Raw genomic sequence first — 42,221 nt, 5'->3', positions numbered from 1 at the left:
TGGCGTAAAGGTGTACGCTGCTGCGGCAGCCGTCGCTGCTTCTCCATCCACGGAAACTTTGTAGCTCAGCGTATTGCTGTCCGCATCTTCAAAAATAGTAGAAAGGTCAAGCGTATATGGCGTATTCACCGTAACTACCGCTTCATCCGTTGCATTAACGTCCGCTTGGCGGACTGGTACAGAGTTCGCCCTCAAGCTCACGGTATACGTGTCATCAGAGTCACTTTCCTCATCGCTGGCTGTGAAGACCAGCGTCACTAAGCCTGCCGAAATCGGCGTGTACGTATAGCTCGTATCCGCTGCTATCGCCTGTGCACCATTCACCGATACCTTATAGCTCAGTGGATCTCCATCTGCATCTTCGAAGATTTCGGAGAGATTAAGCTCGTATGGGGTATTCACCGATACCGTTGCATTCGCCGTCTCATTTACATTCGACTGACGGATAGGCTTGTTGTTCGGGGCTTCTAAAATGATTAAGGAAAAATCCTTTAATATCGTTTGTCCCCCAGAACGACTCACCGCAGCCGTCAATATTACGGCATGGTCGTCGTCGGTAGCTCTAGTCACCTTGCCTGTGCTCGTATCAATTAGTCCGACACCGCTAGGTACACTCCATGTAATCGTAGATCCAGCTGCACCAGAAGTTGGAAGAACAAGATCCTCTATCACCGCTTCTTTAACGCTGTTCGCACCCTTAATACTGTCCCATGTTAAGTCCCTATGATCCATAAATGTAATTTCAGTAGCGGAATAAGGCTGCCATTGGAGTGAGGGATATGTGTAATCCTCGGCAATCCTCCAAATCGCATTGAAATCCCAACCTGTGAAGGTCGTTTGCCGTTTCAACTCCGTGGCGCTTTTAGCCACTCCTCCATAAGAACTTGTAGCGGCCGCATTGTTATAATAGCTGTTAGAAACAGTCCCCGTCCCTTGCTTAAATCCAATCAGGCCGCCATTCGCATCGGTACCTCCGCTAGCGCTTCCTGTGCTGTAGCTGTAGCTGACATCTCCTCCGTTATTCATGCCAACCAGACCGCCAACAAATACAGCCCCGTCGCCGCTTGCATTCCCCCAGCTAAAGCTGTTCATAATATTTCCATTCGCCTTGTAACCGACCAAGCCACCTGCCATTCCTTGTGAACCAGCGTGCGCATTGCCCGTGCTGTAGCTGCGGTTTATATTGCCCGCATTTCTGCCAATAAGACCACCAACCACTGCCGATCCCTTGCCGCTTACAATGCCTGCGCTGTAACTGTCATTAACGGTTCCGCCTGATAGATTTGAACCGACCAAACCGCCCGCAGAGGCTGCTCCTCCACCTGTTACCATGCTGCTGCTAGTAGTAGCGCTGACCGTTCCTCCATTTGATCCAACCAAGCCACCTAAATAAGCATTATAGCTGTCAGGAGCGTTAATAGATCCGCTGCCTTTGCTGCCGCTTATCATTCCTGTCGCAGCGTTCGTGCCGATTAGGCTGCCAGCGCTAAAACTCGTACTGCTGCTATTAATCGTACTTGTGCTCTCACTATTAATGACATTCCCTCCATTATAGCCTGTCAGGCCTCCTGCAATGTTAAGATTAGTAATAGTGATAACACCATTGCTGCTGCTATTTTTAACCGTTGCACCCGCGTTGATGATGCCGACTAGTCCGCCTACAAAGGCGTTGTCTCCTGTAGCGGTAATATTAAAGCTTTCCAATCTCATATTTTCTAAAACAGCACCGCTCGTTATATTTGAGAATAGCCCTATAAAAGAGTCAGGGGAGCTAATAGTAAGATTTTCAATCGTAAAGCTAGCACCGTCATAAATACCGCTAAAGCTGCCAATCGGTGTCCAATTGCCCGTCAAGCCAATATTGGCAACCTGCTGGAAGTACGCTCCCGGTCCAGGGATCGAAACATTTCTCAAGTTGTCTGCAGTCGCTATTTTAAAAGGATTCTCAAGCGTGCCCTCACCGCCTGCAAAAAGAGTCGTATCCTCCTCTGCATATACCGAATTAGGAGTTCCCATCGTCAGGAACATGCTCGTTATGAGGCTGACCATTATGAGCATAACGGTCATTTTCTGTAATCTTTTGCTATACACGACATTGCCTCCCCTGTAATCTGTTTCCATTTATTAATTTGATTATAGCACGGCCTAATAAAAGAATAATAAAAGAATTTAGCAAAAAACATCGAAAAACCGCATAAAGCCTAGGCTTTGCGGTTGAGCAAAACTATCATATTATATTAATGCAACTATGATTCTTTTATCTTCAAAGAAATGCTTATCCTCTTTATTGATTCTTTGGCATCAAGAGGCCTGCTTTTCAAAAATACGTAAAAGAGGGCCTCTCTAAAGCCATAAGCTTTAGGACACCCTCTTCGATTACTTTTAAGCATCTATGAAGTCCTCTGCAATTCAGTTTCAATCGTTTCAAAATGTAGGAACGAGGCTGCACACTTAATCGACAACTATCCGATCTCCCTTGCTTATAGGCTGAGAAATAACCAAAAATTCAATGTCATGGTCTGATTTATTGAACATTTGATGATGTACTAGAGGAGGAACCTCGACTCCTTCTTGTGGATGAAGAACAATTTCTTTACCCTCCATTTCAATGGTTGCAGTACCAGACAAAACAAAGAAAAATTGAAGCGATTGCTGATGATAATGCTTCACCTCTGAAGTACTTGCTGGCATTCTTTCATGAATTACGCTTAAATTATGATGTTTAACTAAATGCCATCCGTCACAATGATCTCCCCAGATATAATGTTCTGCACTTTTTTTGCTAGATATCATCGTTATAGGCTCCCGTCTTAGCTGTATTTTTCCCTCATGAAAATCATTTTGTATCTTTTGAGTCATTATGCGATATTGGGAATAAAAACTCAACGCATTATTCGAACTGTTAACACCGTGAACAAAGACAAGAAGCAGCTACCGTAGTAACTGCTCCTTGCTCTTTTCAACTAATGCTTATTGTAAAAAAACCTACGATTTAAAGATGGAGTCAATACTCTCTCTATCGTAATCCAAAATCCAATGGTTATAGTTCATGTAAAGGTCCTGAAGTGAAGCCTTCGTGTTTGAAACGAGATCTAGGCCTCTACTGTCATATAAATAAAAAATCGTATGACGAGTTATATTTACAAAAAAGATCCTATACTGCGAGAAAAGGAATATTGCAGGCTTAATATCTGATGTTTTGCAACTCAGCACATAACGGGAAGAAACCCATTCATTGTCCTCTTCATCAGAAATCTCGATGCTGCTGCAGCTGAGTTTTTTCAAAATCCCACTGCTTTTCACGCCTTTGTTAAAGACGTTTATCCTGAAAGGCTTCCTATTTCTTTTAACTCCCCGTAATAAAACAATATAAATTTCATCACTGTCACTATGCGCATTTTTAAATAGTTGAGTAGTACGAAAGCGAACTTGTTCCCTATATTTCTCATCAGAAACCAAAGGGTCCGGGTTCCCAATCTCAAATCGAATGCCTATATCCGCGTTATAAAACAAAGGAGATTCCAGTTTCAGCCCCGGAAACTTTTCATTGAGATAACAATCAAGCGATGCTGTCACTCACTCCCCCCATTTCCGAAACCACATCGGATACCTTGCTAAATTTTATCATAAAGATGAAGGTAGACGATGATTATAACCAATCTTTCCTGCTAATTAACTGAGAAAGGCGCCACATTTTGGCGGCCTTAGTTCTCGTACAAATTCGTAGGCAATGCCTTCACGAACGGCGACCAGTCGCCCGTCGTATAAAGGTGAAGCCGGTGCATGGCCCGCGTACACGCCGTATAAAGAAGCTTTCGCTCGCTTTCCTGGCCATAGGCTTCGGGTGAAGCATCGTAGACCAAAACTGCATCGAACTCGACACCCTTGGCGAGATACACAGGAATGATCATTACTCCTTTTTCAAAGCCCATTGTCTCCTTCGTCATGAGCTGCTGAGCTTCGCCACCTTGGATCCGTAACCTTTCATGGGCATCCCGGCTTTCGGCTGCGGTCTTTGTAATGACGGCGATGGAATCGAAGCCCTCAGCCTTCAGCGCCGCGATATCTGCCACGATTTGCCTATCACGCTTTTCCTTGCCGTCAAGTCTCGTCAGAAGCGGCTTTTGGCCTCCCCTTTCAAACGGCACAATTTCTTCTCCGCCTGGAAGCATCGATTTCGTAAATTCAACAATCTGCTTGGTTGAACGATAACTGCGTACCAAGGAGACTAAGCTTGTCTCTGTCTCTCCAAAAAGGCGAATCAGCGGCGAATCGGATGCGGCCAAGCTTGTAGCCTGCATGAAGATCGCTTGCCCAAAGTCACCAAGCACCGTCATTCGGGCACGAGGAAACAGTTTTTTCAGATATTCATATTGAAACGAAGAATAATCCTGACCCTCATCAACGAAGACGTAGCGGATTTCCGTATTTGTACGTACGCCTTGGATCAGCTCTTTTACATACAAATAAGGAGTTGCATCCTCATGGAACAACTCGTTCCGAAGCAGCTTTTCCTTGGTTTGCCTGCATATTTCAAGCCACAGCGGCGGGAACACGGCCCCGCTCGTTTTCTCCCGATAAGAGGCTTCGTCCGCAAACAATTCGCTATATATGCCTATGACATCTACAAACGAAAGTTTCTTTACACTTTTCTTTAACGGTATAAAGCTTTCTTTCACGATCCTTCGGCGGAACAGCCCCTCCTCCTTCCGAGAGAAGTCAAAATCACTTTCATCTTCTCGTCGCTTGTTGGTCATTTTCTCGCGAACTGTGGCGAATTGTTCAGCAATGTCTAATACTTCCCGATCTTTATGCAGCATATCGAAAACTTCCGCATACTGTTCGGTGTCCAGATAGTTCAATTCATCCTCTACCCATGGCGCGTCCCGTTCCATGCGTTCCAGCGAAGCAAGCTTATTCAGCAGCCACTCCTGCAAGAGAATAATACGGTTGAGCAACGGCAAGGAACGGTCATAATTATAAAATTCCGCTCTCATTCGCTCCGCGGTAATCAAATCGCGGTCCCGAAACCGAATTGCATTGAATCGCATGCCTTCCCTTCCTAACCATAATCCATAGTTCTGCAGGGCTTGCAGGAAAGACTCGGAAGCCTTATATTCGATCCCCTGAATACGGGCCTCGTACTCCGGTTCTCCTTGAGCAGTCAGTACATATTCAATCTGATCTAAGGGATCCTCCGCGCGTAACGAAGAACCTAACCAATAGTCGACATATTCCTGAAAAGTCGTCTGCTGGATATTCTCTTCTCCAAGCTCCGGAAGGACGGTTGATATATAACTGCTAAACATCGGATTCGGTGAGAAAAGAACGATCTGATCAGCCCTGATCGTCTGGCGGTGTTTGTAAAGCAAGTACGCCACTCGCTGCAATGCCGCGGAAGTCTTGCCACTGCCAGCCGCTCCTTGTACAATTAGCATCCGACTTGTGTCATTGCGGATGATGGCATTTTGTTCCTTCTGGATAGTTGCCACGATACTCTTCATTTGCGAGTCCGCACCCTTGCCGAGCACTTGCTGCAGCAACTCATCTCCGATCGTATCGTTCGCGTCAAACATGTTGCGGATTTGCCCGTTCTGAATCTGAAACTGTCGTTTAAGCTCCATCGTTCCTGCGATTCGTCCGGCCGGTGTAACATAAGACGCTAGGCCCGGAGAGTGATCGTAGTACAGGCTAGCAATAGGCGTACGCCAGTCATAAATCAGAAAGCTCAATCCCTCTTCATCAAGGAAAGAGGACACGCCTATATAGATCTGCTCACCGAAATCCAGGCCATCCTCCTGAAAGTCTATGCGTCCAAAATAAGGAGACGGGAGCAGACGGTTCATGCTTTTCCATTGCTGTGTTAACAGCTTATGGCCACGTTCCCGTTCCGCCAATATCGCGGACTGTTGATTTATCGTGTAGAAGGACTCCTCGAAATCTTCGTAAGTGCTTGTGTTAATCGTAACTTCTTCCCAAAACCGCTTGCGGATGTCCGTAGCCTGATCGTGCAGCCCCGCCACCTCCGGCTCCAACTCAGCGATCCTCTCCTTCAGCTTGTTCCTGACCCGTTCCAGCCGTTCCTGTTCCTGCTGCCAATCCATTCTATCCATCACTTCTGAACACACTCCTTTTTCCGTTTTCTGGAACAAAAAAGAGCATTGACAAATTAAAGTGGCAGATGTACAATTAAATTAGGAGTAATAATTAGTACACTTATATTTTAATTTGTCAATTACGCTAACGATTATATCATAGCGTTAATTTGTGTTCAATTTATTTTTTATTTAGGCTGAGCTGAACACTTAATCGAATTGATGATTATTTAAACTAACTATAGCGGAGTTAAGATACCAAGAGATGACCCTTAAATTTACGGGGTCATCTTTTTTATATCCACTGTTCTGTTCGGTGGGGAACAGGGGTGTCTCCTCCCTCGAAATGTACAACGATTGTGTCAGGAACAGATTTTATTTTATGCGATGTTTTTAGGTATTTATTGCTTTTTGGAATTCACTAAATAAAGAGCTATCTTAATTATGAAACATAATTACAACTCTATAATGGGATGGCTCTCCATTTCTCTTTATTATGTCTCAGTTGCCACCACACAAAAAATGGGTCGTTCTGATATCAAGCTTCAGAGCGACCCAGATTCTTTTCGTTTTCAATCCATAATAATCATATACTGCAATCATTCCAATAAATTATTATGATGAATTCGAGTGGACATGCCAACCACCAAACTCGGAGAAGCTCCCACCCGCTCCACAACATTTCATCCTTACGCTATTCAGGGCTCCGTTCCCCATTGGAGAGCGCCAGCGATGTAGCCAGTCGTTTTGCTCCAATCCGCATAAGCCGTGTGGGTCGAATCGAAGGAGTAGTCACCCGTCTGCGTATAGTTCGTCCAATCGGTCTTGGACACGCGGATCTGAAGCTCTATACTTGCTCCCGCAGCCAAGCTTCCGGCTCCGCTCGTAAAGCCGATCTCCAGATAATGGTCGGCCCCAGTCAGAGGAGCCGCCAATTTGACGAAGGTCCCCGTTACGTTGCTGCTGCCCACATGCGACCAGTCACAGAAAAAGCTCTGGGCGACCTCACCATCAATCGTGTAATAATAACGCAGCTTCACGTCGGACATATTGATGGCGGTAGTGCCCGTGTTCGTCAGCTTGATCCGCGGATTCAGCGTGTTGCTCGTTGCCGCGGTGGTGGAATTGTACTGCTGCACCTTAATTGACCCGCTTCCGCTGGAAGTGGTGTTTATTACGGTGACCGCAAGAGTCGCATTCGCTCCCGCGCTGAAGTTGAATGTCAGCGTCGTTGTTCCCACCGGTTGGGCGGCCAAATAAGCCTTCTGAATCGTCACCGACGTGCCCGATACGGTATAGTCCGTTCCCGCAACCAGGGTAGCAGTGCCATTCTTAATGCCGCTAAACGTATTGCCGTTCAGCGTCAGCGTCACCGGAACATTAGCTTGTATAGCGGTATTTTTGTCAAAGGTAACGGACGTCGGATTGATCGTCGAGTTGGTCACCGACGAATCCGTCACTGCGATGGATAGCGCAGCGGAGGAACCTGCGTTAAACTGGAATGTTAGGTTTGTCGTTCCGACGGGCTGCTGAGCGAGATAAGTTTTTTGCAGTGTAACCGTGTTACCTGAAACGGTGTAGTCTGTGCCTGCAACCAGAGACGCCGTACCATTCTTAATGCCGCTAAACGTATTACCGTTCAGGGTAAGCGTTACTGGAATGTTCACTTGCATAGCCGTTTTCTTGTCAAATGCAGCGGACGTCGGGCTGATCGTCGAATTGTTGCTGTTACCTGTGGCATAGGCGGCAACAAACACCAGCCCCGAGTTCCAATAGACGGTATGCTCATTCGTTGTCCATTCCTGGAAGTTATCGTGATAATTTTTGGCAGCAAATCTAGAAATCTGGTTTCCTACTGCTTCATCGTTGGAGTATTTGTTCGGTCCTCCAACCAGAAAGCCCTTCGGCACGCCAGGCAAGCCATCGGTTCTGTACATAATACTAAAAGGATACTTAACGCTGTTATCCCCATACCCCGATACGAAAGATACGCCTACCGGATTCTGGCCAAGGATCCAGTCTAATTGGCTATAAGTCACTTTATTAATAATCGCACGGTTGCTCTCGTAGGTTCCGAGCAATTTGGTGCCAATGATCATTTCCATCGGCGTATCGGCATATTGCATAGTAATTCCCCAATAATAGTTGCCGTCTTTTACGATACTTTTCCAAGAGCTTTCGTTGTATCTAGTGACCTTATCATTAAACCATTGCTGGAATTTGGTCGTATACCAGCTGACGACTGCAGAGCTTTTATTAGCAGCTTTCATATAACTGAAGAAGCCCGTATTCCAGGTGTTCGCCCAGCTGCTTGCGAAATCAAGGGTATCCTCAAAAAATATCGCCATATTGGTGTAGTTCGCAAGGAAATAATTGTTGTATTTGACATCACCAGTTGAACGATATAGAGAGCCTGCAGCCCACAAACGATTTGCAGCATCATCGGTAACATCGTAAGGCCATCTGCCCGTATTAGGCGTTCGGATATTTTCCGGGTGCGCCTCCAAATACCCCCATGCCGCTACTGCCGCATTTAGACATTGCTGAGCAAAGGTCGGATCGATATTTTGATAGATCAGGTAGGCATGTGCCAATACTCCAGCTGCGGTAGCCGTATCGGCAGTTGTTTTGATAGCTGTCCGTGAGCTTACGGTATCTTTGTCGATAATCTGTCTGTCGACCATATTGTCGTCATCCTGGAAAGTCACGCGGGCATAGAAGCCGCCGCTTGCCGCATCCTGCATTTTCAGCATCCATTCCAGTTCCCAGCGTGACTCATCGAGAATATCAGGAATGCCGTTTCCGCTCTCCGGAATATTAAATTGATTGTCCGTAAATTTCTCCGGCATCACTTCATAAGCCCAGAAGAGATCGGACAAGGCTTTGGCGCCAGCGTTAACGTATTTGCCTTTATCGCCCGCATCATACCAGCCTTTAGAAACGTCTTTCTTAATGGAAGGGTTGGACATTAAAGGTACCGCTGTGTCTGGCGTAAAATCGGTTCTCTGATAATTCTGAGTATACGGGCTCGTAATATTTATACCGGTTCTCTGGTGATAAAAATATCTGGATACGTCAACCAAGAATGGCTCATAAATATCATTAGCACTGCCAATCGAGAATTTAGGTGAATTCTGGACTCCCTGCACCGCCACATAGTATTTGCCCGGTACAGTGAAATTCGTAAAGTCAGCCGTGAAAATTCGCTCTCCACTGTCTATGGCTTCATAATTATCGGTGAGCACAAGCGTTCCGGAGAAGGCCGTAGCATTGGTGGTTGCATTCACAACGTTAAACGGCGTCCCCTCATCGACAGTAAGGACATCCTCAAACCCGGTCACGAGTGCCTGCTTTATGCCATCGACAGGATAGCCCACTTGATTGACCTTGATGGGCGCATACTCTTTCTCCTTATCGGGAGAGGTAACCCTAATGTCATTAAACCAGACCTTTAAAGGTTGAAAACCATTATTTTTGATGGATAATGAATCGATCGAAGTTCGGTCAATGCCTTGCGAGACCTGAATGACATCCTTTAAAGGTATTTTCACATGGGTCCAGCTCGTCGTAATGTTGGTATAGGTTTTTATGTCTACTGTAGTCGTAATTTCATTGCCGGCAGCCCGTTCGAATACTCTATCCTTGAAGCCAATAAGGAAGGACTCTCCACCGGCGTTCCCCTTAATATTAAACTCAAGAAAACCGTTTGGATGATAAGACGTAAAGTCATACGCTTTCCAGCCGGCAACCGTAATTAACGCGTTGAACCAGGACGGACTGGTAGGCGTCTTCGTATTTAATAGCAAAGAAGGCAATCCATTGTACGTAACCGTCGGATCAATCGGCAGCTTGCTATCCACTGTTTCCAAGCCGAATCCGCTATCTCCTGCCCAGCCATCTGTTATATTGCTAAATATTTTATAATCCAATAAGTTTCTCCACCCTGCTGGCGCTTCGGGGGTAGCGGCGTTCGTCGTGATCGGATTCGAAAATAAGATTGTAACGAACATCGTAATTGAAAGGATTAAACTTACTTTTTTCCTCATTACCTCTCCTCCTTCAAATGGTTGACGGTTTGCTCTGCATGAATCTTATTCGCACTCGACTTCTTAGCGGCTTCTGTGCGCCATCACCTCTCCCTCAATGAAAACGCTTACTTATGTAAATATTTTAATTCGTGAAGCTGGCTCCGGTATATAGAAGGAATAAACGATCATAGAAGAAAACAAGCCATTGCGTTCGTCGTCCTATCCAAAAGATAAGGGAGGCCGCATCCGATGCACCGAATGCGGCCTCCCCCTCTATGTTCTAATCAATACGCCATTATGGTTTATTGTCCTGATACCAATCGTTGACTTCTTTCGTAATCACGTCGCCGCCATTTTTGTAAAACTGGGCTACAAACTCATTGAAGTAGGAGAGTGGCTTCTCCCCATAAATGATGTCCAGGTAGCACTCCGTTGCAAGCTTCTGCAGGAACACTCCGTGTTTCTCCATCCCGTCCGTCAACGGCCCGTGGTACCGGTTCGGAATTTCAAGCCCCTGCTCGGACATCGCGACCCCAGCTGCCATTAGCTGGGCCGAATTCAGCCCTTTGATGCCCTGTTCAATCGGCGTCATTACTTCAGCATTCGAATTTTCCACTATTTTCTTGATCGCGGCTGCATTCATATACGGCAGCGTCGGTGCGCCGCCGGTCAGCGGATACAGCATCCAACGCATATCGATGGATGAACCGTCCGGGAGCGGCCATTCGTTAGGGGGCACGCCTTCCGCATCAAAATTAACGGTGATCACCTTGTTGTCCTTGATCACATAGTCGTAGCCTTCGTGAAACCCTTTCTCGAAACGGGGATCGAAGTACGGGTCCTGCGGTCCAAAATTTTTGGCGAGCAGCTTGTTATAATACGCAAACCAAGCTTCCATATGGTTGAAGTCCTTGCTAAAAACCGAATAGATGCCGTACAAAGGCTTTTGCGCTTTGCCCTTTAATCCTTCAGGTCCGGCAGGAAGCGGATACGCCTGCCAATTCGCGTTAGGATCAGCCTTTGTCGTGTCCCCAAGCGGCCAAGCCCCCATCCAGAATGGGCCAAACATGACGCCTGCCATTCCTTTGACCGCCAGCTCGGCCGCTTTGCTGGAGTCCTTCATGCCTGCATTCTTGTCCATGTAGCCCTTAGCCATCCAGGATGCCATCGTCTCCAAATATTTCATGGCATCGGGGTGCACGGCGCCATAGACCAAGCTGCCATTTTCATCCTCATTCCAAAACATTCGGATGTCGAAGGTGCTGAGCATCTGTTTGGATAAGGCGCCTGCTATCGCATCGGTTTGTCCCATCCAATTCCATGGGCCTTCCTTCAGCGAGACCGCCAAGCCAACTTCGTCGTCTGTGCCATTCCCGTTAGGATCTTGCTCCGAAAAAGCCTTCATTACGTTCTCCAACTGCATAAGCGTCTTCGGCGGTTCCAGCGAAAGCTTCTCCAGCCAATCCTTGCGAATCCACATGACCGTTCCCTCATCTCCTACATTAAAGCGGGGAAGCCCGTAAATCTTGCCGTCTTTGGTTACTTCGGTCATGGTAAAAGCGTACTGCTTGAGTGCTTCCTTTAGCTTAGGATGCGCGAACCTTTCGATGGCGTCATTTAGCGGAAGCAGCTTGTCGGCTTTGAGCAGATCCTTCAGGATCTCTCCGTCTGCCCCGAAGGTGTCTGGGAGTTTGCTGTTCACGGCCAGCGCCAGCCGAATTTTAGTGTCCGCATCCTCGAACTTGCTGACAATCCAGTCAAACCTCGTGATCAGGCCTAGGTTTTCATCCATCCAGCGGGTATGCACGTTATCCGTGAGGCTCTCGCCTGGCTTGAATGCATTAGGGCGATTCTCGTCCACGATTGTCGTTGTAATCGTTATTGGCGGATCGTATTGAAAATCCCATAAAGGCTTTGTTACATTGTTGGCTAAGCTGTTCTTGGTCATTTCCCCAACGCTGTTTAAACAGCCGGCAAGCAGCAGACTCCCTATCAGTAAAGCCAATAGAATAAACCTCCATCTTCTACGCCCCTGCACCAGCCCAACCCTCCCTTTCGGTTCTAACTAGGTTATCGAACGAATCACTCCATTCCTAATCGGTATCTGTCCCTGAATTCCTGCGGTGTTACCTGGTAATAGTCACGAAATTTACGAATAAACCAGTTGGTATTAGGGTAGCCAATGCTTTCTCCAATATGGTAAATTTTATTATTTGTATGCTTTAGCAGTTCGCCCGCCTTGAGCACGCGCTGCTCGTAAATATATTGGGAAACGGTAGTATCCGTACATTGCTTAAAGAGTTTAGACAGATGGTTAGGATGCACAAAGACGCGCCGGGCCAGCATCGTAAGCGACAAGTCCTTGTCCAGCTCCTTCCGTATGTAAGCTTGCGTCTTTCGGACAATCGCTTGGCTGTGATCCTCGGATTCCTCGCCCAGCTTATCGCGAAGCGTACGCAGCGAGTCCAGTGCCCAGCCTTCCAGCTGCGACGCATGAAGCATGATTTTGCCCTTTACATAGGCGGACTGTTCGGGAGTGAGCATCTGAGCCAGCGTCCTGCCGCTGCGATTCGCGATATACTGGAAGGCATTGGACAGAAAGAAAAAAACGTCCCGCATGAGGTCGGGCGAGCCCGTGTGCAGCAATGGCGATACGAACGTACGGATTTTCGCTTCCGCCTCTTCCCATTTTTCACTCTCTAATAGATGCGTCAGAAGAGGCGTTTCGTAGAGCTTGCGCATGAGGCGCGATTCCTCCTCGTTTCTCTCCGGCACCTGACCTAACGAGCGGCCATCGCTTTCCAAACACGAAGTCGCCGCCATGTAACTAGCCTGCAGCCCTTCCGGAAAGAGACAATCCGCTTCCCCTACGAAAATTTCACCTTTAAGCAAATTTTGTACTTCTCGTTTTAAATGGTCGATTCGCTCGTACACCCATTCCCGATCAGGCGGCGCTCCCGATAGGTCGTACACCAGCACAAGCAGAGTTCCTTCCTCGTTCGCAGCCGGCCAGCAATCATACCGCTCCATCAGCAGCTCTTCCAGCATATTCGTGACCGCGAACCGGATGAGGGACTGCGAATAGAGATCCTGTCTGTCAAAGGGCGGACCCAACCGAAAGAGGCATAGCGAGACATGTCCCGGCATCAAAAGCGGGAGGTCGAACAGTTTCAATTTTTCCGCAAGCATCTCGCCGTTTAGGGCGCCGCTGAGCGCCTTGAGCAGCAGTCCTGCCTTCAGCTCCGCGCTGTTATCCCTATAGATACGGAAGCCCTGTTCAATGGTTCGCTCCTGTTCAAGCTGCTTAACGATCCGGCCCATTGCCTCCAGAAGATGCTCGTCCTTAGCCGGCTTCATCAGGTATTCGAGCGCTTGAAGCTCAATCGCTTTGCGTGCATAGTCGAAGTCCGCATAACCTGTGAGCAGCAAGCATTTTAATTGGGGTATGCGCTGCCTGGCCTGCTCGATCAGCTCTAAGCCGTTCATGCGCGGCATACGGATATCCGTCATGAGAATGTCGACTGGAAATGATTCCATCAGTGAAAGCGCCTCTTTGGCACTGTAAGCCTTCAAGACCCGGGTGATGCCAAGCTTCGTCCATGGAATCGTGTCGGCAAGGCTATCTGCATAGTGCTTCTCATCATCAACCACAAGCAGGCTCTTCATCGCTCATCCCCCTATATGTTTCGTCTCCAGTCTCCAAACCAATTGCACCGTTAGCCCACCCAGCCTGGATGGTATAAAAGCAATTTTAGCGTCTGCGCCATAATTGCCCAGCAATCTCTGATATACGTTCCACAACCCGCAGCCGGCATATTCGCCAGCTGGGATACGTAGTACAATTTGCAACTGGTCGATCTCCTCCGCACTCAGTCCTATACCGTTATCTTCCACTTCCAAGTGCACCTGGCTATCCTTGACGTAGACCCTAATTTCTACGCGGCCCGGATAATCGACATTTTCTAGTCCATGCACGATCGCATTTTCCACAATCGGTTGGATAAGAAGCCGGGGAACGCGGATTTCCGCAAGCTCTTCCGGCAGCTCGATGCTGTAGGTCAGCGTCTCATTGCGCAGCTTGAGAATTTCCAGATGAATGCGCACGAACGCAAGCTCTTCGCCCATGCTGACTCCCTGATTGTCCATACGTGTTGTGTATCGGTAATAGTCTGCTAGATGATACGCCATGTCCATGACCGCCTGATCCTTTCCCATCTTGGTCATGTTAATGATAAAACCTAGGCAGTTGTACAAAAAATGAGGATGAATCTGCGCCTGCAGCTGCTTCAGCGTGGCATCACGGGCAAGAATACGAGATTGTAAGTCATTCTCGATGAGATCTTGAATCTGCGTTGCCATCTCGTTGAAGTTTTGCATGAGGAACGCAAATTCATTGTTCGATTTCTTCGGCAGACGGTAGGCGTAATCGCCTCGCTTGATCCGCTGCACCGCGTGCACGAGACGCAAGATTGGCCTCTGTACGTTCCAGTACAAGGCAGACGCGGCAGCGATACCGGATAGGAGTAAAATAATAGAAGAAGCGCCAAACAAAATCCTCTGCTGCTTGATCGGCCCGATAATCTGATCGAGCGGAACGGAATCGATGAGGTGCCAGTCAAGAAGACTAGAATAATAATAGGTCATCAGATAAGGCCTGCCCTCGAACGAATGGATCAAGAAACCTGAAGAACGGTTATTAACCCTATCGCCTAACTCTGTGACGATCCCGTCCATTTTTAGCCCTTCTGCAGACCGGCTCGCGATAATGGAATGTCCCTTTTTGTAAAAAAACGGATTGTCGGAATGGCCCGATTTGTAGGTGTCGAGCAGATTCTCGAAGCTCCACTTGTACAAGTTAATGCGTACGGCAACATCCAGATCGTCCGGATGAGCCGGCTTGTACCCCGTCGTGACATAGGTTCGAGTGAAACCCGATCCTCCCCCCAAATCTTCACGGTAGCTCCAGCCTAGCGAGAAGCGGTCCTCAAACTCTTCCAGATTATATTCATAGGAGGGAGACGAAGATATGCTATCGCGACGCTGCGGAAAATAAATGGTTACATCATTGCGCCAGTTGCCCGACGCGCTTGCCAGCGAGAGCTTCTCCTCAATTAGCATCCTTGTTTTCATAAGGGAGTACTCGCTCTTATTGATGCTGTACAGGTACTCCAGCACATTCGTATCCACGAGCATGGGGGCGGAGACCAGATCAAACTTCTCTATGCTAGCATCCAGCTGCGCCATAAATAGCTCCATTTGGTTCAGGCTCGCCTTGATAAGCTCTTCCTGTATGACGTTGATGCTCTTATACGTGGAATAATAGTACAGCGCCACGATCGGCGTCAGCAGAATCAGCAGCATCACAAGCAATTTCTGAAAGATGTTGAATTTGATCCGCATGTCATTTCCATCCTTGTTTCGAAATTGCACTTCATCCGATATATTACAATAATTTGGAAGCGTTTACAATAATGATTCATTGATTAGAACGGCTTTAGCCCTTGACCAGTCCTCGTATTCTACCCATGAGGATATGATGATGCTATAAATCAGCTAGGTTCGACAAAAAATGAACTTTAAGATGCAGCCTGAACTCATCATTTCATAGTCAAGAAAATGAGGAAGAACTGGGGTTTCTCCAATCTTTTCAAAGGGGAAATGGTACAATGACAACTAAGGAAGTAAATGGTTAGCCTTTGGAAATTACTCTATCGGAGGAATTATAGATATGAATATATTAGACACAAATGTAATCGAGATAGACTCCGGTCAATGTGTGGTTATACAATGCCACTACGATATTGGCCGTACTTTCATTCGGGCAATGCGAGGGGAAAATGTATCTTCCGGCTGCCAGATCTCTTATCGCGGAAAGCTTCTTTCTTTGGCCAGCCCTGAGGCAGCTAAGCAGGTTGGATTTAGCAGTTTGGATGAAGGATTATATGAACGCTTGAAGGTGAAGGAGTTCTTATTATTTTGGGCAGAGCTATATGAAGTTACCTCTCCCATTGGAGAACTGCTTAGCCAAATCGGATTGGCGGGAAAGCCCAATGAAAGGATTTCTAAGCTCAGCTATTCCGAGAAACGGCTGCTCAGCTTTGCAAGAAGCATCCTTCATGATCCAGAGCTGATTGTTTGGGAGGATCCGGAACAAAATCTCGATTTGGAGAGCTGTATGATCGTCAGAAGGATGATATCGGGGCTGGTTCGCATGAACAAGGCGATTCTGATCACATGCTCGACGTTGGAGCAAGCACTCTCGATATCGAATCGAATCTTCCGATTGACTGGAAGCTCGCTTGCCCCTGTTCCTGTACAGGAACAATTGGATTCCAACGAGCCAGAGTCCATTGCTGAAGACGAAGAGCCCGCAATAGCCAACCGTGAACTGCAAGAAGAGAATGCCTTAAGGCTGGCTAAACTCATGGTGAAAACCGAGGACAAATATGTATTCATAGATCCTAGTGATATTCGTTACATCGAAAGCATCGAGGGCATCACACATTTGTACACGAAGGAAGGCAACCTCTCCTGTCCATGGACACTTGCGGAATTAGAGGTGAAGTTAAAGCTGTATCGGTTTTATCGCTGCCACCGCTCCTATATCGTCAATCTGGATCAGATCGCCGAATTGATTGTATGGAGCCGCAACAGCTACAGTCTGGTTCTAAGCGACGATGATAAATCCAGAATTCCGTTATCCAAGGGAAAATTTGAGGAGCTCCGAACCTTTGTTGGACTGTAGGTCTGCTCCATTGGCTCCCCCAAATGACGGCATTCAGCTTGTAAATAGCTCTTTTCACGGGTAATTTGCTGTATTCGGCTCCGTTCACGCTTAGTCTGGAAAGGAGCTACCAGCTACTCATGTTAAGGGAAGGTGTAATCGTCATGCAATCAATCATTGAGGTAGAAGGCCTCGAAAAGCTGTACAAAAAGAAACGGGCTCTGAAGAACATTAGCTTTCAAGTTAAGCAAGGAGAAATATTTGGCTTTCTTGGTCCCAGCGGCTCCGGAAAAACGACAACAGTAAAAATTCTTACTTCTCAGCTGCTCTATACCTCCGGGCGAGTAAAGGTACTTGGGAGCGATCCGGCACGGAGTCGGCATTCGGAGTTTTTGGGCAAGATCGGTGTGCTTACAGATAACAGCGGTACGTATGAGCGTCTTAGCGTGTATGACAATCTTGCTTTGTTCTGCCGCCTGTATGGCGTGGCGGATCGCAGAATCGAAACCGTTCTAGATGCGGTGAATTTAAATGACGACAAGCATACTCTGGTCGGGCGGCTTTCCAAAGGGATGAAGCAGAGGGTTACGCTGGCAAGGACGATTTTGCACGAACCGGATATCCTGTTTCTGGATGAACCTACATCGGCTTTAGACCCTGTGAATAGCGGCCGTATCCAGCAAACGCTGCGCGAAATGAATAGCCGGGGAACTACGATTTTTTTGACAACGCACAATATGCAGGAAGCTGAGGAGCTTTGCGATCGTGTGGCCTTTTTGAATCATGGTGAAATCTCGGCTCTCGACACGCCTCAGGCGCTTCGCCTTCAGTACGGCGACCGTTCTATTACCGTGACTACGCAGCAGGGAAAACAGGTTGTTCAGCAGAATGATGCGGGGGCGAACTTGATAAGGGAGCTCATCCAAAGAGGAGATTTGTTAGCTATCCATTCCAATGAACCTACGCTTGGGGATATTTTTGTGAAATTGACAGGGAGGGGACTGGAATGACGTTTTCCATACGCCGCTTTAGAGCAATGGTCAAAAAAGAGTGGAAGGATTCCATTCGCAATCCACAAATTTTATTAAATGCGGGAATGCCCATTCTGCTTGCCGTTCTATTTAATCAAAAGGAAGACGAACCGAGCGACCTGACCTTTCTTTCTATTCCTATACTAGTTGCCATATCCATTACCGGAGCTTTCGTTCAGGCGAATATGATTGCCGAAGAGAAGGAAAAAAATACACTGCGCTCGCTCATGCTGTCTCCAGCTTCGAAGCTGGAGGTTCTTGCCGGGAAAAGTGCGACGACAACGTTGTTCGCCCTCCTTGTAATCGCAGTGTGTTTGGCGATATCTGGCGTACCTGATGTCAATATCGTATATTTGATCATCCTATCGATTCTGTTGCTGCTTATTTTTATGGCATTAGGTACCGTTATTGGCCTCATTGCACGTACAGCCTCGGAATCATCCATAGTAGGTCTTCCTCTGCTGCTGTTATTTATTTTCGGGCCCATATTTGTACCCAATCTGGATCTTCCTGCTCTGATGAAAATCATCGACGTACTGCCCTCACACCAGTTTATGCTGGCGATAACAGCGCTTATTCAAGATGGCGGGCTATCGCAGATTGGCGGGAATCTTCTAAACTTAGTCCTGTGGACGATTGTATCTCTAGCATTGTGCTTTCTTGTATACGGTAAAAAACGGTTCGATAAGTAAGACGCGATGATTACACCTGACCATTCAAGGGGGAGGAACAGCAATGAATAAATTAACGAAAAATATAATCGTAGGCGTTGTCGTACTGATCGTGTGCTTGGTTGTGAGAAAGCTATGGCTGCCAGATGGCATTTTTGGACTTTTCCAATAAGCAATGCGTGAACCGCATATTCATCATTTTATTCCTTATCCAACATTGAAGCATTCAGCGCCTGCTCGTTCATAACTGGACGACTCAGGCGCTTTTTAGTTTGATTGCTTGTCTTACAATTGTCACTTATGCAGATCAACTTTACCCTATTATTTTGGATGATTCGCATAATTCCCCATTCATTCAGCGAACTGCATAAGTTATGATTCCAACTGCTTTTAACTGAATTTTACAAAAACATCATATTTAATTATTCCTACGCAGTAATCATTAATTTAATGGGTAATTACTTAGTTTTTTGCAAGCGATTACATTTTAGAAATTAATAATATGAAAGATTTTCAATATTGGCTCTAAAAATAATAATAATAATTTTGTATTCTGCAACCGATATTAATAAAATACATACTTTATACAAAGGAGAATAGTAATGCCCTTTAAGAATTCCCGTTTTATGCGCAATTTGCTTATACTTGGCTCGATTCGTCAGACCGCAGGTAGAATTGTCTTATCCACACTGTTGATTATTATCGTTTGTGTCTCTGTCCTCTCCTACACGTTCTACGTCCCTACCGCCAGAGAAGTTCAAATTCAAGCCGAGGAACAAATGGAGCTCTACTCCAGCTTGCTGGCCAAAGAAATTGATGCCAATTTGGTAGAGAAGCAAGCGATCATGCAAGTTATCGCCGAGCAAGGCTCCAAAGTAGCCGCAGATCGAGGGCAGCAGCTTGATTTTCTCGTCCAAGCCCACAAGCAGCATCCTGAATTTGAATCAATTTTTTTCTCGCTTGATTTAATCGGTGCCAACGCCGTTAACGTTAAAAATACGGACGTCAATGTAGCCGATCGGCCATATATCGAGCTTGCCAAAGAAGGCAAGCCGTTCATTTCTAATCCCGTTATTTCCAAAACCATGGGTACCATGGTCGTTATCGTTGGCGCTCCATTAGTGAAAGACGGCAAAGCCTATGGATTTTACGGGGCCTCCTATTCCATTAGCGATGCGGTAATTGGCGTTACCAAAGCCCAATTCGGGGAGACTGGAAAAGCATATATGACGCTGCCTGATGGAACGTTCCTCTCCTACTCCGATGAATCGTATGTATTAAGCAAAAAAATGTCCGATCTGGGCATCGCTCCGCTTGATCAAGCACTCACTAATGCAACCCAAGGCCATACCAGCGCAATTCATTATAAGGAAAATGGCACTAAAAAAATTGGGTTTATGAGTGTGACCGGCCTCAACTGGGTAATTACGATGTTTGCAGAGGAAAGTGAAATTTTAAAACCAGTTAATACTTTACTTAATTTAATCGTCCTAGTTGGCTCAGGCATTATTATTCTTGCCCTTATCACAACCATTCTGATTGCTCTACGAATTGTACACCCCATTCGCCAATTGACACACGGCATTGATGTTTTGGCGCAAGGAGATTTAACCTACCGCATTCCAGTCAAAGGCAAAAGCGATATTAGCAAGGCGCTGCAATCCTTTAACGCCGCTGGCGACCAAATGCAGCTGTTAATGAAGGAGGTTAACGGCTTGTCCGAGCAGCTGACGGATTCTGCAAAGCAGCTTGCAGAGGGAGCCGATCAAGGCGCACGCGTGGCGCAAAGCATTTCCGAAGCGATTCTCGTCGTGGCGGAAAGCTCCGAGCGTCAAACGTCCAGCTTGCAGGACGGAAGCCAAGCAGCCGACAACATCGCTGTACAAATTGATGGAATTGCTTCTTATAGTACGAATGCGGCTGGCATTGCTTCGGAGGCATCCAATCTTTCTGATGATGGAGCGGCCTCCATGGATCAGCTTAATGGGAAGATGATCCAAATGGAACAAGGCATCAGCGAGCTCTCCCAAACGATTCATGCTCTCAGCGGATTGTCTGGCAAAATCGGCGATGTCGTAAGCATCATTAGCCAAATCGCCCGCCAAACGAATATATTATCGTTGAATGCCGCAATTGAGGCTTCTCGCTCCGGGGAGGCAGGCCGCGGGTTTACCGTCGTTGCAGATGAAATCCGCAAGCTTGCAGGCCAATCCATGGATTCTGCAGAACAAATTGCAGGATTCATCGGAAGTATTCGCACTGAAATTAATCGGACTCTTCAAGCCTCCGAACAGACCGTCTCCCAAGCGGCTGAAGGAAGACATACGGGGGAAGAAGCTCGCGAGCTATTTGCCCGCATTCGCTCTTCCATTCAAGAAGTAGCCGTAAGTATTCAAGGCGTATCGCAATCATCTGGCGAGATGGTGTCCGGCACAAATACGTTAGTAGAATCCATTCGCCTCATCTCCGACTCGGCCACTGAAACTTCGGCAGAATCACAAAATGTTTCCGCTGCGGCAGAAGAGCAAATGGCTTCGATGGAAGAAGTAGCTTCCTCCTCCGCAGAGCTTGCTCATATGGCCGAGAAGCTGCGTATACAAATTAATAAATTCAAGCTTTAGCATAGAGTTATAAGAGAAGTTTCGGTGGTTGGTAAAAGCAAGGGAACTGACTCCAAAGTTTGAGACAGCATAAAACACCTTTAAGTTGAAGATACGACTATTGTAAAATAATCGTTCAACTTGGAGGTGTTTTTGCTTAGGAACAAGTGCAAGAAAGAGCCGAGCGAAATCAGTATTTAGAAACCTACCATTCGTCGGCTCAGTGGTGAAATTTAAGCAATAAGCAGTAAACTTAGTGGAATATCTGATTACTAATTTTATGTTCTACAGGAATTCTTGAAAGTTCAGATGCCCTCGCAGCAGATCAGCAATTCTTCTGTGCTGCGCTCACCAGGATAAAAAAAGGCTCGGCAACTCGCGCCAAAATGAATGCGTCTTCACAAAAAATCCTCTATAAAAACCAGAAGCAATTGTATCAAACAATAGGAAATGGGGAACTCACCCTTTTCCAACCTCACGCTGTTGCTTTACCTGCTCACATTTCCATCCTGCGCCACCGTACCCGATACGGTGACTCCTCCGGCGGCGGCGCTGCCCGTGACGCTGACGGCGCCGCCGGCGTTATCGACGATGGTTGCCATCCCGGTGGCAAAATAACTCGTCTGCACATCGAGTGTCCCGCCTGCCACCTTGATCGCATGAACCCCCCCATCGACAAAATGCCCTTGCTGCAGCAGCACATCGCCGCCACGAATATCGTAGCCTACCGTCGGGTTCGTCCAGTGGTTCGTGTTGAATAGACGGATTGGCGCGCTTCCGGACACCGTATCATCTACGACGACGAAATGGCCGTTGTCGTATTGCACTGTCTCCAAATTAATGAACGACACGCCATGCGTATCCAAGGAGCTGAATCTGACGCCGTTTTTGGAGCCATCTGTGCCATGATTCAGCACGGTGCCGTGAAAACTGCCGAGGCCCGGCTGCTCGATGAATCGCATCCCATCGTTAGCACCGAAGACGAACGTTTCGCTAACATAGCCATTAGCCACCGCCCCGAAAACAAAGCTCGTCCCGTTTGCCTTCTGCCAAGGCCAGATCTTCGTCAACGTCTCCGCACCCGTCGGCGAGTTGAGAAGTTTCTCGTCGCCCGTCCAATACGTCGGGTTGAAATGCACGTTCTCGACCCAGCCCTCGGTCGTCGTATTCCCGGCGAACAGACCGGTCTTCAGACCGGCGCCGGATAAATAGTCAATCACGTGGCCGTTGTTGTTGTAAGTGCCGAAATCGACGCCCTGGTAGGCGTTGGAGACGTTCGTGTAGATGATCCAGCAATCCGGTCCCTGGCTTTGAATGGCCCAAGGGTACGCCTTGACGCTGTCGATATCCTGCTCGGGATACCAGATCAGTATGCCGCGGATACCAGAGCCTCCCAATACTCCATCCGAGTTCAATTTAATAAAAGGCGTTCCGGCTGCATTCCCGGCATCGCCGGCTACATAGGCGTACAGCACCGTACCGTGGCTCATCGTATGAAACGGCACATCCTGCGCGCCGCGCAGCTCGACCCCGGCCGGTACCTCCAGATGGCCGTCTACCCGGTATTTGCCGGCTGGCAAGTATACCGTCCCGCCGCCGTTTGCACCCGCTTCATCCAACGCATCCTGAATCGCCGCGGTGTCGTCCGTCACTCCGTCGGCTGCAGCATGATACGGGCTGGCCGACACGTCGAACATGTCGCCTGTCCCCGTCTCGGCTGGCTTCGGATGCACAGAGCGGACATAAGGCGCGCCATCGATCTCTTCATATGTGCGCGGCGATTGATCGATCACGATCTGGCTGTTGGCCGGATTGGCGTTATCGATGGCCGCTGAACCGTTGTAGTCATTGCTCAGCAGACTGGCGGACGATACGCCGCTGCCCAGGCACATGTGCCGGGCTCCGCCGGTCGCGGCAGCGAACTCGCTGCCCTGTACGAGCAGGCTGCCCGCTTCCGCTTCGATCACGCATCCTGCCGTATCCCAGCTGTCGAAGCTGCTGTTCACGAAGCTGAGCAAGCCGTCGCCGAGCAGACGAACGGCACTGCCCGAGCCGCTGAATGCTGTCTTGTTGAACTGGAGGCTGGTCTTCTCGAAGCCGGACGACGCCAGCACAGCGACCGGCTCCGGTCCTGCTGTCGCTTCAATCGAGCTGGCGGAGATGAGCCAGCCCATCAGGCTGACAGCCTCTGCATCTACGCCGACTCGCGCATCTTTTATCGTCAGGTTATAGATGCTGCCGTTGGATGAACCACTCGTACCGATGAATCGAATCCCGGTGGCGTACCGGTCAATAGTGACTCCGTTCAGCACCTCCCAGTCGTTACGGGCGATGACGATACCGACGGAACCATTGTCGCCCTGCGTATACGCGGAGATTGCCGTCGCGCTTGGCGAGCCATCCAAGCCGGACTCTGCCCAGTAATCCGGCGAGAACCCAACCTCCTCTACCCGGCCCACATCATACACATAATCAAGATACATGCCCGTCTGCAGCGGCGTGCCGTACACGTCGCGAATATAATGCAGGCCGTTCACCCGTTTGTCTGTCAACAGCCCCCGATAAGCATTGACCAGCGTCAGGTTCATTGCCGTTCCCGATGACGGCGTCGTCAGATCGATGGTATAGGGATAAGGCACAATCTCTCCGATCTTCTGCTCAGGGTAAAAGATGGACAAGTTGCGTATGCCGGCTGACGTTCCCATCGTGATGAACGGGCGCGCCTGCTCGTCTCCGTGTCCCGGATAGGCCAGCAGCAGCGTGCCATCCACGGTCTTGTCGTTATCGGTCGGCTGCTTCCAGTCTCCTCTCAGCGTGCAAGAATTCGGCACGAGAAGGCTGCCGAGCAGCTTGTACTGTCCATCCGGTGCATAGACAACGCCTCCGCCCGCAATCGCGCAATCATTCAGCGCGTGGCGGAAAGCCGCCGTCGCGTCCAACACGCCAGTCGGGTCGGCACCGTAGCGCACATCGGTTACATCGAAGCCGGCGATCACAACATCCTGTGCCGCAAACGTGGTATTGCGCACCTGCGCCTGCGGCGCATGAACCGGCTGCCCGCCGGTCACAGCGCTCGCAGTAACGCCGCTGCTATACGCCTCGCCGACGAGACTCTTGTCCGCCACTTCGGCAAAGAACGAATACCGCAAATTGCCCAAGCGATCGGTTACGACAATATTTTTATAGTCCGTACTGTAGCCGAGCCCGCCCTTGTCGTTCTCGCCGACGAGCAGTAGTTGATCAATGTGCTTGCGGATCATGGACAGCGGCACCTTCAGCTTGCGGTGATACCACTGGTTGTCGGCATAAGATGACAGATTGGCGGAGCCGCCGTGACCGCTCAGTCCGTTCTGGTCGACCCATCCGGTATCGCGAAAGTTGCCGCCTTCGAGTACCAGAATGTCGAGACCGCCCGCCCCGTTCACGGGACCGTCCAGACGCAGGTCATATTCAATGTAGTCGCCGGGTTGAAACTTGTAGTCGGGCATCGCGACTTTCTGGTAGACGTACTTGTTGCCGGAGCCCTCGGCGTTCGTTACCTCCAGCGTCAGCATGTCGGTACCGGTGCCAGCGTAATGTTCCTGTGGGAGACCCTCCTGCTCGACAAAATAAATGGTATCAAGCTTCGAGAGAACGGAGGACGACTTGTTAAGCTCCAACAGGAAATAATCAATAGCTGAAAGATCGGGAGAGCCAATGACGTCCGCTTCGTCCAGCTTCAAGGCTACGAGATGCCAGCCATCGGCAGCCTGGCTTAGCACATCGGCCATCTCCCAAGTATACGCATCCGCCGACAGGGACCCTGAGCTGGACACGCCCACGGTTCCCGTCGCTCCACTCAGTTTCGAAATATCCTCTATATAATAGTAGAACAGCAACATTCCGGCGTCCGGCGCAACCAGCGCGTCGAAGGGGGCACCAAACGTTTTCTCAAACTCCACCGTCCCGCTCCCGCTCCGGCTCAAGCTGGCCCGGCCCTCGGCCTTGTCTGTCGTATCGAGCGTGAGCGTGTTGGCGGAGCTCCAGCCTGTCAACGCGTCCGCCCGGTCCAGCACCACGGCGTTCGGATTGAACTGCTCTAAGAAAATATAATCCAGCTTAACAACGGGGGATTGCGCATTCAGGAAGAAAATTCGGAAAAAATCGAGTTTCTCGAAATCGGGATGCCCCAGCACAACACTGGTTGAATCCAGCTTCAGCGTCACAAGATTCCAGCCGTTGCTCAGCTGCGGCAGGACGAGTGATGCGAAGTCCCAGGAAATCTCGTCGACGTCCGGACCGCCTGAGCTGGACAGTTCCACCTGGCCATACGTCCCTTCCAGCTTCGACACATCGTCCACATAGTACCAGAAGTTCAGCGTACCGTACTGCATCCTTAATCCAGAATCGACCGGCGCGGAGAAAGTCTTCTGGAACTGTACCGCCTGGCTTCCCGCCATCGACAGACTGGCCGTCCCTTCCCGCTTGTTCGCGGTATCCAGCGTCAACGGATTGGCGGAGCTCCAGCCGCTCAGCGAATCGGCGGTATCCAGCGTAACGTCGACGGAAGAGGCGGGCCGCTGCTCGAAGTAGACGTGATCGAGCTTTATGGTCGGCGACTGGGCATTGAACAAATAAATCCGAAAGAAATCGATGGCTCCCAAATCGGGGTTGCCCAGCACGTCGCTCGTCCCGTCCAGCTTCAGCGTCACGAAGTTCCAGCCGTCGTTCAACTGCGGCAGCACCCGCAAAGCGAAGTCCCAGGAAATCTCATCGACATCATAGCTGCCGGAGCTGGATATCTCCACCTGGCCGTGCGTGCCGACCAGCTTGGACACGTCGTCCACGTAGTACCAGAAGTTCAGCGTCCCGTACCGCATGGTCAGCCCTGAATCGACCGGCGTGGCAAACGCCTTCTCGAATTGCATCGTCTGGCTGCCCGTCATGGATAGGCTCGCCGTGCCTTCCCGTTTGTTCGCGCTATCCAGCGTCAACGGATTGCCGGAGCTCCAACTGCTCAGTGAATCAGCCGTATCCAAGGTGATGATCGGCGACGAAAGTCCCTCGGCCTTTTGCTCGAAATATACATGGTCCAGCTTTACGACGGGAGACTGCGTATTAAAAAAATAAATGCGGAAGTAGTCGATCGCCGCCAAATCGGGATCCCCCAGCGTCCCCGTGACGTCATCGAGTGCCAAGCTGACGAGATTCCAGCCGTCGCTCAGTTGCGACAGCACCTTCGCGGTAAACTCCCAGTAGAGCTCGTCCACATCCGAGCCGCCGGAGCTCGTCAGTTCGACCTGGCCGTATGTGCCGTCCAACAACGAGACATCGTCCACGTAATACCAGAACTTCAGTGCGCCATCCCGCAGCGACATCTGGGAATCGACCGGCGAGGCGAACGCCTTCTGGAATTGAACGACCTGACTACCCGTCATCGACAGACTGGCCGTCCCTTCCTGCTTGTCTGCCGAATCGAGCGTCAGCGGATTGGAGGAACTCCATCCGCTCAGCGAATCGGCGGTATCCAGCGTAACAACCATCGAAGGCACTGCAGCTTCCGCCTGGCTGGGCCAAGCTAGCATCCCCCATTCGCTCATGAGCACAGCAAACACAAGCACGCACGAAAGAGAAATTTTCAATCCTTTCCGACCTATCATCGCCATTGCATCCCTCATCATCGATTATTCCTCTCTAATTTTGATTATGAAAGCGTAACCAAAACAAAACAAAAAAAGAGCAGATCATCGTGAATTCCCCTCCGGCCTGCTCTTTCCTCGCTGTTTGCCACCTTACTTGTAGTCGCAGCAACGCCTACTTTCCTATTAAAAATTGTTCAAAAAGCCCGCTTGTGATCACGAAGCATCTCAGAGATGCGTATTCAACATCGAATCTTGAATGCAGTCGGAACTTCAGTTGCTCACGCAGCTTCCACTACGCTCAGCTCCTTATTTCCTCCTGCCTCCAACCTTTTCGGTGCTAAAAACTGACCTTTTTCAACTCGCATGATTAGTTCACATAATCTGGTTTGTTCTTATTCATCTGCAGCCCGTTAACTTCGTCGATAATTTTCTGGCCGCCGGCGTTGCTCCATTTTTGCAGCGCATCCAGCCACGACTGCTTGGTTGCAGATTTGCTGATGATGGCGCTGTCCACGACCGGCTGCATGTAATCGTTCCAAAGCCTTGCGCCGAGCTCGGCGTCAGCTGGCGACGCGATTGTGTAATCCCGCCAGTCCGGATAATCGACCTGCGCGTATTCCTCGAACTTGCTTTTTACATACTCGAATTGATCGCCGACGCCGGCGCCCTCGTAATCCAGTTGCAGGCTGTCCCAATCCAGCTTCTCACTGATCGGGTCAAGGAAGCGCAACGGCTCGATCTGCTCGCCTTTGTAGCCTGCTTCGCGCTGCTCGTTCGGTATCACAACTTTCTTGCCTTCGACCACGTTGTAGGTTTTTCCTTCGACCCCGTAGCGGCGGAAATCCGAGCCTTCCGTCAGCGTCCAGTTCAGATAACGGAAGATGCCGTCCGGATCATTCGCCTTAGCAGAGATGTAGAAGCCGCGGTCCACTGGGAAAACCGAGCGCGTCCCACCGGGAGTGCCATCCGGACCTGCGAGCGGCGACATGATGCCGACCTTGGCATTCGGATCGAGTTTCTGCAGCTTGGTTACCTTCTCGATATAACTAACCCAAGGCGTCGCTATCACGGCAGCCATCCCGGCATTAAATTTGTCCTCGGCGAAATTTGGCTCTTTGTTAAGCTTGAATTCCGGATCAAGCAGCCCTTTGCTGTACAAGCTCTGCAACCAGACGAAGAAATCGATGTTCTTCTCGTTGGCAATCGATGGAATGATCCGGTTCCCGTCGTTCGGGTCTGGCGTCCAGCCGTTCATCGAAACCTCCCATGCCGTCGCCACATCCTTGAACGACCACTCGTAGCCAGCCGTCAATGGAATCGTATCGTTCTTGCCATTGCCGTCCGGATCGCTGTTCTTGATGACCTCCAGCGCCGCCACCAATTCATCCACCGTCTTCGGCTCGGCGATGCCCAGCTTCTCGAACCAGTCTTGGCGGTACATGATAGGAGCCGGGGTAATGGGGTAAATCAGATTCGGAATAAAATAACTATGGCCGTCTGCCGCCCGCAGCTGCTCCCAAATGCCGTCCGGCACGGCGTCCTTAACCGCCGGATACTTCTCCAGATAGTCGTCGATCGGCAGAAACGCTCCCTGCTCCTGTAAGTCCCGATCCCGTTCCATTAGGGGACCGTTCGCCCACAGCACGTCCGGCAGATCGCCTCCGGCCAGAATCGTGTTGATTTTGGCGTCGAAGTCAATAACAGGAATGATACTCACTTCAATCTCCGCATTCGCTTGCTTGAGCAGCTCTTTCTCGTACGCTCCGCCTTTCGCATACGTCGCCGGCCCCCAGGTCGGACGCAGGTAGGAGAATTTGATAACCTCCGGCTTGGCGCCCTCCACCGTACTTTCTGCTGGAGGTGTTCCTTTTCCAGCGCCCGCACCTCCGTTCCCATTGTTGCTGGTGCAGCCCAGCACCGTCGAAGACAACAGCAGCAGCGCCAGCGTGCCGAGGGCCATTTTTTTGTTTTTCATGGATCGTACACCCCTTATTATTGGTTTTATGAAAATTCCCGTTCGGGAAGATTCAACGCGTTCAGCCTTTTACGGATCCGAGCATGATGCCCTTAACAAAGTACTTCTGGAGAAACGGATACACAATCAGAATCGGCACAATCGCAAAAATAATGGTCGCTGCCTTGATATTCTGCTGACTAACGATGATCTTGCCCGCGTCCCCCGGCCGGATAGCGCCGCCGCCCATATTCATCATGTTCTGATCGATGATGATTGAACGCATGACCACCTGAAGCGGCCACTTCGAATTGTCGCTAATGAAGAACAGACCGGAGAAAAAGTCATTCCAGTGTCCCACAGCATAGAACAGCCCGATCGTCGCAATGACTGGTTTGGACAGCGGGATAATCAGCTTCCAAAGCACCTGGAGCTCAGAGGCTCCGTCCAGTCGAGCCGATTCCTCCAGGCTCTCCGGAATATTCCAGAAGAAGTTACGCATCAGAATAAGGTTGAACGGCGCCACCAGCCCGGGAATGATCAGCACCCAGAGCGTGTTGAGCATGTGCAGGCTCTTAAGCAGCAGGTAGAAGGGAATGAGCCCTGCCCCAAACAGCATCGGGATGACGATCATCCACATCAGCAGCTTGTAGCCGGGGATATGCGTCTTCGACAGGCCGTAGGCGCCCGTGATCGTGAACACGAGATTCAGGAAGGTGCCGAAGACGGTGACATAGACGGTAATGGCGAACGACTTCAGCAGCACCTGCGTGCCAAAAATATACTTGTAAGCCTCCAGAGTAAATTCGTGAGGCAGCAGCATTAATGGATTTTGTGTAATCGCATACCCTTCGCTCAGGGAAATCGCCAGCACGTTGACCATTGGCAGCAAGGTGATCAAGCCAAGCCCGATCAGAATCACGTGAATGATCGTCTGCGCCCACCACGGATTGCGGTCGAGCCGCCCCTTCCCGGCCAGCGACACCTGGAGATCGTTATCAAACGATGTATTCTCGTTGTTGGATTCGGTTACCACAGCGACTTCTCCCCCATTCTGCGAATGATCGCGTTGGCTGTGACGATCAGCGTGAAGCCAATGATGCCTTTCAGCAAGCCGAAGACCGTCGCCATTTCATACTGCGCCTCCTCTAGCCCCAGGCGATAGACGTAGGTGTCGATAATATCTGCGACGCCCATAACCGCGCCATTGTACATCATAAATACCTGATCGAATCCTGCATCAAGAATGCCGCCCAGCGACAGGACGAGCATGAGCGCAATGACCGAGCGGATGCCCGGCAGTGTCACGTGCCAGATCTGCCGCAGCTTGCCGGCGCCGTCGATCTTGGCTGCTTCATACTGCTGCGGATCAATTCCTGAGAGCGCAGCCATATAGATGATCGCGCCCCAGCCGAATTCCTTGGCGATCCCGGTCACAACCAGGATGGAGCGGAAATATTCCGGCATCGTCAGGAAATTGACAGGCGCAAAGCCCAGGTTCGTCAGCACCAGGTTGACGATGCCCAGCGGGCCGAGCAGGTTAAAGACGATGCCCGAGAACACGACCCATGAAAGGAAGTGCGGAAAATAAGTAACGGTCTGAATAGTCCGTTTGAACCATAGAACCCTGATTTCATTCAGCAGCAGTGCGAACAGAATCGGCACTGGAAATCCGAACACCAATCGATACAAACTGATAGCGATCGTATTAAGCGTCACCTGCGGCAGCTTTGCCGATTGGAACACATCCACGAAGTTTTTCCAGCCTACCCATGGACTTTCCCACATGCCTCTGAAAATCTGAAAGTCCTTAAACGCGATCTGTAAACCCACAAACGGGAGATACGCAAAGATGATGAAGTACGCGATTGTCGGAACGATCAGCAGGTAGATGAAGCGCGCTTCCCAGATGCGCCTGAAAAGCTTCTTCTTCGTCGGCCGCAGCTTCCATTCGTTCGCTTCGGGTACATGTATGCCCAGAGAAGTCCCCCCCTTTTATTAATTATTGGTTAGGCCCGCTTCAACCAAACTGCAGTCGGATCGCCGCCGACCCGTACGCTGGCAAATCGAAGGCAACCACGCTCTCCTCCAACCGCACCACTCCGCCATCTGGCAGCTTGCGCTCCAGCGTATCCACGAACCAGGCTTCCGTCACCGTAGCAGCTACCTGCAGGCGGACGGTCGTCGGCGCCCCCTCGGTTTCGTACACGCGGACAACCCACGCCTTGCCGTCACCCTTCTCCGGCATCTTTAAGGCAGACACTGCCGCCGTACCGTCTAGTAGCTCGAGGAAACCGGTATCAAGTGCCCGCTCGCCCGCATGGGCCGTGCCCGATAGCACGTTAAACGGATGGTTGAACCGATAGGCCGTCTCGATCCTATCACAGGCCAACTGATCGGATGGCAGTACGCCAATCGCGAAGGAAGAACGGTGATGATTGCCTAACTCCGGATGGAGATCCGGATCGTAGGAGCTGCGAATTAGCGCGACGGCGAGCGAATCCTCCGTGCCGCGGAAGCCGTACTTGTTATTCGTTACCAGCATGACGGAAGATTGTGCGGTCTCGTCAGCCGGGATGGCGACCATGAAGCTGTTGCCCGGCACGTCGTGCGCCAACGGGGCACGTTCGATAATCCCGTAAGGGATATCACATTGATAGCTTTTGATCGCAGTGGCGAGCGGCCAATGGAAATTCAACTGCGGCACGCTGTCGCCCGGCCGGCCGATCTCATGCCAGTCGCATTCCAGCTCGTATTTCAGGAAAGGACTGCCCTGATCGAGCGATACGTAGGCGCGGAGCAGTGATTGTCCGAATCGGATTTCCAGATGCATAGTTTGCCGCAGTGCTCCCCATACGCCCTTTTTGATCTTTACCGAGCGGTTATGCAGGTTCTCGACTTCCATATAACGGCCGACACGCCAGGAGGTCATGGCCCGTTCAGGATCTTCCTGAATGAGACGGAACACGCCGGCCGGCTTTGCCGGATCGATCAACTGCTCGCCGGTCGCCTTGTTGACGACCGAGCGCACGGTACCGTTGCGGGTATCGAATGTCGCTTGCAGCAAATCGTTCTCCAGTACGTACGTCTCCTCCAGATCCACGCGAGGCTCCGTCGCTTGATACGGGCCGACTGTCGCATCCCCTTCCGAGACCGTGTACGTGGCATAGCCGCACGCCGGCGCTTTAGCGAACGTCAGGATCCGGATAAAATCGTGACCCCAATATACGTTGTATCCTTGGTCAATCACCTGGTACGGCACTTGATTGTTTGCGCTGTCTTTAACAATCAGCTCCTTTATCGGGCTTTTCCAGTCCCACAGCACGATTTCGACAACCTCCTCGCGCTCGTGGACGGACGAGTTGAATAGATGCACAATCCGGACATTGCCGCGCCCCCGCTCGACCTGGGTAATCCGGAACGCGCGCGAGCCGTAGCCGGCTCCTGCCCCATCCGATAAACTATGCCGATCGTCGTTGCCAGCCAGTGCAGACGTGTCGATCCCCGCAGCAATCCGTTCCATCGCCAGCTTGCGGTTCGTATTAGCGATCGCCATCGTATTCTGGAACAGTCCGAGCGCATGCTCGCGCGTCTCGATAACCCCAGACCCTGGCAAAATATCGTGAAATTGATTAAAAAGCACGTTGCGCCAAGCTTCCTCATACGATTCGCTCGGATAATGAGCGTTCGCCTCGACTCGGGCAACAGCATTGAACGCTTCCGCTTCGTTCAGCGCCGCTTCGCCCATCCGGTTCGCTGTTTTGATTCGCGTCTGCGACGTGTAACAGCCGGTGAATACGAAGTTCTGCTCTCCTCTGATGACAGGGAAGCGTTCCGCCACCTTCTCGGCCATTGCAAAAAACTCGCGATACGTCCCGAACCTCAGGCGCGGATAGATCGGCCATTCCTTCATGTCGATCAACCGCTCCAGGTCGCGTCGCGTCGGGCCGCCGCCGTGATCGCCAACGCCGTATACCTTCAAATAGGTGTTCAGCCCGGTTTGGCGGCAAATGTCCGGTACGTAGGAACCGAGTGACGATTGGATATTGTCGTTGTACCAAGTCGGCTCGCGGTAGACGAGCACGGACTTGCCTGAAGGCGCTTCCCAATTATAGAAGATCGGCGCCTCGTTCCCCCGGCAGTGATAGAAAAATTTGACGCCGCCATTGGCAAGAATCTCCGGCACATTGAGACTGTGGCCGAACGTGTCCGGCTCGAAGTCCAGATTTAGGCTGTCGATGTCGAGCTCAAACAAATCGGCCAGGTAACGCTTGGCGTAGAGCATGTGACGGGACAGGCTTTCGCCGCTCGGCATATTTTTGTCCGCTTCCACCCAGTGGGAGGCCGTCACTTCCCAGCGCCCTTCCTTGACTCTTCCCTTAATCTCCTCCAGCATGTTCGGCGCAAACTGCTCGACGATTCGGTAGATCGACGCCTGCGATTGCGAGAACGTGAATTCAGGGTACTCATCCATCAGGTTCAGCATCGTCCGGAATGTATCCAGCGTCACAGCAACCGTCTCGTCCCACGACCACATCCAGTTCATGTCGATATGGGCATGCGCGACGCACAACACTTCGTAGCTTTTGGCTTGCTCGGCCAACTCAATCAGCTGTTCTTCGGCGGCGAGGACGACCGGCTTACCGATGACCCCTTCTTCGGCGAAATGCGCCTCAATAATTGTAAGCGCTTTCTCAATTGTCCCGTCGTATTTTCCGTCGTTTACCTTAGACATCTCGTAGGCAAAGCTCAACTGCGCCAAAATTCGCCCGCCCCAATAGCCGTATTTTTCTGTGATTTTCTCTTCCCAGTAGCTCTTGGGTTCCGGCCCGAGCAGATCTCTCAGTCGGCGCTCCAGGGTGGCTGTCATTGAATTCACTCCTCAAACTTCTTTTAGATACCTATATACCAATTATTCATATTTAGATACCTTTGTCACTTGTAAATATATTATAATTCACCCCCCTTGTAAAGCTTAAGTTTTTTGGAGGTACGGAGATTAGTTTAATTTATTATGATAAGGTTTTAAGGTTGTATATTGGTATATTTATGTGTCTTGCAGGAACAACTGTGCTAAAATAAAAAGTAATAACCACGTATTGGAGTTGAACCATTCGAATGACACGAAGCACGAAACGTACGCCCCTCTATTCACAAATCAGAGATTATATATTGGCTAATATTCAGCAGTTCCACTGGCAAGCGGATGATCAACTGCCGACCGAGCTGGAGCTGGCCGAGAAATTTAACGTCAGCCGCTTTACTGTAAAAAAAGCGATGTCAGAGCTGGTGAAGGAAGGGCTCATCTACCGCATACAAGGCAAAGGCTCCTATATTTCGCAAGTGGTTGGCGAAGAGAACCGTGCCATCCCCCTCCAAGCTGCCGAAGCTGGTGTGTCCACAATGAAGCTAATCGTACTGCTCACCCCGCATATGCAGAGCAGCCTGTCAGCGAGCATTCTGACGGGAGCGGAATATTACCTGGCCGAACAGGGTTATCAGCTGATCGTCCGCTCAACACGTAACGAACAGGAGTTGGAACGCCAGCTGCTGGTCGATTCCGTCCGTATGGGCGTGCGCGGGGTGATGATTTTTCCGGTGGACGGGGAGACCTATAACGAGGAGATTCTGCGTCTGACGCTGAACAAATTTCCCGTGGTGGTCATTGACCGGTACTTGCGGGGAGTGGAAACCAACTGCGTCTGCTCGGATAATGTCGGAGGCGCCTACAACGCTGTGTCCCATTTGATTGAGCTAGGGCACCAGAAAATCGCATTCGTCGTGGTTCACGACCGCAACACAACTAGCCTGGAGGAGCGGATCGCCGGCTATGAGCGGGCGTTATCCGCCAATCACTACCCGTTCGGCCCGCGTCTCGCCTGCTTCGAGTCGGAGGACCCTGAGCTGACGCCAGAGCAGCGGGAGAAGCAAGGCGACCAGCTTGAGCGAATGACTTTGCGCATTCAGGCTTTTCTGAAGCAGAACCCTACTGTCACCGCCGTGTTCGCCGCCACGACATATAGTGGTCTAGCCACGTTGCAGGCGGCGGAGAACTTGGGCCTCCGCGTGCCCGAACAGCTGTCGGTCGTACTCTGCGACGACTTCGAGCATTCCGGTATCTCCCGGATCCCGCCTACTTGCGTCGTCCAACAGGAAAGCAAGCTGGGCATTGAAGCCGCCAGGCTGCTGCTCTCGATTATTGACAACCCTCTGCAGGAGAGAAAAAAACTGACGCTGCCCACTCATCTCGTGGTGCGGCAATCCACCGCCCCGCCTACTAATATTATTTAATGAAGATGCCCCTACTTCCTGAGCGAAATTCACCACGTTGCGCTTTCTCCACTAAAAGGCGCCTATTTCACTCAGGGAGCTCCTCTCTTACAATTCCACCTTTACAGCGAAAACAACATGATTTATACTTGTACGTGTTATAGGTATATTGGTATTTAGATATGTATATTAGGGAGGTTTGTATCGAAAATGCTCTACAAACCACAGGAGGATCGTCTTTGGGATTGTTGGATCGTGCCACACAACAACCGCTATCATCTGTTCTATATCCGCATCACACCAGGAGCCGAACGCTGGAACGGAATCAGTATGGCCGTCTCCTCCGATCTGCTGCATTGGAAGGAGCATGGTCCCGTTCTGGAGAAGCACCCGGACGCCGCTTGGCTGGGCACCGGCATGGTACAGCGAATTGGTGAAGATTTCATCCTGAATTACTCCGAGGAGCTCATCCCAGGCCATCAACAAATTCGTTTTGCCCGCAGCAAAGATCTCTACAACTGGGAACGTATCGACGACGTTGTGCTGCGGCCGGACCCTGCCTATTACTTGGACGATCCCGATGATTGTGTCGAGGAATTGCCGCGCTGGGATTCGCTTGGTATCGTCAATGCCTTGCAGGATGCCCCGCCGCCCTACACCGGCTTTCTGACCGCGCACGCTGCGGAGCGGAAGCTGAAAGCGAAGGCCGGCGTGCTCGGCGTCATGACTTCCATGGACGGGATCTACTGGGAGGCGCTGCCCCCTGGGACAGCCGAGGATCTGTTTCCCAACTACGAAGTTCCCGAACACCTCAGCTTCAACGGCCGACATTACGTCATGTTCTCAACCGTGACGCAGCACGGCTGGCGATACGACGACCGGGCTCTGGCCCGGTCCGGCGGGACCTACTACGTTGTGTCCGAGAACCTGCACGGCCCCTACCGTCTGCCGCCTGAGGATCCGATGCTGGTCGGCATCCGCGATCACGCCAATGTCGTGATGGCTTATGTAGGCCGTGTGATTCCATACGAATCCGGATATCTCTTCTATCATTTCTGGGGGAATGACCATATTGACGGCCGCGTCGGCCTGCCCAAGCGGATCGTCGAGCGCGAGCCATGGGTGCTAAAGCTGGAATATTGGGAGGGCTGTGAATCCGTTAAAGGAGGGTTGGTGAGCAGCGGGATTTCGTTCTCCTTGTACCGCGTGCTCCGTCAGCCCGGACGGCTTCCATCCGTGATCTGGCAGTCAGAGGACGATCGGACGCTGAGTTTCAATAACCAGGGAAGCACGGGAGGCATCGAGCGAGACCTCCCACATGCGTCGTCCCCGACCCCAAGCAGCGTGGACTGGAGCGATGGCCGCGTGATCGAATGCATAGTAACGGTAAATGAGGGCGCGGGCGTCGGTATCTTTGTGGGAGAGCGACGGTTCTGCCTGTTTCTGAATGTACGGCACAATCGCCTAGAGCTCGGGGATGTGAAGAACGGCTGGGGTGTGCCTAATGTCCTTGAGATTGCAGCACACAAGCCATGGCCATTGGCTTACAATACGGAGTTCCGGCTTCGCCTTTTTGTACGCAACGAATGTGTCGAGCTGTTCATTAACGACGACTACGCCATCTCTTACCGTCTCGATCAACCGCTGACCCTCTCCCATCTCGGGTTCTATTCCGAAGATGCGAGTGGCTCTATCACGGATTTAAACATTTGGGAAATGGCCTGATACCTGCAATCTGCCATAGCGGCAACACCACCCGAATGCTTACTTCGAATAAGAGCGGCTGTCCAATAAGTACCCATAACAAAAAGGTTGGGCGTGAAAACGAAAGGTTTTCCGTCCAGCCTTTTTTTGTTTCTGCTTATGCAGCAAGGTGGCTTCCTGCTATTTTTAGTAGGTTGCCGGCCAACGCTACAATCCCAAACTTCATATGAACCTTAACTAATCCTCGCAAGGAGAAACGGCATAAAGCGTGATTGCCCTTGTCCTTTCCGGTCACGATTCCCGCTTCCACGGACTGTCCGACTGCTTCCTTCGCTCAAGTCGAGATCTTGGCCTGATCGCCGAATAGCGAGAGGCCGGCCGTCTTGGGCACCATGCCGTTCTTCCCAGTAAACACACTCAATGTCAAATTTTGCGATTGTTCGCTCATTTTCTAATTCCGAAAATGGATTAAGCGTTCTTGCGTAGTGCTTATCCTTATGTGTAACAAGAAAATCAGTTGTCATTACAATGTCCACGCCTGTCTTCGAATCACCAGGGTGCTTTACACTTATTTTTTCTGCTATCAACTTAGTTTCTTCCAACGGAAGCTATAGGGAACTGCTCATGAATATCCGACAAATTATCTGAAGAATCCAATAGATAGCAATAATCACGTTCTATATCTGAAAGAAGCTCATGCCTTCTGCCCGTTGTCCAGCCTAAACCACGAGTGGCTCTGCCATCCGAGGGAACATTCTGAATCCGAAGCCATGGAAGATAATATTTGTTTGTTCCTTAACCTCTTCCTTCTCTAATAAATCGATCGATCTTTGTTTCTGTGATCTCCCGTTTCCGTTTGGCCATGATGAACCACCCCCAAAATGATATAAAAAAATGAGGCTACCCGAAGGCAGCCTCAAATAGAGTCATGTTGTTTGTTCTGGATATCGATTCTGTAGACAGTAGTAGAGCTCCTAACAAGGTTGCATTTTACTAAAATCTACCATAAACTTCGCTTGTGTACGCTCAACTGAGCTAAACACTGTCCAAGTATTAGAGCCCCCTTTTGTATGAGTATTGTTTTTATAAAAGTTGTAGGGACATCCTTCGCAAGGCGTTCTTGTTTGGGCGCTAAACTATTCGAAGCTTATCCATTAAAATTCCCCGCTCTCAAGCTTACACGCCAATCGCTCAAACTCGTTTCCTATATCCCTTGGCTAACATGATTGCCTCAGCCCGGTTATCTACCCTTAACTTGCGATAAATGTTCTTCAAATGGAACTTCACCGTATCTCGAGTGACATTTAATTGATCGGCAATCTCCTTATAGATGAATCCCTCCGCAAGCAATTCAAACACCTTCTCTTCCTTCTCGGTCAGAGTCTCGTCTGACAAAGATTTTGGAGACGAATCGCTGTTCATAGCATTGAGAAGCAGACGGATATAGTTCGAGGGCAACAATGTCAATGCTGTCTTTTGCTGCTGATTCAGAAGCTCGGCAAGCATCTCAACCATCAGAGGGCCTTCATCAAGGAAGCTGCGGATGTAGCCCAGCGGTTCCGAGAGCCTCAAGGCAATAACCAGCGGTGCAAAGGCTGCTTGGGGCTCCTTGGATTGCCGAAGGACCATGCTATGCAAGATCTTCAACCTGATCCGTTCTCGCAGACGATTTTCCTTGTCCGCAAGGCGCTCCAGCTTCTCGAACAATTGCAGCGCATCCTCGATCCGTCCTTTCCCCGCAATCACCCTGACCATTATTAGATACTCTTCAAAATACCGGGCCGAAACTTCGTCCGAATGCGACATTCCACTCTGTTCGAGCCAATCGTATGCCTTCTGACGCTGCCCTTGAAGCAGATACAGCCTGGCTTGTTCCGCCTTGATTCTTTTCCAAATAATAGGCTGATCTGGCGAGTCGACGCTCGAACCGAGATGGGTAAGCGATTCGATAGCTTCCTCCTCTCTTCCGAGAGCCTGCTTGAGTCGGGATGACACAACGCCCAGATGAATCCAAGTCCATACGTTGGCACGAAGATCACTTCGGCTGAGCGCTTGTCCAATGTACGACTCCGCCTCGTCCAACCGGTTCCACTCGTGCATAAGCGAACTATAGGATAGATACGCGTAGCCGACAAAGGGATAGTTCGGCTTCTTCCCCCACATCGTTATCAGCTTAAGCTGGAATTGTTCCATCCCGTGCAGATCGACGGTCAGCGAGAGCGGATCCCCGAATCCCTCGTGACCTAAATAACGTTTGGTCGAGGCTTTCTGGAGGCTGCTCCCCTCTGGCAAATAATGCTCCAACAGCTCAAAATAATGAAGGGCTCGCGGCATATTCTGCTGCATTCGGAAGAAGAGTGCATGTAAGTAATAGAGATTGCCCATCAGTTGCTTCCATTCCGGCTCAGGGATGGACGCCTTCATGGCTTCGAACCGTCTCTCCGCTTGCTCGGCCTTACGCAGTCCTTGCTCCCAATCCCGATCCATCAGGAACTGCGATATGCGATACAGCTGGAACATCGGCCTGTGTGCAAAGCTGCTCTCCGGCAAGGCGTTAATCCATCTTCGAACCACGTGACTCCTTGATTGCAAGAGTTCCGGCATGATGCGGTCGATAATCCTGACGGCATCTTCAGCCTGTTCCGTCCTAATATAATGCTCCACCGCTTCTTCATAGAGCCCCTCGTTCTCATGCCAGGACGCAGCCCGATGATGGGAAAGTCTCCACAGTTCCGGGTAGTCCCTAGCGCACAGCTGCTGCAAGAACTCGGACAACAGATGATGATAGCGGAACCAATCGCGCTGCTCATCCAGCGGAATGATGAACAAATTTAGTTGCTCCAACCGCTCCAGTTGGACCTGACTGTCGACTTGTCCCGTCACCGCCGCGCACAGCTCCCCGTTCATGCGGCTCAGAACCGAGGTAGCCAGCAGGAATTGCTGCGAGGATTCCGACAGATGCCTGAACACTTCTTCCAATAGATAATCGGAGATTTGGCGCTGCCGGCCGCTGAACTGGCGAATCGTATCGGCGATATTGCTGCTTCGTTTGAGCGTGATAGCCGCAAGCTGAAGTCCGCTTACCCAACCTTCCGTCTGCTCAAACAACATAGAGATTTGCCTTATCGATAGCGATAAGTTCGTCATCTCTCGGAAGAAAACTACTCCCTCCTCCAAAGCGAATCGCATGTCTTCTATTCGAATAACGTTGATCTCGCCCTTGGCAAGAAGTCTGGTCGTGGGAAAAGACAGCTCGGTGCGGCTTGCGATATAGAGATGGAAGTACGGAGGCAGATGCTCAAGCATATATCGGATCGACTCGTTAACGAACGCATTCTCGATGACGTGATAATCGTCCAGGATGAGTACAAAATCGCCGCGAATCGAGCTTAGCTCGTTCAGAAACGCTGATACCGCGAAATCGATGGAAGCCGCAGACTCTTGCTCAAGCAGGAATTCGATCGATTCCCCGAACAGCGGCAGTCTTTCTCGTATGGAAGCTAAGACGCAGCTCCAGAATGCGCCCCAATCGTTATCGTATTTATCCAGGGAGACCCAGGCAACCGAAGCTCGGCATTGCCTCGCCCATTCGCTTAAAGCTGTCGTTTTGCCGTAGCCCGCTTGGGCCGATAGCAAAGTCAACTTGGTCTCCATGCCTTCCTCAAGCTTGCGCGTCAGTTGCGGCCTAGTCACCAAAGATCTGCGCGCTGGGGGAATGAGATATTTGGTACTACGAATCATATTCAAAGCCTCCAAACGCCTAAATTAAAAATTCCATATAATCGATTATATTCGATTTAATTGGACAATTCCCTTTTACAATTTTGTGACAATTGCAAAACCCCTGTGCTATAGGGCACAGGGGTCTCTCATCAATCCGGTTTATTCTTTTGTTTTCTGTTGCTCTAACATTCGCAGGAGAACCGTCACCGCTTCCGCTCGGCTTGCTTTAGCTTCGGAATCGAACCGATTATCTCCCGTTCCTTGCATCAAACCGGTCACCTTGAGAGCAGCAACCGCACCCTTCGCCCACGCCGGAATCTCACTGTTATCCGCGAAGCCGGTCGCGGCATTCGCTTCGACTGTCAGATCTAGCGCCTTAACGATCATCGCCGCCATCTCGACTCGCGTAATCTCAGCGTTCGGTCGGAAGGTACCATCGTCATAACCGTTGATAATGCCAGCTTGTTTAGCCTCCGCCACGGCATTCTTAGCCCATGCAGGAATTTGTGATGCATCCTCGAAGGCCAATTCCTCCTTTGCTCCTGCAGGCTTAATCGCATTCATTAGCATCACGGCGAATTGAGCTCGCGTAACCTTGAAATTTGGCTTGAACGTTCCGTCTGGATAACCAGTCATAATCCCTTGGCTAGCTCCTTGGCGAATCGCTTCCTCCGCCCAGTGACCGGCGATGTCGCCGAATTCGATTACCGGCTTCGCCGTATCTCCTACAGCTAACACGGCAAATTTTGTAAAGTGATTGACCTCTGCGGTAATGAAGCCGCCTCTTACGACGCCGCCAATCTCCATCCATTCTTTCTTCTCTTCATCATAGTAGAAGATGGAAGCACGCTCGCCGTCGCCTAGCTTCGTCGGATCGAAGGCTAGCTTCAACGTAATGTTTCTCTTGAAGGTACCTGGGACATTCTTCAAAACTTCGAAGACTTCGCTTACCAGCACTTCTTTATTCTTTAACAATTCATCCGTGTCCAACAAGGTCTCGACTGTCACTCGCAAACTCGCGTCCGTCGCGCCGGCTGGAATCTCGATGGTGATCTTGTTATCGCTCAAGCTAACCGTTCCCGGTCGACCACCAGGAAGCATCAACTCTCCATTGTCGGAGATGACTGGGCCATTATCCGGAACGCTTAAGCCTCCACCACCGACGCCGCCGCTTGGAACTTTCGTCCACTTCGCATACAAAGTCGTATTCGCGCTTACCGTATCCATCGTGAAGTTCCACTCTGTTGCGTAGTAATCTTCGCGATACCAGCCCGAGAACGTGTAGCCCGATCTCGTCGGATCGGATGGCTTCGTTACAGTCGCTCCGGAGAGGATACCGGCCGCGCTCGCTACCGCACTGCCTTCCTTCGAATCGAACGTTACCGTGTACGTCGACATCGGAATCGCCGACCACTTCGCATACAAAGTCGTATTCGCGCTTACCGTATCCGTCGTGAAGTTCCACTCTGTTGCGTAGTTATNTAACCCGCTCTCGTTGGGTCGGCTGGCTTCGTAACAGTCGCGCCAGAGAAGATGCCTGTCTCGTTCGCTACCGCGCTGCCTTCCTTCGAATCGAATGTCACCGTGTACGTCGACACCGGAATCGCCGTCCACTTCGCATACAAATTTGTATTTGCGCTTACCGTATCCATCGTGAAGTTCCACTCTGTTGCGTAGTAATCTTCGCGATACCAGCCCGAGAATGTATAACCCGCTCTCGTTGGGTCGGCTGGCTTCGTGACAGTCGCGCCAGAGAAGATGCCTGTCTCGTTCGCTACCGCGCTGCCTTCCTTCGAATCG

The 42,221-nt window shown here is 50.4% G+C and carries 23 protein-coding genes; 6 read left to right on the top strand and 17 right to left on the bottom strand.

The features are described from left to right. The 8 genes from FJQ58_RS02355 to FJQ58_RS02320 form a co-directional block, all read right to left on the bottom strand. Positions 1-2,091, bottom strand: a 2,091-nt coding sequence (locus tag FJQ58_RS02355; RefSeq protein WP_139990832.1) for an immunoglobulin-like domain-containing protein, incomplete at its 3' end; no start/stop codon positions are given. A gap of 360 nt (positions 2,092-2,451) precedes the next feature. Beyond that, positions 2,452-2,793: a cupin domain-containing protein gene (locus FJQ58_RS02350; RefSeq protein WP_139990831.1), complete on the bottom strand. Its 342-nt coding sequence runs from the start codon at positions 2,791-2,793 to the stop codon at positions 2,452-2,454. Between the two features lie 192 nt (positions 2,794-2,985). Then, positions 2,986-3,576, bottom strand: a complete 591-nt coding sequence (locus FJQ58_RS02345) for a DUF3885 domain-containing protein (RefSeq protein ID WP_139990830.1) — start codon at positions 3,574-3,576, stop codon at positions 2,986-2,988. Positions 3,577-3,704: 128 nt separating this feature from the next. Beyond that, positions 3,705-6,113 carry an RNA polymerase recycling motor HelD gene (helD, locus tag FJQ58_RS02340; protein ID WP_139990833.1) on the bottom strand — a complete coding sequence of 803 codons (2,409 nt, stop codon included), beginning with the start codon at positions 6,111-6,113 and terminating at the stop codon, positions 3,705-3,707. A gap of 680 nt (positions 6,114-6,793) precedes the next feature. Further along, positions 6,794-10,141, bottom strand: a complete 3,348-nt coding sequence (locus FJQ58_RS02335; protein ID WP_139990829.1) for a glycoside hydrolase family 9 protein — start codon at positions 10,139-10,141, stop codon at positions 6,794-6,796. A gap of 277 nt (positions 10,142-10,418) precedes the next feature. Next, positions 10,419-12,128 (bottom strand): type 2 periplasmic-binding domain-containing protein, encoded by a 1,710-nt coding sequence (locus FJQ58_RS02330; RefSeq protein ID WP_139990828.1) that lies wholly within the window; start codon positions 12,126-12,128, stop codon positions 10,419-10,421. 77 nt (positions 12,129-12,205) lie between these two features. Further along, a complete protein-coding gene (locus tag FJQ58_RS02325) occupies positions 12,206-13,789 on the bottom strand; it encodes a response regulator transcription factor (RefSeq protein WP_139990827.1) in 1,584 nt (527 codons plus the stop codon). Positions 13,790-13,792: 3 nt separating this feature from the next. Then, entirely contained in the window at positions 13,793-15,523 is a 1,731-nt protein-coding gene (locus FJQ58_RS02320; RefSeq protein ID WP_139990826.1) for a sensor histidine kinase, read from the bottom strand. 328 nt (positions 15,524-15,851) lie between these two features. Between FJQ58_RS02320 and FJQ58_RS02315 the strand changes: the two genes are divergently transcribed. The 4 genes from FJQ58_RS02315 (at position 15,852) to FJQ58_RS02300 (ending at position 21,170) form a co-directional block, all read left to right on the top strand. Then, entirely contained in the window at positions 15,852-16,868 is a 1,017-nt protein-coding gene (locus tag FJQ58_RS02315) for a LytTR family transcriptional regulator DNA-binding domain-containing protein (protein ID WP_139990825.1), read from the top strand. A 143-nt stretch (positions 16,869-17,011) separates the two neighbouring features. Then, entirely contained in the window at positions 17,012-17,857 is an 846-nt protein-coding gene (locus tag FJQ58_RS02310; protein WP_139990824.1) for an ABC transporter ATP-binding protein, read from the top strand. Continuing rightward, positions 17,854-18,570 (top strand): ABC transporter permease, encoded by a 717-nt coding sequence (locus FJQ58_RS02305; RefSeq protein ID WP_139990823.1) that lies wholly within the window; start codon positions 17,854-17,856, stop codon positions 18,568-18,570. The genes FJQ58_RS02310 and FJQ58_RS02305 overlap by 4 nt, the downstream gene beginning before the upstream one ends. A gap of 581 nt (positions 18,571-19,151) precedes the next feature. Next, positions 19,152-21,170, top strand: a complete 2,019-nt coding sequence (locus FJQ58_RS02300) for a methyl-accepting chemotaxis protein (protein ID WP_139990822.1) — start codon at positions 19,152-19,154, stop codon at positions 21,168-21,170. Between the two features lie 467 nt (positions 21,171-21,637). Here the strand turns inward: FJQ58_RS02300 and FJQ58_RS32820 are convergent, their stop codons facing one another. From FJQ58_RS32820 to FJQ58_RS02275, 5 genes are all read right to left on the bottom strand, one after another. Further along, positions 21,638-26,809 carry a glycosyl hydrolase family 28-related protein gene (locus FJQ58_RS32820; protein ID WP_139990821.1) on the bottom strand — a complete coding sequence of 1,724 codons (5,172 nt, stop codon included), beginning with the start codon at positions 26,807-26,809 and terminating at the stop codon, positions 21,638-21,640. A gap of 328 nt (positions 26,810-27,137) precedes the next feature. Next, positions 27,138-28,688 (bottom strand): type 2 periplasmic-binding domain-containing protein, encoded by a 1,551-nt coding sequence (locus FJQ58_RS02290; protein WP_162341265.1) that lies wholly within the window; start codon positions 28,686-28,688, stop codon positions 27,138-27,140. 118 nt (positions 28,689-28,806) lie between these two features. Further along, positions 28,807-29,760 (bottom strand): carbohydrate ABC transporter permease, encoded by a 954-nt coding sequence (locus FJQ58_RS02285; protein ID WP_139990819.1) that lies wholly within the window; start codon positions 29,758-29,760, stop codon positions 28,807-28,809. Further along, positions 29,754-30,476 carry an ABC transporter permease gene (locus tag FJQ58_RS02280; protein WP_238403738.1) on the bottom strand — a complete coding sequence of 241 codons (723 nt, stop codon included), beginning with the start codon at positions 30,474-30,476 and terminating at the stop codon, positions 29,754-29,756. Before FJQ58_RS02280 ends, FJQ58_RS02285 begins: the two co-directional genes overlap by 7 nt. Positions 30,477-30,744: 268 nt before the next feature. Then, complete coding sequence (locus FJQ58_RS02275; RefSeq protein ID WP_139990817.1) at positions 30,745-33,594, bottom strand: alpha-mannosidase; 2,850 nt, start codon at positions 33,592-33,594, stop codon at positions 30,745-30,747. Between the two features lie 248 nt (positions 33,595-33,842). Between FJQ58_RS02275 and FJQ58_RS02270 the strand changes: the two genes are divergently transcribed. Both FJQ58_RS02270 and FJQ58_RS02265 read left to right on the top strand, forming a co-directional pair. Next, positions 33,843-35,015 carry a GntR family transcriptional regulator gene (locus FJQ58_RS02270; protein ID WP_139990816.1) on the top strand — a complete coding sequence of 391 codons (1,173 nt, stop codon included), beginning with the start codon at positions 33,843-33,845 and terminating at the stop codon, positions 35,013-35,015. 189 nt (positions 35,016-35,204) lie between these two features. Continuing rightward, entirely contained in the window at positions 35,205-36,719 is a 1,515-nt protein-coding gene (locus FJQ58_RS02265; protein ID WP_139990815.1) for a GH32 C-terminal domain-containing protein, read from the top strand. A 212-nt stretch (positions 36,720-36,931) separates the two neighbouring features. Here FJQ58_RS02265 and FJQ58_RS32815 read toward each other — a convergent pair whose 3' ends face one another. From FJQ58_RS32815 to FJQ58_RS02245, 4 genes are all read right to left on the bottom strand, one after another. Continuing rightward, positions 36,932-37,222 carry a TnsA endonuclease N-terminal domain-containing protein gene (locus FJQ58_RS32815; protein WP_338016118.1) on the bottom strand — a complete coding sequence of 97 codons (291 nt, stop codon included), beginning with the start codon at positions 37,220-37,222 and terminating at the stop codon, positions 36,932-36,934. Positions 37,223-37,889: 667 nt separating this feature from the next. After that, positions 37,890-40,439 carry a winged helix-turn-helix domain-containing protein gene (locus FJQ58_RS02255; protein WP_139990814.1) on the bottom strand — a complete coding sequence of 850 codons (2,550 nt, stop codon included), beginning with the start codon at positions 40,437-40,439 and terminating at the stop codon, positions 37,890-37,892. 141 nt (positions 40,440-40,580) lie between these two features. After that, positions 40,581-41,846: an S-layer homology domain-containing protein gene (locus FJQ58_RS02250; RefSeq protein ID WP_162341263.1), complete on the bottom strand. Its 1,266-nt coding sequence runs from the start codon at positions 41,844-41,846 to the stop codon at positions 40,581-40,583. Between the two features lie 14 nt (positions 41,847-41,860). Next, entirely contained in the window at positions 41,861-42,181 is a 321-nt protein-coding gene (locus tag FJQ58_RS02245; protein WP_476641267.1) for an InlB B-repeat-containing protein, read from the bottom strand. Positions 42,182-42,221: the final 40 nt, after the last annotated feature.

Origin of the sequence: Paenibacillus paridis (assembly GCF_006345825.1) — a bacterium.
In the GTDB taxonomy this organism is placed as follows: domain Bacteria; phylum Bacillota; class Bacilli; order Paenibacillales; family Paenibacillaceae; genus Pristimantibacillus; species Pristimantibacillus paridis.
Note: the sequence above shows the minus strand (reverse complement) of the source record. Positions and strands in the feature narration are given on the sequence as shown.

What these genes read in the sequence shown, in the direction of transcription:
- FJQ58_RS02350 (WP_139990831.1), bottom strand. Translation starts at nt 2,793, where the DNA reads ATGATATCTAGCAAAAAAAGTGCAGAACATTATATCTGGGGAGATCAT.
- helD (WP_139990833.1), bottom strand. Translation starts at nt 6,113, where the DNA reads ATGGATAGAATGGATTGGCAGCAGGAACAGGAACGGCTGGAACGGGTC.
- FJQ58_RS02335 (WP_139990829.1), bottom strand. Translation starts at nt 10,141, where the DNA reads ATGAGGAAAAAAGTAAGTTTAATCCTTTCAATTACGATGTTCGTTACA.
- FJQ58_RS02325 (WP_139990827.1), bottom strand. Translation starts at nt 13,789, where the DNA reads ATGAAGAGCCTGCTTGTGGTTGATGATGAGAAGCACTATGCAGATAGC.
- FJQ58_RS02320 (WP_139990826.1), bottom strand. Translation starts at nt 15,523, where the DNA reads ATGCGGATCAAATTCAACATCTTTCAGAAATTGCTTGTGATGCTGCTG.
- FJQ58_RS02315 (WP_139990825.1), top strand. Translation starts at nt 15,852, where the DNA reads ATGAATATATTAGACACAAATGTAATCGAGATAGACTCCGGTCAATGT.
- FJQ58_RS02310 (WP_139990824.1), top strand. Translation starts at nt 17,012, where the DNA reads ATGCAATCAATCATTGAGGTAGAAGGCCTCGAAAAGCTGTACAAAAAG.
- FJQ58_RS02305 (WP_139990823.1), top strand. Translation starts at nt 17,854, where the DNA reads ATGACGTTTTCCATACGCCGCTTTAGAGCAATGGTCAAAAAAGAGTGG.
- FJQ58_RS02300 (WP_139990822.1), top strand. Translation starts at nt 19,152, where the DNA reads ATGCCCTTTAAGAATTCCCGTTTTATGCGCAATTTGCTTATACTTGGC.
- FJQ58_RS32820 (WP_139990821.1), bottom strand. Translation starts at nt 26,809, where the DNA reads ATGATGAGGGATGCAATGGCGATGATAGGTCGGAAAGGATTGAAAATT.
- FJQ58_RS02275 (WP_139990817.1), bottom strand. Translation starts at nt 33,594, where the DNA reads ATGACAGCCACCCTGGAGCGCCGACTGAGAGATCTGCTCGGGCCGGAA.
- FJQ58_RS02270 (WP_139990816.1), top strand. Translation starts at nt 33,843, where the DNA reads ATGACACGAAGCACGAAACGTACGCCCCTCTATTCACAAATCAGAGAT.
- FJQ58_RS02265 (WP_139990815.1), top strand. Translation starts at nt 35,205, where the DNA reads ATGCTCTACAAACCACAGGAGGATCGTCTTTGGGATTGTTGGATCGTG.
- FJQ58_RS32815 (WP_338016118.1), bottom strand. Translation starts at nt 37,222, where the DNA reads ATGACAACTGATTTTCTTGTTACACATAAGGATAAGCACTACGCAAGA.
- FJQ58_RS02255 (WP_139990814.1), bottom strand. Translation starts at nt 40,439, where the DNA reads ATGATTCGTAGTACCAAATATCTCATTCCCCCAGCGCGCAGATCTTTG.